This window comes from Imperialibacter sp. (assembly GCF_040222385.1).
Taxonomy (GTDB): Bacteria; Bacteroidota; Bacteroidia; order Cytophagales; family Cyclobacteriaceae; genus Imperialibacter.
On the sequence record NZ_JAVKDF010000023.1, the window covers coordinates 57,672 to 112,870 of the forward strand.

The 55,199-nt window shown below is 45.3% G+C and carries 66 protein-coding genes and 4 tRNA genes (2 of these 70 cut by a window edge); 64 read left to right on the forward strand and 6 right to left on the reverse strand.

Annotated elements, in window-relative coordinates; genetic code table 11:
• The 6 genes from RIG68_RS10430 to nadD all read left to right on the forward strand — a co-directional run.
• Window positions 1–446 carry the 3' portion of a biotin--[acetyl-CoA-carboxylase] ligase gene (locus RIG68_RS10430; protein ID WP_350121920.1) on the forward strand. It extends 316 nt beyond the left edge of the window, so 446 of the gene's 762 nt are visible here — the last part of the coding sequence; its start codon lies beyond the left edge, outside the window; the stop codon is at window positions 444–446.
• Window positions 447–531: 85 nt separating this feature from the next.
• Window positions 532–1,839, forward strand: a complete 1,308-nt coding sequence (gene ahcY / locus RIG68_RS10435) for an adenosylhomocysteinase (protein WP_350077449.1) — start codon at window positions 532–534, stop codon at window positions 1,837–1,839.
• 226 nt (window positions 1,840–2,065) lie between these two features.
• On the forward strand, window positions 2,066–2,644 hold the full coding sequence (locus RIG68_RS10440) for a sigma-70 family RNA polymerase sigma factor (RefSeq protein ID WP_151998053.1): 579 nt from the start codon (window positions 2,066–2,068) through the stop codon (window positions 2,642–2,644).
• A 37-nt stretch (window positions 2,645–2,681) separates the two neighbouring features.
• Entirely contained in the window at window positions 2,682–2,951 is a 270-nt protein-coding gene (locus RIG68_RS10445; protein ID WP_339787116.1) for a zf-HC2 domain-containing protein, read from the forward strand.
• Window positions 2,951–3,511 (forward strand): guanylate kinase, encoded by a 561-nt coding sequence (gene gmk, locus RIG68_RS10450; RefSeq protein WP_350121922.1) that lies wholly within the window; start codon window positions 2,951–2,953, stop codon window positions 3,509–3,511. The genes RIG68_RS10445 and gmk overlap by 1 nt, the downstream gene beginning before the upstream one ends.
• Window positions 3,512–3,572: 61 nt before the next feature.
• The gene (nadD, locus tag RIG68_RS10455) at window positions 3,573–4,145 is read left to right on the forward strand and encodes a nicotinate (nicotinamide) nucleotide adenylyltransferase (RefSeq protein ID WP_350122642.1); all 573 of its coding nucleotides are present in this window, start codon (window positions 3,573–3,575) and stop codon (window positions 4,143–4,145) included.
• A gap of 63 nt (window positions 4,146–4,208) precedes the next feature.
• Here the strand turns inward: nadD and frr are convergent, their stop codons facing one another.
• From frr to RIG68_RS10470, 3 genes are all read right to left on the reverse strand, one after another.
• Window positions 4,209–4,772, reverse strand: coding sequence for a ribosome recycling factor (gene frr, locus RIG68_RS10460; protein WP_151997923.1), 564 nt, complete (start codon window positions 4,770–4,772; stop codon window positions 4,209–4,211).
• 12 nt (window positions 4,773–4,784) lie between these two features.
• Window positions 4,785–5,489, reverse strand: a complete 705-nt coding sequence (gene pyrH, locus RIG68_RS10465; protein WP_151997924.1) for a UMP kinase — start codon at window positions 5,487–5,489, stop codon at window positions 4,785–4,787.
• An 81-nt stretch (window positions 5,490–5,570) separates the two neighbouring features.
• Window positions 5,571–6,074 carry a biotin/lipoyl-containing protein gene (locus RIG68_RS10470; RefSeq protein WP_350121924.1) on the reverse strand — a complete coding sequence of 168 codons (504 nt, stop codon included), beginning with the start codon at window positions 6,072–6,074 and terminating at the stop codon, window positions 5,571–5,573.
• Between the two features lie 43 nt (window positions 6,075–6,117).
• On the opposite strand from RIG68_RS10470, the gene RIG68_RS10475 reads away from it, so the two are divergent.
• From RIG68_RS10475 to RIG68_RS10725, 51 genes are all read left to right on the forward strand, one after another.
• Complete coding sequence (locus tag RIG68_RS10475; protein ID WP_350121926.1) at window positions 6,118–8,676, forward strand: M1 family metallopeptidase; 2,559 nt, start codon at window positions 6,118–6,120, stop codon at window positions 8,674–8,676.
• 149 nt (window positions 8,677–8,825) lie between these two features.
• Window positions 8,826–8,908, forward strand: a tRNA-Tyr gene (locus tag RIG68_RS10480).
• Between the two features lie 82 nt (window positions 8,909–8,990).
• Window positions 8,991–9,063 (forward strand) — tRNA-Gly (locus RIG68_RS10485).
• Window positions 9,064–9,218: 155 nt separating this feature from the next.
• Window positions 9,219–9,290 (forward strand) — tRNA-Thr (locus tag RIG68_RS10490).
• Window positions 9,291–9,350: 60 nt separating this feature from the next.
• Window positions 9,351–10,538 (forward strand): elongation factor Tu, encoded by a 1,188-nt coding sequence (tuf, locus tag RIG68_RS10495; RefSeq protein ID WP_151997927.1) that lies wholly within the window; start codon window positions 9,351–9,353, stop codon window positions 10,536–10,538.
• A gap of 105 nt (window positions 10,539–10,643) precedes the next feature.
• Window positions 10,644–10,714 (forward strand) — tRNA-Trp (locus RIG68_RS10500).
• 21 nt (window positions 10,715–10,735) lie between these two features.
• A complete protein-coding gene (secE, locus tag RIG68_RS10505; protein WP_151997928.1) occupies window positions 10,736–10,927 on the forward strand; it encodes a preprotein translocase subunit SecE in 192 nt (63 codons plus the stop codon).
• Window positions 10,928–10,951: 24 nt separating this feature from the next.
• Complete coding sequence (gene nusG, locus RIG68_RS10510; protein WP_151997929.1) at window positions 10,952–11,503, forward strand: transcription termination/antitermination protein NusG; 552 nt, start codon at window positions 10,952–10,954, stop codon at window positions 11,501–11,503.
• A gap of 4 nt (window positions 11,504–11,507) precedes the next feature.
• Complete coding sequence (rplK, locus tag RIG68_RS10515; RefSeq protein WP_151997930.1) at window positions 11,508–11,951, forward strand: 50S ribosomal protein L11; 444 nt, start codon at window positions 11,508–11,510, stop codon at window positions 11,949–11,951.
• A gap of 10 nt (window positions 11,952–11,961) precedes the next feature.
• On the forward strand, window positions 11,962–12,660 hold the full coding sequence (gene rplA / locus RIG68_RS10520) for a 50S ribosomal protein L1 (protein ID WP_151997931.1): 699 nt from the start codon (window positions 11,962–11,964) through the stop codon (window positions 12,658–12,660).
• A 2-nt stretch (window positions 12,661–12,662) separates the two neighbouring features.
• Window positions 12,663–13,196 carry a 50S ribosomal protein L10 gene (rplJ, locus tag RIG68_RS10525; RefSeq protein WP_350121928.1) on the forward strand — a complete coding sequence of 178 codons (534 nt, stop codon included), beginning with the start codon at window positions 12,663–12,665 and terminating at the stop codon, window positions 13,194–13,196.
• A gap of 33 nt (window positions 13,197–13,229) precedes the next feature.
• Complete coding sequence (gene rplL, locus RIG68_RS10530; RefSeq protein WP_339787096.1) at window positions 13,230–13,616, forward strand: 50S ribosomal protein L7/L12; 387 nt, start codon at window positions 13,230–13,232, stop codon at window positions 13,614–13,616.
• Window positions 13,617–13,760: 144 nt separating this feature from the next.
• Window positions 13,761–17,627 carry a DNA-directed RNA polymerase subunit beta gene (rpoB, locus tag RIG68_RS10535; RefSeq protein ID WP_350121930.1) on the forward strand — a complete coding sequence of 1,289 codons (3,867 nt, stop codon included), beginning with the start codon at window positions 13,761–13,763 and terminating at the stop codon, window positions 17,625–17,627.
• Window positions 17,628–17,673: 46 nt separating this feature from the next.
• Complete coding sequence (rpoC, locus tag RIG68_RS10540; protein WP_350121932.1) at window positions 17,674–21,996, forward strand: DNA-directed RNA polymerase subunit beta'; 4,323 nt, start codon at window positions 17,674–17,676, stop codon at window positions 21,994–21,996.
• 6 nt (window positions 21,997–22,002) lie between these two features.
• On the forward strand, window positions 22,003–22,332 hold the full coding sequence (locus RIG68_RS10545; RefSeq protein ID WP_151997936.1) for a DUF3467 domain-containing protein: 330 nt from the start codon (window positions 22,003–22,005) through the stop codon (window positions 22,330–22,332).
• 94 nt (window positions 22,333–22,426) lie between these two features.
• The gene (gene rpsL, locus RIG68_RS10550) at window positions 22,427–22,804 is read left to right on the forward strand and encodes a 30S ribosomal protein S12 (protein WP_151997937.1); all 378 of its coding nucleotides are present in this window, start codon (window positions 22,427–22,429) and stop codon (window positions 22,802–22,804) included.
• Between the two features lie 9 nt (window positions 22,805–22,813).
• Window positions 22,814–23,281 (forward strand): 30S ribosomal protein S7, encoded by a 468-nt coding sequence (gene rpsG, locus RIG68_RS10555; RefSeq protein ID WP_151997938.1) that lies wholly within the window; start codon window positions 22,814–22,816, stop codon window positions 23,279–23,281.
• A gap of 13 nt (window positions 23,282–23,294) precedes the next feature.
• Window positions 23,295–25,403: an elongation factor G gene (gene fusA / locus RIG68_RS10560; protein ID WP_151997939.1), complete on the forward strand. Its 2,109-nt coding sequence runs from the start codon at window positions 23,295–23,297 to the stop codon at window positions 25,401–25,403.
• A 7-nt stretch (window positions 25,404–25,410) separates the two neighbouring features.
• Window positions 25,411–25,716, forward strand: a complete 306-nt coding sequence (gene rpsJ, locus RIG68_RS10565; protein WP_151997940.1) for a 30S ribosomal protein S10 — start codon at window positions 25,411–25,413, stop codon at window positions 25,714–25,716.
• A 183-nt stretch (window positions 25,717–25,899) separates the two neighbouring features.
• Window positions 25,900–26,532: a 50S ribosomal protein L3 gene (gene rplC / locus RIG68_RS10570; protein ID WP_339787086.1), complete on the forward strand. Its 633-nt coding sequence runs from the start codon at window positions 25,900–25,902 to the stop codon at window positions 26,530–26,532.
• Between the two features lies 1 nt (window position 26,533).
• Window positions 26,534–27,160: a 50S ribosomal protein L4 gene (gene rplD, locus RIG68_RS10575; RefSeq protein ID WP_350121934.1), complete on the forward strand. Its 627-nt coding sequence runs from the start codon at window positions 26,534–26,536 to the stop codon at window positions 27,158–27,160.
• A 5-nt stretch (window positions 27,161–27,165) separates the two neighbouring features.
• Window positions 27,166–27,453 carry a 50S ribosomal protein L23 gene (gene rplW, locus RIG68_RS10580; protein WP_317487968.1) on the forward strand — a complete coding sequence of 96 codons (288 nt, stop codon included), beginning with the start codon at window positions 27,166–27,168 and terminating at the stop codon, window positions 27,451–27,453.
• Window positions 27,454–27,465: 12 nt separating this feature from the next.
• A complete protein-coding gene (rplB, locus tag RIG68_RS10585; protein ID WP_350077466.1) occupies window positions 27,466–28,290 on the forward strand; it encodes a 50S ribosomal protein L2 in 825 nt (274 codons plus the stop codon).
• Window positions 28,291–28,293: 3 nt separating this feature from the next.
• Window positions 28,294–28,572 carry a 30S ribosomal protein S19 gene (rpsS, locus tag RIG68_RS10590; protein WP_151997945.1) on the forward strand — a complete coding sequence of 93 codons (279 nt, stop codon included), beginning with the start codon at window positions 28,294–28,296 and terminating at the stop codon, window positions 28,570–28,572.
• 4 nt (window positions 28,573–28,576) lie between these two features.
• Window positions 28,577–28,969 (forward strand): 50S ribosomal protein L22, encoded by a 393-nt coding sequence (gene rplV / locus RIG68_RS10595; protein WP_350121937.1) that lies wholly within the window; start codon window positions 28,577–28,579, stop codon window positions 28,967–28,969.
• A gap of 5 nt (window positions 28,970–28,974) precedes the next feature.
• Window positions 28,975–29,742, forward strand: a complete 768-nt coding sequence (gene rpsC / locus RIG68_RS10600) for a 30S ribosomal protein S3 (RefSeq protein ID WP_151997947.1) — start codon at window positions 28,975–28,977, stop codon at window positions 29,740–29,742.
• Window positions 29,743–29,764: 22 nt separating this feature from the next.
• Complete coding sequence (rplP, locus tag RIG68_RS10605) at window positions 29,765–30,190, forward strand: 50S ribosomal protein L16 (RefSeq protein WP_151997948.1); 426 nt, start codon at window positions 29,765–29,767, stop codon at window positions 30,188–30,190.
• On the forward strand, window positions 30,187–30,381 hold the full coding sequence (rpmC, locus tag RIG68_RS10610) for a 50S ribosomal protein L29 (protein ID WP_151997949.1): 195 nt from the start codon (window positions 30,187–30,189) through the stop codon (window positions 30,379–30,381). Before rplP ends, rpmC begins: the two co-directional genes overlap by 4 nt.
• Window positions 30,382–30,388: 7 nt before the next feature.
• Complete coding sequence (rpsQ, locus tag RIG68_RS10615) at window positions 30,389–30,646, forward strand: 30S ribosomal protein S17 (protein ID WP_151997950.1); 258 nt, start codon at window positions 30,389–30,391, stop codon at window positions 30,644–30,646.
• 1 nt (window position 30,647) lies between these two features.
• Window positions 30,648–31,016 (forward strand): 50S ribosomal protein L14, encoded by a 369-nt coding sequence (gene rplN, locus RIG68_RS10620; RefSeq protein ID WP_151997951.1) that lies wholly within the window; start codon window positions 30,648–30,650, stop codon window positions 31,014–31,016.
• A 3-nt stretch (window positions 31,017–31,019) separates the two neighbouring features.
• A complete protein-coding gene (rplX, locus tag RIG68_RS10625; protein WP_151997952.1) occupies window positions 31,020–31,364 on the forward strand; it encodes a 50S ribosomal protein L24 in 345 nt (114 codons plus the stop codon).
• Complete coding sequence (rplE, locus tag RIG68_RS10630) at window positions 31,357–31,911, forward strand: 50S ribosomal protein L5 (RefSeq protein ID WP_151997953.1); 555 nt, start codon at window positions 31,357–31,359, stop codon at window positions 31,909–31,911. Before rplX ends, rplE begins: the two co-directional genes overlap by 8 nt.
• A 1-nt stretch (window position 31,912) precedes the next feature.
• On the forward strand, window positions 31,913–32,182 hold the full coding sequence (gene rpsN, locus RIG68_RS10635; protein ID WP_151997954.1) for a 30S ribosomal protein S14: 270 nt from the start codon (window positions 31,913–31,915) through the stop codon (window positions 32,180–32,182).
• An 84-nt stretch (window positions 32,183–32,266) separates the two neighbouring features.
• Window positions 32,267–32,665 (forward strand): 30S ribosomal protein S8, encoded by a 399-nt coding sequence (gene rpsH / locus RIG68_RS10640; protein ID WP_151997955.1) that lies wholly within the window; start codon window positions 32,267–32,269, stop codon window positions 32,663–32,665.
• 12 nt (window positions 32,666–32,677) lie between these two features.
• Window positions 32,678–33,232 (forward strand): 50S ribosomal protein L6, encoded by a 555-nt coding sequence (rplF, locus tag RIG68_RS10645; protein ID WP_151997956.1) that lies wholly within the window; start codon window positions 32,678–32,680, stop codon window positions 33,230–33,232.
• Between the two features lie 5 nt (window positions 33,233–33,237).
• Window positions 33,238–33,588 (forward strand): 50S ribosomal protein L18, encoded by a 351-nt coding sequence (gene rplR / locus RIG68_RS10650; protein WP_151997957.1) that lies wholly within the window; start codon window positions 33,238–33,240, stop codon window positions 33,586–33,588.
• A 6-nt stretch (window positions 33,589–33,594) separates the two neighbouring features.
• Window positions 33,595–34,113, forward strand: coding sequence for a 30S ribosomal protein S5 (gene rpsE, locus RIG68_RS10655; protein WP_151997958.1), 519 nt, complete (start codon window positions 33,595–33,597; stop codon window positions 34,111–34,113).
• A 5-nt stretch (window positions 34,114–34,118) separates the two neighbouring features.
• Entirely contained in the window at window positions 34,119–34,298 is a 180-nt protein-coding gene (gene rpmD, locus RIG68_RS10660) for a 50S ribosomal protein L30 (protein WP_151997959.1), read from the forward strand.
• Between the two features lie 4 nt (window positions 34,299–34,302).
• Complete coding sequence (gene rplO, locus RIG68_RS10665; RefSeq protein ID WP_317487963.1) at window positions 34,303–34,749, forward strand: 50S ribosomal protein L15; 447 nt, start codon at window positions 34,303–34,305, stop codon at window positions 34,747–34,749.
• Between the two features lie 4 nt (window positions 34,750–34,753).
• A complete protein-coding gene (gene secY / locus RIG68_RS10670) occupies window positions 34,754–36,073 on the forward strand; it encodes a preprotein translocase subunit SecY (protein ID WP_350077474.1) in 1,320 nt (439 codons plus the stop codon).
• Window positions 36,074–36,081: 8 nt separating this feature from the next.
• Window positions 36,082–36,300, forward strand: a complete 219-nt coding sequence (gene infA, locus RIG68_RS10675; RefSeq protein WP_151997962.1) for a translation initiation factor IF-1 — start codon at window positions 36,082–36,084, stop codon at window positions 36,298–36,300.
• 6 nt (window positions 36,301–36,306) lie between these two features.
• A complete protein-coding gene (gene rpmJ, locus RIG68_RS10680) occupies window positions 36,307–36,423 on the forward strand; it encodes a 50S ribosomal protein L36 (protein ID WP_151997963.1) in 117 nt (38 codons plus the stop codon).
• A gap of 2 nt (window positions 36,424–36,425) precedes the next feature.
• A complete protein-coding gene (gene rpsM / locus RIG68_RS10685; RefSeq protein WP_151997964.1) occupies window positions 36,426–36,803 on the forward strand; it encodes a 30S ribosomal protein S13 in 378 nt (125 codons plus the stop codon).
• Between the two features lie 12 nt (window positions 36,804–36,815).
• Entirely contained in the window at window positions 36,816–37,208 is a 393-nt protein-coding gene (gene rpsK, locus RIG68_RS10690; protein WP_151997965.1) for a 30S ribosomal protein S11, read from the forward strand.
• A 19-nt stretch (window positions 37,209–37,227) separates the two neighbouring features.
• A complete protein-coding gene (rpsD, locus tag RIG68_RS10695) occupies window positions 37,228–37,833 on the forward strand; it encodes a 30S ribosomal protein S4 (RefSeq protein WP_350077477.1) in 606 nt (201 codons plus the stop codon).
• 28 nt (window positions 37,834–37,861) lie between these two features.
• Window positions 37,862–38,854 (forward strand): DNA-directed RNA polymerase subunit alpha, encoded by a 993-nt coding sequence (locus RIG68_RS10700; RefSeq protein WP_151997967.1) that lies wholly within the window; start codon window positions 37,862–37,864, stop codon window positions 38,852–38,854.
• Between the two features lie 6 nt (window positions 38,855–38,860).
• A complete protein-coding gene (gene rplQ, locus RIG68_RS10705; protein WP_350121940.1) occupies window positions 38,861–39,466 on the forward strand; it encodes a 50S ribosomal protein L17 in 606 nt (201 codons plus the stop codon).
• A gap of 199 nt (window positions 39,467–39,665) precedes the next feature.
• On the forward strand, window positions 39,666–40,763 hold the full coding sequence (gene carA / locus RIG68_RS10710; protein WP_350121942.1) for a glutamine-hydrolyzing carbamoyl-phosphate synthase small subunit: 1,098 nt from the start codon (window positions 39,666–39,668) through the stop codon (window positions 40,761–40,763).
• A gap of 7 nt (window positions 40,764–40,770) precedes the next feature.
• Window positions 40,771–42,051, forward strand: a complete 1,281-nt coding sequence (gene eno / locus RIG68_RS10715; protein WP_350077483.1) for a phosphopyruvate hydratase — start codon at window positions 40,771–40,773, stop codon at window positions 42,049–42,051.
• An 89-nt stretch (window positions 42,052–42,140) separates the two neighbouring features.
• Window positions 42,141–42,446: an FtsB family cell division protein gene (locus RIG68_RS10720; protein ID WP_350077485.1), complete on the forward strand. Its 306-nt coding sequence runs from the start codon at window positions 42,141–42,143 to the stop codon at window positions 42,444–42,446.
• 36 nt (window positions 42,447–42,482) lie between these two features.
• Window positions 42,483–43,010 carry a hypothetical protein gene (locus RIG68_RS10725; RefSeq protein ID WP_350077487.1) on the forward strand — a complete coding sequence of 176 codons (528 nt, stop codon included), beginning with the start codon at window positions 42,483–42,485 and terminating at the stop codon, window positions 43,008–43,010.
• On the opposite strand, the gene RIG68_RS10730 is transcribed toward RIG68_RS10725, so the two are convergent.
• Together RIG68_RS10730 and RIG68_RS10735 are read right to left on the reverse strand one after the other, a co-directional pair.
• A complete protein-coding gene (locus RIG68_RS10730) occupies window positions 43,007–44,074 on the reverse strand; it encodes an Ldh family oxidoreductase (RefSeq protein WP_350121945.1) in 1,068 nt (355 codons plus the stop codon). The genes RIG68_RS10725 and RIG68_RS10730 overlap by 4 nt on opposite strands.
• Window positions 44,075–44,163: 89 nt before the next feature.
• Entirely contained in the window at window positions 44,164–45,102 is a 939-nt protein-coding gene (locus RIG68_RS10735; protein ID WP_350121947.1) for a Ppx/GppA phosphatase family protein, read from the reverse strand.
• A gap of 158 nt (window positions 45,103–45,260) precedes the next feature.
• Here RIG68_RS10735 and RIG68_RS10740 point away from each other — a divergent pair, with 158 nt between their 5' ends.
• Together RIG68_RS10740 and RIG68_RS10745 are read left to right on the forward strand one after the other, a co-directional pair.
• A complete protein-coding gene (locus RIG68_RS10740; protein ID WP_350121949.1) occupies window positions 45,261–46,838 on the forward strand; it encodes an acyl-CoA carboxylase subunit beta in 1,578 nt (525 codons plus the stop codon).
• Window positions 46,839–46,894: 56 nt separating this feature from the next.
• Window positions 46,895–47,965 (forward strand): M42 family metallopeptidase, encoded by a 1,071-nt coding sequence (locus tag RIG68_RS10745; protein ID WP_317487952.1) that lies wholly within the window; start codon window positions 46,895–46,897, stop codon window positions 47,963–47,965.
• 45 nt (window positions 47,966–48,010) lie between these two features.
• Here RIG68_RS10745 and RIG68_RS10750 read toward each other — a convergent pair whose 3' ends face one another.
• On the reverse strand, window positions 48,011–48,859 hold the full coding sequence (locus RIG68_RS10750; protein ID WP_350121951.1) for a 3-keto-disaccharide hydrolase: 849 nt from the start codon (window positions 48,857–48,859) through the stop codon (window positions 48,011–48,013).
• Window positions 48,860–49,348: 489 nt separating this feature from the next.
• Here RIG68_RS10750 and RIG68_RS10755 point away from each other — a divergent pair, with 489 nt between their 5' ends.
• From RIG68_RS10755 to RIG68_RS10775, 5 genes are all read left to right on the forward strand, one after another.
• Window positions 49,349–50,647, forward strand: coding sequence for a M24 family metallopeptidase (locus tag RIG68_RS10755; protein ID WP_350121953.1), 1,299 nt, complete (start codon window positions 49,349–49,351; stop codon window positions 50,645–50,647).
• A 556-nt stretch (window positions 50,648–51,203) separates the two neighbouring features.
• Complete coding sequence (locus RIG68_RS10760) at window positions 51,204–52,874, forward strand: alpha/beta fold hydrolase (RefSeq protein WP_350121955.1); 1,671 nt, start codon at window positions 51,204–51,206, stop codon at window positions 52,872–52,874.
• A 265-nt stretch (window positions 52,875–53,139) separates the two neighbouring features.
• Window positions 53,140–53,931 (forward strand): hypothetical protein, encoded by a 792-nt coding sequence (locus RIG68_RS10765; protein ID WP_350121957.1) that lies wholly within the window; start codon window positions 53,140–53,142, stop codon window positions 53,929–53,931.
• Between the two features lie 90 nt (window positions 53,932–54,021).
• Complete coding sequence (locus RIG68_RS10770) at window positions 54,022–54,576, forward strand: YceI family protein (protein ID WP_350121959.1); 555 nt, start codon at window positions 54,022–54,024, stop codon at window positions 54,574–54,576.
• Window positions 54,573–55,199, forward strand: partial view of a DUF5777 family beta-barrel protein gene (locus RIG68_RS10775; RefSeq protein WP_350121961.1) — the 5' portion only. The gene runs 243 nt beyond the window's last position; the window shows 627 of its 870 coding nt (coding positions 1–627); the start codon lies at window positions 54,573–54,575; its stop codon lies off the right edge, out of view. Before RIG68_RS10770 ends, RIG68_RS10775 begins: the two co-directional genes overlap by 4 nt.

A 55,199-nucleotide genomic window follows, 5' to 3' on the forward strand; every position in this document is an offset into this window, starting at 1 on the left:
TAAAAGTCAAATGGCCCAACGATATATATGCAGGCAACAAGAAGATTACCGGCATCCTGATTGAAAGCACGCTGAAAGGAAGCATGATCGAAACTTCAGTTGTGGGAGTAGGCTTAAACGTGAATCAATTGGTATTTATCTCAGAGAAAGCTACATCAATGGCGCTTGAAATGGGAAACGACCTGGACAAGGAGCTTGTGCTGGAGAAGTTGTCCCGGAATATTGAGTCTTTATATCTTCAGCTCAAAGGTGGTGCTTCTGAGAAACTACAGTCAGACTATTTGAAGTCCATGATTGGGTGGGGAGAGCGGCGGCCATACCGTGACAAAGAGGGAACGTTTGAGGGTGAAATTCTTGGCGTTTCTGAACCTGGAAAACTTAGGGTCGAACGAAGCGGGAATGTGAAGGAGTACGACTTAAAAGAGATAGAGTTTTTATGGAAGTAGCTATTCGTTAAAAACCTCTTCGGTTTGTCTTACAAAAAGTTATGCGCTACTTTTGCATCGATTTATAAATCAATATTATCATAAAATGATTGAAACAAGTCTTAATTACAAAGTAAAAGACATTTCACTGGCCGATTGGGGCAGGAAAGAAATCCGTCTGGCAGAAGCCGAAATGCCTGGTTTGATGGCACTCCGGGAAGAATATGGTGTTTCCAAGCCTCTTAAAGGAGCCCGTATTGCGGGTTGTTTGCACATGACTATTCAAACAGCCGTGCTTATTGAAACACTGGTTGAACTGGGTGCGGATGTTACCTGGTCTTCTTGCAATATATTTTCCACACAGGATCATGCCGCAGCTGCAATTGCCGAGGCTGGCATCCCGGTGTTTGCATGGAAAGGCATGAATGCAGAAGAGTTTGACTGGTGCATAGAGCAGACTCTATTTTTTGGCGATGATCGCAAGCCTCTCAATATGATCCTTGACGATGGTGGCGACCTTACCAATATGGTGTTGGACAAATACCCTGAGATGGTACCTGGCATCAAAGGTCTCTCTGAGGAAACAACTACCGGCGTTCACCGTTTGTACGAGCGGATGAAAAAGGGCACCTTACCAATGCCTGCTATCAACGTGAACGACTCTGTGACCAAGTCGAAGTTTGACAATAAATATGGTTGCCGTGAGTCGTTGGTGGATGCCATTCGCAGAGCTACCGACGTAATGATGGCTGGTAAAGTAGCCGTTGTTGCTGGATTTGGTGACGTAGGAAAAGGTTCCGCTGAGTCGCTTAAGAGCTGTGGTGTGAGGGTGATTGTGTCTGAGATCGACCCTATCTGCGCTTTGCAGGCGGCGATGGAAGGATACGAAGTGAAGAAAATGGCGACTGCCGTTAAAGAAGCTGATATCATTGTAACCGCTACAGGCAACAAGGACATCATCAAAGAAGAGCACTTCAGAAGCATGAAGGACAAGGCTATTGTTTGTAACATTGGCCACTTTGACAATGAAATTGATATGGCATGGTTAAATGGGAACTACGGTCAGACTAAAGTTGTCATCAAGCCGCAGGTAGATCTTTACAATATCGAAGGATCAGAAATACTTGTGTTGGCCGAAGGCCGGTTGGTGAACCTTGGCTGTGCCACTGGTCACCCATCTTTTGTGATGTCAAATAGCTTTACCAATCAGGTGTTAGCGCAATTGGAGCTTTGGACAAACACTGACAAGTACGAAAATGCGGTGTACACATTGCCTAAGCACCTCGACGAGAAGGTAGCGAGACTGCACCTGGCTAAGATCGGCTGCGAACTTGATACACTAAGCCCCGATCAGGCCGAATACATAGGCGTTTCTCTTGAAGGCCCATACAAGCCTGATTATTACCGTTACTAAAATTACTGACATAATTTCATGACAGAGAAAAGGCCCCCAAAAAGGGCCTTTTTTTATTATTTTGACCGAAAGTAGGTGAAAACAGTCCGTATTTCGCAAATTGAGCTGGTTAACAAATCCGGGTGATTTGTCGTATTATGTAAAAAGAGATTGATTCTAAATAGCCCGCCAGTTGGGCAAGGAATTTGCTGAATTCATTGACATGTCAACAACCGTAACAGAAACCATGGAAGGGCCAAAGCGGCACAGCTATAGTGACTCAAAGAAGATGAAGATCTTTAACGGGGAATTTTTGCCGCATATTGACTCGATGTACAATTTTGCCTATCGTCTTACTTTTGACGACGATGAGGCAAAGGATCTTGTGCAGGAAACTTACTTTAAAGCATTTCGATTTATAGATTCATTTCAGGAAGGAACCAACGCCAAGGCGTGGTTGTTCCGAATCTTGAAGAATAGCTTCATCAACGACTTCAGGAAGAAAAGCAAAGAGCCTGCTAAAGTTGATTATCAGGAGGTTGAAACTTATTACAACTCTGATGATGTTGATGAACATATAACCGTCGACCTGAGAGTAGACGCTCTGCAAAACATGATTGGTGATGAAGTCTCCAATGCGCTGAATGCGCTGGATGTCGATTTCAGAACAGTAATCATACTTTGTGACCTGGAAGGTTTTACCTACGAAGAGATGGCGAAAATCCTCGACATTCCAATAGGTACCGTGAGATCGAGATTGCACAGAGCTAGAAATCTACTCAAGGAGAAGCTAAAATCATATGCTCAGACAATGGGCTACAAATAATTTTTTTCGTAATTTTCGTGATTGAAATTGACAGAGAATGGAACAAAGTTCTGCAAAGGAAGGCTGCAAGGAGTCAGTGAAATGTATTGAAATTTTGCATCTGCTACTTGATAATGAGGCATCGCCAACTCAGGAAGACTATTTGCGGAGTCACCTCGACAGTTGCCTGCCCTGTTTGAAAAACTATAAAGTTGAAACGGAGATTCGAAACATTTTGCGTACTAAGCTTGAAAAGCGTGAAGTCCCTGCAGATTTGCTCAATTCAATAAAATCGAAAATTTCTGTTTCTCTTGCCCCTGAAGGTTAATGCGCAAAGCAATTATTTTTACTGCTCCGTCAGGTTCTGGTAAAACAACACTGGTAAAACATCTTTTAGATCATATTCCTTCTCTTGCCTTTTCCATTTCGGCCACAACAAGGAAGCCTCGAAACCAGGAGGTGAATGGAAAAGACTATTACTTCCTCTCGTTTAGTGATTTCCAGAGTAAGATAGAAAGGGACGAATTTGTAGAATGGGAAGAGGTTTACAATGGATCCTTTTACGGCACACTCAAGGAAGAGATTGACAGGATATGGGCTTTGGGCAAAGATGTGATTTTTGATGTGGAAGTGCACGGTGCGCTGAACCTTAAGAAATACTTTGGAGACGATGCCCTGGCGGTATTTGTCAGAGTGCCTGATTTGAACACACTTCAGGAAAGACTTCAAAAGCGTGATACTGAAACTGCAGACACACTCGAAAAACGCCTTCAGAAGGCTAAATATGAAATGACCTTCGAAAAACGACTGGACGTGACAGTGCTCAATGACGACTTGCAGAAGGCGAAAGACATGTCTCTACAAATTGTGAAAGATTTTTTAGCTTAGCCTTTCGAATCACCTTCGCTGGCGTGTGACGAGGTACTGCCAGGAACAAAACATCAATCTATTGGATATCGGTCTCTATTTTGGTTCATTTAATCCTATCCATGTTGGGCACCTCATTATTGCCAACACTATGTTGGAGAATACCGAAATTGAAGAGGTGTGGTTTGTTGTAAGCCCTCAGAACCCATTGAAGAGACGAAGCAACCTGGAGCATGAGTTTGACAGGTTCGACCTGGTGCAGGCCGCTATTCACGACAATTATCATTTCAAAGTTACTGATGTCGAGTTTCACATGCCCAAACCCAGCTATACGGTGGATACCCTTGCATATTTAACGGACAAGCACCCTCAGCATAAATTCAAGCTGATAATAGGGGAGGACAACCTCGCTTCTTTTCCTAAATGGAAAAACTTTGATGTCATTTTAGAAAACCACGGGCTGCTTGTGTACCCACGGCCCCAGTCGAATCCGTCCGATCTCAGAGATAATCCAAACGTAAAAATTGTTGATGCCCCTTTACTGGACATATCGGCCACGTTCATTCGGAAACAAATAAAGATGGGCAAGTCTGTCAAGTACCTTATCCCCGACAGCGTAAATGAAATGATAGGACAGAAGAAGCTTTATTTATAATGCAAAAAAAGAGCTGTGTTTGAATACCACAGCTCCCCAATGATTGAGTATTGTCGGGCGGTGCTACACCGTCATAATCTCCACCTCTTTGGCATCTACAAGTTTGTCGATTTTTACTGAGTGCGAATCGGTAAGCTTTTGCACTTCATCCTCAGCCCTTTTCACATCGTCTTCAGCAGCCCCCTCTTTCATCAGCTTTCTGATCGATTCGTTGGCATCCTTCCTGATATTTCTCACACTCACTTTGGCAGTTTCTGCCTCCGCTTTTACTTGTTTGACAAGGTTTTTTCTTCTTTCCTCTGTTAAGGGCGGAACGTTGATCATTACCATCTCCCCGTTGTTTTGGGGATTTAAGCCCAGGTCGCTATTGATGATCGATTTTTCAATTTCTGAGATCATGTTCTTTTCCCAGGGCTTGATGGCAAGTGTTCTGGCATCGGGCGTATTAACAGAGGCAACTTGCTGTATGGGAGTCATGGCGCCATAGTAATCAACCATGATACCATCAAGCATGTTGGGCATTGCTTTTCCAGCCCTTATTTTTGCAAGCTCTGCCGAAAAATGAACAATGGCTTTGTCCATCAAATCTTTAGCTTCCTCTAGAAATAGTTGTATTTCCTCATTCATCCTTAAAAAAAGTTAATTTATCAGAGTGCCCACTTCCTCGCCTTTCACAACGTTAATGAGGTTCCCGGGCTTGTTCATATCAAATACAATAATCGGTAGGTTGTTTTCCTGGCATAGCGTGAAGGCGGTCATGTCCATTACGTTCAATCCTTTTTCATAAACTTCCTGAAAAGAAATCTGAGCGTATCTGGTGGCATTTGGATCTTTTTCGGGGTCAGCTGAGTAAACGCCGTCAACTCGGGTGCCTTTTAGTACAACGTCGGCTTCAATTTCAATGGCTCTCAAACTGGCCGTCGAGTCCGTTGTGAAGTAGGGATTGCCTATGCCCGCTCCAAAAATCACGATCCTTCCCTTTTCCAGATGCCTGATGGCTCTTCTCCTGATAAAAGGCTCACAAACTTGCTCCATTTTTATCCCAGACATAAGGCGGGTAAACATACCATGGGCCTCAAGTGCACTTTGCAGTGCCATAGCATTAATCACTGTTGCCAGCATGCCCATATAGTCGCCTTGAACCCTGTCAATCCCAATAGTAGATGATTGTACGCCACGGAAGATATTACCACCACCAATAACAATGGCTACTTCAAGGCCCTCATCCTTTACTTTTCTTATTTCCTGGGCATATTGTTCAAGTTGTGCGGGGTCAATGCCATATTTCTGACCACCCATGAGTGCCTCGCCGCTTAGTTTTAGTAATATTCGTTTGTATTTCATAGAGCCGGTCTTCCGTGCTTTTGTATGGGGTAAAAGAATGGTTAAATCAGGCAAATATAAATGAAAGCCTTCGACTATGCCTTAGGAAAATGTAATTAGTACCTGATTTTTTTCAACGCTTTGCCCTTTTTCAACAGAGATAGCCTTGATAATTCCGTCACCAGGCGATTTAAGCACATTTTCCATTTTCATCGCTTCCAGAATCAGGATGGGGTCGCCCTGATGAACCTCCTGGCCCTCGCTCACCTTTATTTCGTGGATAAGCCCGGGCATGGGCGCTTTCAGGTCGTTGGCTTTTTTTGCCGTGGTATTTGATATACCCAGTTTTTCAAGTAAAATATCCATCTTATCTTTCACAGTAACCTCTGCCTTTTTTCCGTTTACCAACAGGGAAACCATTTTCGAAGCCTTGTCGGTGCTAACTATTTCCACCTCAAAAGCCTTCCCACTCTTTATTACATGATAGTGATTAGGTTTCACCTCAACTACCTCATGATTAAATAAGTCGCCATTCAGGTAGACCTCCCCATTTGTTTGGTAGTCAACGTCGATTTCTTTTTGACCTTTTATAAGTACCTTCGCCATGAATTCTTTTTTGGCAAAATACGACATAATATTTTGTGATGATATGCGCAGGAACACTTTAGAAGGAAAGCTTGGGTCGGGAACAGCATTGCTCTCAGTCACATGTATATTATTATTGACAATGGTTGGCTGCAGGTCTTCCTATCAGGCGTCGTCAGACTCTGCGGGTGTTGAGGAGGCCATTGTTGAGATAGACTTGCCCCCCTACCAACCCGCCAGTCCCAGGTTTTTCGATATCCTGCATACACGGCTTGATCTGGAGTTCGATTGGGGAAACAAATGGGTGATCGGCCAGGCCGATATCACCATAAAGCCCTACTTCTATCCTCAGAACCAACTGATGCTGGATGCGAAAAGCTTTGAAATAATCGGGTGTGATTTAGTGCAGAATTCAGCCACGGCTCCTTTGGAGTTCCAGTACGACGGTGAGTCTGTGTACATCAATTTGGAAAAGGACTATAAGAGATCGGACACGCTGTCAATCAGGTTAAAGTACATCGCTAAGCCATATGAGCAGGCAGCGCAGACCGGGCAGGCAGTAACCTCCGACCGGGGGGTGTTCTTTGTCAACTCGACTGGTGCTGATACATTGAAGCCGAGGCAATTATGGACGCAAGGGGAAACTCAATTCAATTCCCGTTGGTTTCCCACCATAGATGCGCCTAATGAAAGGTTTACTCAGGAGATTTTCCTGACCGTTGACTCTTCGCTAACCACGTTATCCAATGGCGTGCTTCAATCGACCGACTATTTGGGAAACGGCCTTAAGAAAGACCACTGGAAACTTGATAAGCCACATGCACCTTACCTGGCTATGATTGCCGTTGGCAACTTTGCAAAGGTTGACGATTGGGCCGATTCACTCCAGCTGTCTTACTATGTCGAGCCAGCTTTTGAAAAGTATGCCAAAGATATTTTTGGAAACACGCCAGAAATGATTGCATACTTTTCGCAAGTGTTGGATTATCCATACCCGTGGGCTAAGTACGACCAGATTGTTGTTAGAGACTATGTGTCTGGAGCCATGGAGAATACAACGGCATCCGTTTTCATGGAAGACCTCCAGGTGAGCCGGAGGGAGTTGCTGGACGATCATTGGGACGGCATCATTGCACATGAACTTTTTCATCAGTGGTTTGGCGACCTGGTCACCTGCGAGTCGTGGGCCAACCTGGCGCTCAACGAAGGGTTTGCCAATTACAGCGAATACATGTGGAACGAGCACAAGTACGGAAAGGAAGAAGCGGACTATAATTTATGGATCGAGAAAGACAATTACCTGGCCGAGGTAGCCGACGGCAAGGTCGACCCAATCATTAACTATTTCTACGAAAATCCCGACGACCTGTTTGATAGCCACCGCTATTCAAAGGCCGGCCTTGTGCTGCACATGCTTCGCAACTATACGGGGAATGAGGCTTTCTTTGCTTCACTCAACCATTACTTAAAGGCAAATGCCTATCAGTCAGTCGAAATTGATGACCTTCGGAAGTCCTTTGAGGCTGTGACAGGAGAAGACTTGCAATGGTTCTTCGAGCAGTGGTTCGAACTACCCGGGCATCCGGTTTTGGAGGTATCGACATCCTATGCCAATGATAGCCTCACTATCAACATCAACCAATTGCAGGTGTCCGACTCGATTGGGCTCTTTGTTTTTCCTCTGGATATTCAAATTTGGGAAGGTGCCACCAGCACAACCCATGAATTGCTAGTCGACGCTCCTGAGATTACCATGACTTTGCCGCTGCCGAAGGAGCCAACGCTGGTGGAGGTGGATCCGGAAAGAGTTTTGCTGGCCGAAATTTATCAGCCCAAAACAAGTCAGGAGTTGCTGATGGCCTTTTCTAATGGAAGTTCCTTTGCCCTTCGAAGAGAGGCGTTGGAAACACTCTTTTCGGAAGGCGACTCCATTACCATAGGCAAGGCTGCCTTGCTCGGATTGGCAGACCCATCCCCACGCTTGAGAGAGATGACGCTGGACAATTTGATTGGCCGGGGCCACCTGACTAACAATGACATTGCAAGGGCTGTGCAAAAACTCACATCCGACAGCCGTTCGCTGGTGAGAGCAGCAGCTTTCAGTGCTTACAGCGAAACTCAATCGAACGATATCGATGAGGTGATGAAGAAGGCGCTTGCTGATTCTTCTTATAGTGTGATAGGGGCTGGCCTGGAGGTGCTGCTGCAAGATTACGTGGAAGACCCTATTTGGCTCAAGGAGTTTCTTGGCTTGACACACCTTAATATAGCAGCACCTATTGCAGGTTACTACAATCAGCAGGTGAAAGAGGGACATATTGAATGGTACAATAAGAACTTGCTTAGCTTTCATGGCATGGATCGCTGGATGTTTTTGCAGTACTATATTGAGTACGTTGTGTTAACAGATCTCTACAAGGATGAGTCAACGGCCAAGGTGCTCACTTATATTGCCACCAACGACAACGAATATTATAATAGAATTGCCGCTTTCCAGTCGATGACACTGGTGATTCCGGAAACCCCCGAAAACAGGAAGATACTTGCTTCAATCGCAGCAAAGGAGGAAGATCACAGGGCCAGGGCTGTTATGAACAGCTTACTTGCTAGTGAAGGGAATTAAAGAAGTTGAAGTTCGTCAGGAATATTTTCGACTTTTTAAATCAATTATTTGAATAAAACCAAAAAGCGTATAATTTTGCACTTCCTTTTAGAAACAGGCCCTCAACAGGCCTTTTTTTAACGGTTGTTCTTAGTCATTTTGTTTGATTTGGGGGAATACCAAAGCGGCCAACTGGGGCAGACTGTAAATCTGCTGACTTATGTCTTCAGAGGTTCGAATCCTCTTTCCCCCACAGCGAAAGTTCTTTGTTTAGGACGTGTAATTGTATAACTTGCACGCCCTCTGAGCGAGGGACGTCAAACTTAGTACATTATGCGGGCGTAGCTCAGTTGGTAGAGCGACAGCCTTCCAAGCTGTAGGTCGCCGGTTCGAACCTGGTCGCCCGCTCTAGACAAAGAACATAAGAGGTGGAGTCATTCATCATTTATGTTCTTGTTTAATTTATGAACCGTAGTGCTAGGATACCTGTGACGCTGATAATTTCTGGTTCAGGTAGCAGCTCAGCGGGTCGGGCCTTGGTGGTGGAAGCCAAAGTCTTTTTTGCCGTTGTAGCTCAGAGGTAGAGCACTTCCTTGGTAAGGAAGAGGTCACGGGTTCAATTCCCGTCAACGGCTCTCTGTATTTTGAACATCTATTAACTGATATATTAATAACTAAATCGAGGATTATCAAATATGGCAAAAGCAAACTTTGATCGTTCTAAACCGCACGTAAATATTGGCACCATCGGTCACGTTGACCACGGTAAAACCACTTTGACGGCTGCTATTTCTGCAGTTCTTGCGGGTAAAGGACTGGCCGAAATTAAAGACTTCTCAGCGATCGATAACGCTCCAGAAGAAAAAGAAAGAGGTATTACTATCAATACTTCGCACATCGAGTACCAAACTGAAAAGAGACACTACGCTCACGTGGATTGTCCTGGTCACGCTGACTATGTGAAGAACATGGTTACTGGTGCTGCTCAAATGGACGGAGCGATCATCGTAGTTGCTGCGACTGACGGACCAATGCCTCAAACCAGAGAGCATATCCTTCTTTCTCGTCAGGTAGGTGTTCCTGCGCTTGTGGTTTTCATGAACAAAGTCGATTTGGTAGATGATCCAGAACTTCTTGAGCTTGTTGAAATGGAAATCAGAGAGCTTCTTACTTACTATGACTTCCCAGGCGATACTATTCCTGTTATTCAGGGATCGGCTCTAGGCGCACTTAACGGTGAAGCTAAGTGGGTTGCTAAAGTAGAAGAGCTTATGACAGCTGTGGATGAGCACATTCCACTTCCTGAAAGAGCGATCGACAAAGACTTCCTTATGCCTGTTGAAGACGTGTTCTCAATTACTGGTCGTGGTACAGTTGCCACCGGTAGAATTGAAAGAGGCGTAACCAACACAGGTGATGCTGTTGATATCATCGGTATGGGTGCTGAAGGTCTTAAGTCTACCATCACTGGTGTTGAGATGTTCCGTAAGATTTTGGATAGAGGTGAAGCTGGTGACAACGTAGGTCTGCTACTTAGAGGTATTGAGAAGTCTCAAATCCGTCGTGGTATGATCATCTGTAAGCCAGGTTCTGTGAAGCCTCACGCTCACTTCAAGGCTGAAGTTTACGTTCTTTCTAAAGAAGAAGGTGGACGTCACACTCCTTTCTTCAACAGATACAGACCTCAGTTCTACTTGAGAACTACTGACGTAACTGGTGAGATTACTCTTCCTGCAAACGTAGAAATGGTAATGCCTGGTGATAACATCACTATCGAGGTAAAACTGCTTAACCCGGTTGCTCTTGAGAAAGGTCTAAGATTCGCCATCAGAGAAGGCGGCAGAACCGTTGGTTCTGGTCAGGTGACTGAAATTCTTGACTAAGTTTTTAAATAGCTAAATGCGTTTCATCTTAATGGTGAAACGCATTTGCATATAATAAAACATTATCATACCTTTGCAGTCCGTTTTTCGGGCTGCATTCGTTAAACGGGTGTAGTTCAAGGGTAGAATAGCGGTCTCCAAAACCGTTGATGGGAGTTCGAATCTCTCCACCCGTGCTATAAAAACCGGAAGAATATATGAATAAACTGGTTGCGTTCGTAAAGGAGTCTTATGACGAGATGAGGACCAAGGTAACTTGGCCTAAATACTCTGAGCTTCAGGGTAGCTCCGTGCTAGTGTTGGTGGCATCACTAATATTTGCTTTGTTCATCGGTGTTGTAGATTTGGCGTTTGAAAACGCTTTGAAATGGTTTTATAACGCCTTTTAATAGGCAGTATAAATATAGTGAAGGATGGGAGAAATTAATTGGTACGTGGTAAGAGCGGTAAGCGGGCAGGAAAAGAAAGTAAAGACCTACCTGGAGACTGAGATTACCAGACAAAATCTGGAGGAAACTATTCCTCAGGTTTTAATTCCGTCCGAGAAAGTATATGAAATGCGTAATGGTAAAAAGCGTGTAAGAGAGCGTAACTTTTTTCCAGGTTACATCATCATCGCTGCTGACCTTTCTCATGGAGAAATACTTCACACAATAACGAATATCCCTGGTGTAATAGGGTTTCTGGGTTCCAGAGACAAAACGAAAGCACCAGTACCTCTTAGGCAGAATGAAGTGAACCGGATACTTGGAAAAGTAGACGAGATGGATGAGGCCGAAGAGAAATTAGATACACCTTTTATAGTAGGTGAAATAGTGAAGGTGATGGATGGGCCATTTAGTGGTTTCACAGGAACGGTTGAGGAAGTATTCGAAGAAAGAAGAAAGCTTAACGTGATGGTGAAAATATTTGGCCGGAACACACCAGTTGAATTGAATTATTTCCAGGTAGAAAAACAGGATTAATAAAATGGCTAAAGAAATTAGCGGGTACTTGAAACTTCAAGTGCGTGGTGGACAAGCCAACCCTGCACCCCCGATTGGTCCGGCTTTAGGTAGCAAGGGTCTTAACATAATGGAGTTCTGCAAGCAGTTTAACGCTAGAACGCAGGAAAAGCAAGGTATGGTTCTTCCGGTATTAGTAACCATCTATACCGACAAATCTTTTGACTTTGTAATCAAGACGCCTCCTGCGCCAGTGTTGATAATGGAGGCTTCAAAGGTTAAAAAGGGATCTGCTGAACCCAACAGGGACAAAGTAGGATCAGTTACATGGGATCAGGTGAAGCAAATTGCTGAAACTAAGATGCCTGACCTGAACGCATTTACCGTAGAGTCTGCTATGAAAATGGTGGCCGGTACTGCAAGAAGCATGGGTGTTAGGGTAACAGGAGCTGCTCCTTGGGATAATTAATCAGAGAGAAATGGCAAAGCTTACTAAGAATCAAAAGGCCATTGCGGCCAAAATAGATATCAGCAAGGAGTACGGTGTTGATGACGCCGCTAAACTGGTGAAGGACATTACCTTCACTAAGTTCGATGCTTCTGTTGATCTTGACATCAGACTTGGAGTGGATCCTCGTAAGGCTGACCAAATGGTAAGAGGCGTTGTTGCCCTGCCACATGGTATCGGTAAAGAGGTGAAGGTATTAGTGCTTTGCACACCTGACAAAGAGCAGGAAGCAAAAGACGCAGGTGCCGACTTCGTTGGTCTTGATGACTATATTAAGAAAATTGAAGGTGGTTGGACGGATATCGATGTGATCGTTACCATGCCAACCGTGATGGCTAAAGTGGGTAAATTGGGAAGAGTGCTGGGACCACGTGGTTTGATGCCTAACCCTAAATCAGGTACCGTTACTTTGGATGTTGGAAAAGCTGTAAAAGAAGTAAAAGCTGGTAAAATCGACTTTAAAGTTGACAAAACTGGCATTATCCACGCCAGCATTGGCAAGGTGTCTTTCCCAGCTGATCAGATCAGGGACAATGCGATGGAAATGATCCAGACTATTGCTCGTCTGAAACCAAGTTCTTCTAAAGGCACGTACTTCAAAAGTATCCACCTTTCTAGCACCATGAGTGCAGGCATCACTATTGATAAAAATACGATAGGAGGGATTTAATCATGACAAGAGAAGATAAGGCAGTGCTCATTGAAGAGCTGAAAGAGAAGTTTTCCAATAATGGTCACTTCTATATTACTGATGCTTCCGGTCTTTCTGTTGCTGAAGTGAACAACTTCAGAGGTAAGTGTTTCGATAGCGGGGTTGAATACCGTGTAATCAAGAATTCACTTATCAGAAAGGCACTTGAGTCGTTAGAGGGTGATTTTTCACCACTCAATGACACAGCTTTGAAAGGATTTTCAGGCGTTCTTTTCTCAAAAGAAGATGCAAAGGCTCCTGCTAAATTAATCAAAGACTTCAAAAAAGCTGATAAAGAAAGTCGACCTAAATTAAAGGCTGCTTCCATAGAAAAGGATTTATTCATCGGTGAACAGCATTTAGATATGCTTGTTAGCTTGAAGTCTAAGTCCGAACTGATCGGAGAGGTAATTGGATTGCTCCAATCTCCGGCCAAAAACGTGATTGGCGCTCTTCAGAGTGGTCAGCACAAACTGGCAGGTATCGTAAAGACCCTGTCAGAAAAAGAATCATAAACGAACGTAGAAACAATTTAATTATTTTCAAAAATGGCAGATTTGAAAGCATTCGCAGAGCAACTGGTTAATCTTTCTGTAAAAGAAGTTAACGAACTTGCGGCAATTCTTAAAGATGAGTATGGCATTGAGCCAGCCGCTGCTGCAGCTCCAGCAGCAGTTGCAGGTGGTGCTGCTGCAGGTGGTGGAGACGCCGCTGCAGAAGAGAAAAACTCATTTGATGTTATCCTTAAGTCAGCGGGAGCTGCTAAGCTTGCAGTTGTTAAGCTTGTAAAAGACCTTACTGGACTTGGCTTGAAAGAAGCTAAAGAACTAGTTGACGGTGCTCCTAAAGCAGTGAAAGAAGGCGTTGCTAAAGATGAGGCTGAAGCCCTTAAAAAGCAGCTGGAAGAAGCTGGAGCTGAAGTAGAATTGAAATAATTTACTTTGCCACTTTTAGGTGGTGGCTCCAAGATAATAGACCTGGCTAGTGCGTCAGGTCTTTTCCTGTTTGTGCTAATTTAGCTACAGGAAGAAATTTACAACAGGGTTTATCCTTCTATTAAGAACTAAATCTTTAAAGCTTTGGCTAATAAAAAGACATCCGAAAGAATCAATTTCTCTTCCATTAAGCCAGTTATAGATTATCCTGATTTTCTTGACGTGCAACTCCAGTCTTTCAAAGACTTTTTCCAATTGGAGACGCCCGCAGAAAAGAGAATCCAGGAGGGACTTTTCAAAGTGTTCGCCGAAAACTTCCCTATTTCTGACTCAAGAGAGAACTTCGTTCTTGAATTCATTGACTATACTGTAGATCCTCCAAAGTATTCTGTAGATGAGAGTATCGACAGAGGTCTTACTTATTCGGTTCCGCTTAAAGCGAAATTAAGACTTTCCTGCAACGATGCAGACAACGAAGACTTCGAGACTATCGAGCAAGAGGTTTTCCTTGGAAATATTCCTTACATGACTGAGAAGGGGTCTTTCGTGATCAATGGTGCTGAGCGGGTAATCGTTTCTCAGCTTCACAGATCACCAGGCGTTTTCTTTGCTCAAAGTAAGCATACAAATGGCACCAAGCTTTATTCTGCAAGGATCATACCTTTCAAAGGCTCCTGGATAGAGTTTGCCACTGACGTGAACAACGTCATGTACTCTTACATCGATAGGAAGAAGAAGTTTCCGGTAACCACTCTTCTGAGAGCTATTGGATACGGTACTGACAAGGACATTCTGGATTTATTCGGTTTGTCAGAGGAAGTTGAAGCCAACCAGAAGAACCTGAAGAAGATTGTAGGCAGAAAGTTGGCCGCCAGGGTGCTACGTACCTGGACGGAGGACTTTGTGGATGAAGATACAGGCGAGGTTGTTTCTATCGACAGAAATGAGATTGTCCTCGAAAGAGATTCAATCATAGGAGAGGAAGACCTTGACACAATATTGGAGTCTGGCACTAAGTCGATCATCCTGCACAGGGAGGATGTGAACGTAACAGACTACGCTATTATATATAACACCCTTCAGAAGGATAATTCTAACTCTGAAAAAGAAGCCGTTGAGCAAATCTACCGTCAGCTTAGAAATACAGAAGCGCCTGATGAACAAACTGCCAGGGATATTATCCAGAGCCTGTTCTTCAGTGACAAGCGTTACGATCTGGGTGAAGTAGGCCGTTATAGAATTAACAAGAAATTAGGTCTTGACATATCTTTCGACGTTCGGGTGTTAACCACCGAGGACATTGTTAGAATTGTGAAATACCTCATCGGGTTGATCAACTCCAAAGCCGTAGTTGATGATATTGACCACCTTTCTAATCGTCGTGTTAGAACGGTAGGTGAGCAGTTGTACAGCCAGTTCTCTGTTGGTTTGGCCCGTATGGCCCGTACCATCAAAGAAAGAATGAACGTGCGTGACAATGAGGACTTCAAGCCTGTTGACTTGATCAACGCCAGAACGCTGTCTTCAGTAATCAACTCGTTCTTTGGTACCAACCAGCTTTCGCAGTTCATGGATCAAACCAACCCTCTTGCTGAGATCACTCACAAAAGGAGGATGTCTGCCCTCGGGCCAGGTGGTTTGTCAAGAGAGCGTGCAGGTTTCGAGGTTCGTGACGTACACTATACACACTACGGTCGCCTTTGTACCATTGAAACACCGGAAGGGCCAAACATCGGTCTGATCTCTTCCTTGTGTGTGCATGCGAAAGTAAACAGCATGGGATTCATCGAGACGCCTTACCGCATGGTAGAGGGTGGTATCGTTGGAAACGACGTGTTTTACCTGACCGCCGAGGAAGAAGATACACATTATATTGCCCAGGCCAATGCGCCAATTGATGACAAGGGTAAGTATCTGAACGATAAAGTAAAGGCTCGTTTTGAAGGTGACTTCCCAGTTGTGGAGCCGCCTACCCTTAAGTACATGGACATTGCTCCTAACCAGATTGTTTCTGTGGCGGCGTCAATGATTCCATTCCTTGAGCATGATGATGCCAACCGTGCTTTGATGGGATCGAACATGCAGCGCCAGGCAGTTCCACTTCTTCGTCCGCAGGCGCCAATCGTTGGTACCGGACTTGAGGGAAGAATTGCAAAAGACTCAAGAACGCTGGTAACAGCCGAAGGAAATGGCGAGGTTGTTTTTGTAGATGCTAAGAAAATAGTTGTTAGATACGATAGAGACGACGAAGGTGAACTAATCAGCTTCGATAACGAAAACGTAGAATACAACCTTATTAAGTTCAGAAGAACTAACCAGGACACATGTATCAACCTGAAGCCTATTGTTTTCAAAGGGCAGAAAGTGGTAACTGGTCAGATACTTTGCGAAGGGTTTGCGACTGAACAAGGCGAATTGGCCCTTGGCCGTAACCTCCAGGTGGCATTCATGCCATGGCAGGGATACAACTTCGAGGATGCGATCGTTATTTCTGAGAAAGTTGTTCGTGACGATATCTTTACTTCAATTCACATCGAAGAGTTTGAACTTGAAGTAAGAGATACGAAACGTGGTGAAGAAGAACTTACTTCTGAAATCCCTAACGTTAGCGAAGAGGCTGTTAAAAACCTTGACGAGAACGGTATTATCAGGATCGGTGCAGACGTAAAAGAAGGCGATATCCTTATTGGTAAGATCACACCTAAGGGAGAAACAGATCCAACTCCTGAAGAGAAACTCCTTAGAGCAATCTTCGGCGACAAAGCTGGTGATGTGAAAGATGCTTCTTTGAAAGCCTCGCCATCGCTTAGAGGTGTTGTTATTGACACCAAGTTATTCTCTCGCCCCAAGAAGGACAAAGACCTTAGAAGCAAGTCTAAGAAAGAAGTGGAAGTACTTAAGAGTAAGTATTCCAACCAGCTTCTTGAGCTTCGCAACCGAATGGTGAAGAAGCTGACTACGCTTCTTGAAGGCAAGACGTCGCAAGGTGTTAAGCATAAGTTCGGCGATGAGTTGATCTCCAAAGGGGTGAAATTCAATGGTCGTAACATCGATGAGAATCTGTTCCCACCTAAGAACGTTTATAGAGACGAAAGTAACTACAACGTTCCTGAGGAGGCTAACCTGATTTCCGATGTAAATCTTGATAACTGGACAACCGATGCTCATGTGAATGAGAACATTGTGAAGTTGGTCAAGAACTACATGAAGGCAAGGAATGAAGTTGCCGGTGATTTCAAGAGAGCAAGATTCACTCTTGAGGTAGGTGATGAATTACCTGCTGGCATCGTTCAGCTGGCCAAGGTTTACGTCGCTAAAAAACGTAAGCTGAAAGTAGGTGATAAAATGGCCGGCCGTCACGGTAACAAGGGTGTGGTTGCAAAGATCGTGCGTGAAGAGGATATGCCTTTCACTGAGGATGGAAATCCGGTTGACGTGGTTCTTAATCCGCTTGGTGTACCTTCTCGTATGAACATTGGTCAGATATACGAAACTGTACTTGGATGGGCAGGTTTGAAGTTGGGTCGCAAGTATGCCACACCAATCTTTGATGGTGCTTCAATGGAGCAGGTAGCAGCAGAGTTGAAGGAAGCAGGTTTGCCCGATTTCGGTAGAACTTATCTGACCGATGGCCTTACCGGTGTTCGTTTCGATCAGCCTGTTACAGTCGGTGTGATTTATGTGCTGAAACTTGGTCACCTCGTTGACGACAAAATGCACGCTCGTTCAATCGGACCCTACTCTCTTATTACCCAGCAGCCGCTTGGTGGTAAGGCGCAGTTTGGTGGTCAGCGATTTGGTGAAATGGAAGTTTGGGCACTTGAAGCATTCGGTGCATCCAACATCCTTCAGGAAATCCTTACCATTAAGTCCGATGATGTTGTTGGCCGTGCCAAAGCATATGAGGCGATAGTGAAAGGTGAGAACATGCAGAAGCCTGGAATTCCGGAATCATTCAACGTATTGGTTCACGAACTCCGTGGTTTGGCACTTGAAATCACTCTTGACTAAAAAATCCCAAGGGGCTTAGGCCCCTCAACCATATATAAATAACATTATGGCGTTCAGAAAAAATAAGAAAATTACAAGCGACTTCTCTAAGGTTACTATTAGTTTGGCGTCTCCTGAATCGATTCTGGAGAGCTCGCATGGTGAGGTTACACAGCCTGAAACCATCAACTATAGAACCTATAAGCCTGAAATGGGTGGTCTTTTCTGCGAAAGAATTTTCGGACCTGTAAAAGACTGGGAATGTCACTGTGGTAAGTATAAAAGAATACGTTATAAAGGGATTATCTGTGACCGTTGCGGTGTAGAGGTGACAGAGAAGAAGGTACGCCGTGAGCGCATGGGCCATATCGAACTGGTGGTGCCTGTTGCTCATATCTGGTATTTCCGTTCTCTTCCAAATAAGATCGGTTATCTCCTTGGTCTTCCAACCAAGAAGCTTGACCAGATCATCTACTATGAGAGATATGTAGTTATTCAGCCAGGCTTGAAAGCCGAGGATGGTATCAACTACCTCGACTTCCTTACGGAAGACGAATACCTCGATATTCTCGATAAAATTCCTAGAGAGAACCAAAGCCTTGACGACTCTGACCCTAACAAGTTCATCGCTAAGATGGGTGCGGAAGGATTAGAAATGCTTCTTTCGAGAATTGAGCTTGACTCACTTTCATACGATCTTCGCCATCAGGCGTCAACCGATACTTCTCAGCAGCGTAAGGCGGAAGCCTTGAAGAGGCTGAAAGTGGTTGAAGCATTTAGAGATGCTCGTACCCGTATTGAAAACCGTCCCGAGTGGATGGTGATCCGTATGGTGCCTGTTATTCCACCTGAATTGCGTCCATTGGTTCCATTGGACGGTGGTAGATTCGCTACTTCTGACTTGAACGACTTGTACAGAAGGGTAATCATCAGAAACAATCGTCTGAAGAGACTTATTGATATCAAAGCGCCGGAAGTAATCCTTCGTAACGAGAAGAGAATGCTTCAGGAAGCGGTTGACTCATTATTTGACAACTCAAGAAAAGTGAACGCCGTGCGTTCGGATGGTAACAGAGCTTTGAAATCGCTTTCAGACATGCTGAAAGGAAAGCAAGGCCGTTTCCGTCAAAACCTTCTTGGTAAAAGGGTTGACTACTCTGGTCGTTCAGTAATTGTGGTGGGACCGGAGCTTAAAATGCATGAGTGTGGTCTGCCTAAGGACATGGCCGCTGAGCTTTTCAAGCCGTTTATTATCAGGAAGCTGATTGAAAGAGGTATTGTAAAGACTGTTAAGTCTGCCAAGAAAATCGTTGATCGTAAGGATCCTGTAGTTTGGGATATTCTTGAAAACGTATTGAAAGGGCATCCTGTACTGCTTAACCGTGCTCCAACGCTGCACCGGTTAGGTATCCAGGCATTCCAGCCTAAGCTGATCGAAGGAAAAGCAATCCAGCTTCACCCTCTTGTTTGTACTGCCTTCAACGCAGACTTTGACGGTGACCAAATGGCCGTTCACGTGCCGCTTGGCCACGAAGCAATTCTTGAGGCTTCAACGCTGATGCTTGCTTCTCACAATATTATGAACCCTGCGAACGGTGCTCCTATTGCTGTACCTTCTCAGGACATGGTATTGGGTCTGTATTACATCACCAAAGGCCGGAAATCTACAAAGGATCATCCTGTAGTGGGAGAGGGTAGAACCTTCTATAATGCGGAAGAAGTTATTATCGCTATCAATGAGGACAGACTTTCAAAGCATGCCTATATCAAAGTGAGAACGAAAGTTCTTAACGAGAACAATGAGCTTGAAACCAAAATCATCGAGACAGTAGCTGGAAGGGTTATTTTCAACCAGAACGTTCCCGAGGAAGTGGGTTATGTGGATGAGCTTCTGACCAAGAAGAAACTTCAGTTGATTATCGGTACCGTGTTCAAAATCACTGGTATGGCCAGAACTGCTAAGTTCCTGGATGATATCAAAGAGCTTGGATTTAAGTCTGCTTATATCGGTGGTCTTTCTATTGGCTTGAATGATATTAAGATTCCAGAGGAGAAGGAAACGATGATCGAAACTGCGAAAGCGGAAGTAGACGTGGTTTGGAATAACTACCTGATGGGTCTTATCACGGATAACGAACGTTACAACCAGGTAATTGACATCTGGACTCGTATTAACTCTCAGTTGACTGGCACACTGCTTAAGCAACTGGAAGAGGACGATCAGGGATTCAACTCGATCTACATGATGATGCACTCAGGTGCTCGAGGATCTCGTGAACAGATTCGTCAGCTGGGTGGTATGCGTGGTTTGATGGCCAAGCCTCAAAAAAACCTTCAGGGTTCTGTTGGTGAAATCATCGAAAACCCGATCCTTTCTAACTTCAAAGAAGGCCTGGACGTAATCGAGTACTTTATCTCTACCCACGGTGCGAGAAAAGGTCTTGCAGATACCGCCCTTAAAACGGCGGATGCGGGTTATCTTACCCGTCGTTTGGTGGACGTAGCGCAGGACGTTGTTATCAACGAAGATGACTGCGGTACACTGAGAGGTATCGTTGTTACGGCCTTGAAAGATAACGAAGATGTAGTGGAGCCTTTATCTGAGAGAATTCTTGGTAGGGTGACAGTACATGATGTATTTGATCCGATCACTGACGAACTTATCGTTTCAGCAGGTGATGAAGTAACTGAGGAGCTTGCAGCCAGAATTGATGCTACCAGCATTGAGGAGGTGGAAATTCGCTCAGTACTTACGTGCGAAACCCGCCTGGGAGCTTGTGCCAAGTGTTACGGTCGTAACCTTGCCTCTGGCCGTATGGTGGAGATAGGGGAGGCTGTTGGTGTTATTGCTGCGCAGTCGATCGGTGAGCCAGGTACTCAGCTTACACTTCGTACGTTCCACGTGGGTGGTACTGCATCGAACATCGCAGTAGATGCTAGCATTCGGGCGAAGTTTGACGGAATTGTTGAATTCGAAGGTCTACGCTCTGTTAAAACTACCAATGATGAAGGAGAAAGCATCAATGTAGTAATGGGACGTTCTGGCGAGATAAAAATAAAGGATGCGAAGTCTGATAAAATATTTATCAGCAATCACGTTCCTTACGGTGCATTCCTGAAGGTGAAAGATGGAGAGAAGATAGAGAAAGGACAGGAACTGTGTTTCTGGGATCCATATAACGCAGTAATTCTATCAGAGTTTGATGGTACTATTGATTTCGATGCAATCGAAGAGGGAATTACCTTCAAAGAGGAGTCGGATGAGCAGACAGGTCACAGAGAGAAAGTAATTATTGACACAAAAGATAAGACGAAGAACCCTGCCATTGTTGTAAATGGAAAGGGAGAAGAGTCGAAAGGATATAATATCCCTGTAGGCGCTCACTTGGCGGTAGACAAAGGCCAGAAGGTAAAAGCTGGACAGATCCTGTCTAAGATACCTCGTATGACTTCTAAATCAAGAGATATCACCGGTGGTCTGCCAAGGGTAACAGAATTGTTCGAAGCACGTAACCCTTCCAACCCGGCTGTGGTGAGTGAGATCGACGGTGTGGTTACTTACGGCGGTATTAAGCGTGGTAATCGTGAAATCTACATCGAGTCTAAGGACGGAGTGAAGAAGCGTTACCTGGTTTCACTTTCCAAGCACATCCTTGTTCAGGACAACGACTTTGTGAGAGCTGGCGATGCCTTGTCTGATGGTGCTATTACACCTGCAGATATTCTTTCCATCAAAGGGCCTACAGCTGTTCAGGAGTACCTTGTAAATGAGATACAGGAAGTATACCGTCTGCAGGGTGTGAAGATCAACGATAAGCATATTGAGGCCATAGTGAGCCAAATGATGCAGAAAGTTGTGATTCTGGATCCGGGAGACACTAGTTTCCTACCTGGACAAACTTGCGACAAGTTTGCTTTTCGTGAAGAGAACGATAATATTCTCGACAAGAAAGTAGTGATGGACGCCGGTGATTCGGAGAATCTTAAGCCAGGTCAAATCATTTCTTCTCGCAGGCTGAGAGATGAGAATTCCAGCCTTAAGAGGCGTGACCTTAAGATCGTAGAGGTGCGCAGCGCTGAACCAGCTGTTTCCAAGCCGTCGCTTCAGGGAATTACCCAGGCGTCGTTGGACACTGAAAGTTTCATATCTGCTGCTTCGTTCCAGGAGACTACCAAGGTGTTGAGCGAAGCCTCTATTCGTGGCAAGGCCGATCACCTGAAGGGGCTTAAGGAAAATGTAATCGTAGGTCATCTGATTCCGGCTGGTACAGGAAGGCGTAATTTCCAAAGGGACGTTGTTGGTTCCAAGGAAGAATACGAGGCACTGACTGCAAGGGATAGAGACAGAGAGCAACAAACTGAGGAAAGATCTTTCGAGATCAGCAAGTAAGTAGCTATGGCAAAAGAAGAAAAGGACCCTAAAAAGAATCCTAATCAGATTAACATAGAGCTTTCAGAAGAAATTGCTGAAGGCGTATATGCTAACCTAGCCATGATTGCTCACTCAAACAGTGAATTCGTTATTGATTTTATAAGACTGATGCCCGGTGTACCAAAGGCAAAGGTTAAATCGAGAATTGTCATTACTCCAGAGCATGCCAGGCGACTCCTGGCGGCTTTGGAGGAAAATGTCCGAAAATACGAAGATACCTTTGGCACAATTAAAACAACCAATGAGTTACCCAAGTTTCCAATGAATTTTGGGGGCACAGTCGGTGAAGCATAGTTGAATAATTATTCGCCATCAATTCTTTGCACTAAAAATTATAAATCCATATCTTTGCGTTCCATTTTTTGGAACACAGAAAAATACAGTCTAAATGCCCACTATACAGCAATTAGTAAGAAAAGGTAGAACGGCCGTGACATGGAAATCCAAGTCACCAGCTCTTGATTCATGTCCTCAAAGAAGAGGCGTGTGCACAAGGGTTTACACTACCACTCCTAAAAAGCCAAACTCTGCCATGCGTAAAGTAGCCAGGGTTCGTCTTACCAACAGTAAGGAAGTGAACGCCTACATACCTGGTGAAGGTCACAACCTTCAGGAGCACTCAATTGTGCTTATCAGAGGTGGTAGGGTGAAAGACCTTCCTGGTGTAAGGTATCACATCGTTAGAGGTGCCCTTGATACTGCTGGAGTAACAGGAAGACTTCAGAGTCGTTCTAAGTATGGTGCTAAGAGACCTAAAAAGAAATAATTAATCGCAATGAGAAAGGCAAAACCTAAGAAAAGATACATCCTCCCTGACCCTAAGTTTGGGGATACTTTGGTAACCAAGTTTGTGAATAATTTAATGCTTAGCGGGAAGAAAAGCGTTTCTTATTCCATTTTCTACGACGCCATTGAGGCCGTTAGTAAGAAGACAAGCGAAGATGGTCTTGAAGTGTGGAAAAAGGCGCTTAACAATGTAACTCCTGCTGTTGAAGTAAAAAGCCGCCGTGTAGGTGGTGCTACTTTTCAGGTTCCTTTGGAGGTACGTCCCGAGAGAAAGGTTTCCTTGGGAATCAAATGGCTGATTAAATACGCCAGAACTCGTGGTGAAAAAACAATGACTGATAAATTGGCCGGCGAAATCATCGCTGCTTCCAAAGGCGAAGGCGCCGCTGTGAAGAAAAAGGATGATACGCACCGTATGGCTGATGCAAATAAAGCTTTCTCCCACTTTAGATTTTAATTGAAAAGGCGTAATGGCAAGAGATCTTAAATTCACCCGTAACATTGGTATTGCTGCTCACATTGATGCTGGTAAAACAACAACAACAGAGCGTATACTCTTTTATACAGGTGTTAACCATAAAATAGGAGAAGTTCATGATGGCGCAGCCACTATGGACTGGATGGAGCAAGAGCAGGAGAGGGGTATTACTATTACATCCGCTGCCACAACTGTTTTCTGGAAATATAAGGACAACGATTACCACATTAATATTATCGATACTCCTGGCCACGTGGATTTCACTGTGGAAGTAAACAGGTCTTTGAGGGTATTGGATGGTCTTGTGTTTTTGTTCAGTGCTGTTGACGGCGTTGAGCCTCAATCAGAAACTAACTGGCGCCTGGCTGACAACTATAAGGTTGCTCGTCTTGGATTCGTAAACAAAATGGATCGCTCCGGCGCCGACTTCCTTGCAGTGTGTAAGCAAGTGAAAGAAAGATTGGGTACTAAAGCTGTTCCGTTACAGTTGCCTATCGGATCAGAGGAAAAATTCAAAGGCGTTGTTGACTTAGTTGAAAACATCGCCATGGTATGGAATGAAGATGACTTCGGCATGACTTTCAGCGAGGTTCCTATTCCTGAAGATATGAAGGACGAAGTGAAGGAGTACAGAGAGCATCTGCTTGAGGCGGTTGCTGAGTACGACGAATCTTTGTTGGAGAAGTACTTTGAAGACCCTGAGTCCATCACAAGAGACGAAGTGGTAAAGGCGCTTAGAGCTGCTACTGTAGACCTGGCTTTCGTGCCAATGCTTTGCGGATCGGCCTTCAAGAATAAGGGCGTTCAAACAATGCTTAACTACGTGATGGAACTTCTTCCTTCACCGATGGACAGAGAAAGCATCAAAGGTATCAACCCTGATACTGATGCTGAGATTTCAAGAAAGCCTTCTGTTTCTGAGCCTTTTGCAGGCCTGGCATTTAAAATTGCTACTGACCCTTTTGTGGGCCGCCTTTGTTTCGTAAGGTCTTACTCAGGCATGCTTGAGTCTGGTTCTTATGTTTACAATACAAGATCAGGCAACAAAGAGAGGATTTCTAGGATATTCCAAATGCACGCCAATAAGCAGAACCAAATCGAAAGGCTTCATGCTGGTGATATTGGAGCTGTAGTTGGATTCAAAGATATTAAGACCGGCGACACGCTTTGTGATGAGAAGCACAAGATAGTGCTTGAGTCTATGGTGTTTCCTGAGCCGGTTATCGGCTATGCTATTGAGCCTAAAACTCAGGCAGATGTTGATAAACTGGGAATGGCTATTGCCAAACTTATTGAGGAAGACCCAACTCTTCAGGTAAATACCGATGAGGAAACAGGTCAAACAATCCTTAGAGGTATGGGAGAGCTTCACCTTGAGATTATCATTGATCGTCTTAAGAGGGAATTCAAGGTTGAAATTAATCAGGGTGCTCCTCAGGTGGCTTACAAAGAAGCACTTCGTTCGACTGTTGAACACAAGGAAGTTTACAAGAAGCAAACCGGTGGTCGTGGTAAATTCGCCGATATTGTGTTTGAGCTTGGGCCAAAAGATGAGGATCACGCAGCTGAGGGTCTACAGTTTGTAAACGGTATTGTTGGCGGTGTAATCCCAAGAGAATTTATTCCTGCTGTTCAGAAAGGCTTTGCCGATTCGATGAAGAACGGACCTCTTGCTGGCTACCCTATCGATACTATGAAAGTAAGACTATTTCATGGGTCATTCCACGATGTCGATTCAGATGCACTCTCGTTTGAGATGGCAGCAAGAATTGGTTTCAGAGAGGCTGCAAGAAAGGCTAAGCCAGTGTTGCTTGAGCCGATAATGGCTGTTGAAGTAGTTACTCCTGACGAATACACAGGTCCTTTGACGGGTGACTTGAACAGAAGAAGAGGTATCATGAAGGGCATGGATACAAAAGGTACTTCGTCTGTAATCAAAGCAGATGTTCCTCTTTCGGAATTGTTCGGCTATGTAACCGACCTTCGTACAATGAGTTCAGGTAGAGCAACTGCCTCTTTGACATTTGCTCATTATGATCAGGTGCCTCAGAATATCGCTGATGCCGTGATCACAAAAACAAAAGGTGTAGCTGCCAAATAAGAAAATCATGACACAGAAAATAAGAATCAAACTTAAGTCTTACGACCATAATTTGGTTGACAAATCATCTGAGAAGATCGTAAGAGCCGTGAAGACAACCGGCGCTATAGTTAGCGGACCGATTCCTTTGCCTACAGAAAAGGAAATCTTTACTGTACTTCGCTCGCCCCACGTGAACAAGAAGTCGAGAGAGCAGTTTCAGCTTTGTACTTACAAGCGCCTGGTAGACATTTATTCAAACAGTACAAAAACAGTAGACGCCCTGATGAAGCTTGAATTGCCAAGCGGAGTTGACGTTGAAATTAAGGTCTGACCTTAAATAGTATTGTTTCGTAAAGAACCAATAATGATAAGAGTTATTGGTTCTTTTTTTGTGCATAGATATTTTAAAAATTTAGAGTTAACAGTTTTGTAGGACAGAGCAAATTACTATCTTTGCAGTCCTTTTTGGCGGATAAACGCCGAAAACGTTGATAAAGAACTTATAACCAATACGATGTCAGGAATTATTGGAAAAAAAATTGGAATGACTAGTATCTACGGTGCCGATGGACGTAACGTTGCATGCACGGTGATAGAGGCTGGTCCCTGCGTTGTTACCCAAGTGAAGAATGAGTCCACGGATGGCTATAAGGCTATCCAGTTGTCTTATGACGAACGAAAGGATAAGAACACTCCTAAGGCCCTTAAAGGCCACTTTGCTAAGGCCAAAACTACTCCTAAGAAAAAGGTAGTTGAGTTTCGTGATTTCCGTGAGGAATTCGAAGGTCAGGTGAAGATAGGGGACAAGATCATGGTCGGCGAAGTATTCAAAGAGGCCGAGTTTCTTGATGCGATCGGAACTTCAAAAGGAAAAGGCTTCCAGGGTGTTGTTAAACGCCACGGTTTCGCTGGTGTTGGTGAGGCAACTCACGGTCAGCACAACAGACTTCGTGCTCCCGGTTCCATCGGTGCATGTTCGTTTCCATCAAGAGTTTTCAAAGGCATTAGAATGGCCGGAAGAACAGGTGGTGACAGAGTGAAGGTGATTAACCTTCAGATCATGAAGATCATGCCGGAGAAAAATTTAATTGTAGTCAGTGGCTCCGTTCCAGGTGCTAAGAACTCATACGTAATCCTAGAGAAGTAACATGGAACTAGTTGTAAAAAAATATACCGGTGAAGACACCGGAAGGAAAGTTAGTCTCTCAGATGCTGTATTTGCAATCGAGCCTAATGACCATGCTATCTATTTAGATGTAAAGCAGTTTCTAGCTCACCAGAGACAGGGTACTCACAAGTCTAAAGAACGTAACGAAGTTTCTGGCTCAACCAGAAAGATAAAGAAGCAAAAGGGAACAGGTACTGCCCGTGCGGGTAGCATCAAGTCGCCCGTCTTTGTTGGTGGTGGTCGTATATTCGGACCGAGACCAAGAACTTACGGATTTAAGCTTAACAAGAAAGTAAAATCACTTGCCCGCAAGTCTGCATTGACTTACAAGGCCAAAGGCGAATCGATTTCTGTTATAGAGGACTTCACTTTCAGCGCTCCTAAAACTAAGGACTTCATAAAGATGCTTGAAGTTTTGGCACTTGCTGATAAGAAGACCCTTGTGGTGTTGCCTGCTGTAGACAAGAACATCGTTTTGTCGGGCAGGAACCTGGAGAGATCAAAGGTCGCCCTTGCAGCTGACGTTACTACCTACGATCTGCTTCATGCTGATCATGTAGTTTTCGTTGAGAGCTCTATTCAAACAGTTGAAAACACTCTTAATTAAAGACCATGAGCGTATTAGTAAAACCCTTGGTTACTGAAAAGGTGTCTTCTATGAACGAGAAAGGCAAGTATGGCTTTGTTGTGAAGAAGGGTGCCAATAAGGTAGAGATAAAGAAGGAGATAGAGAAAATGTATGGTGTGAAGGTTGAAAATATCAACACCATGGTCTATCAGGGAAAGAGAAAAACCAGGTATACAAAGTCACGTGTGCTAGAAGGCAGAACCGATGCCTACAAGAAGGCCATTGTGACAGTTGCCGAAGGTGAAGTAATTGATTTTTACGCAGGAATATAAAGGAACGGGAAAATGGCAGTAAAAAAATTAAGACCGATTACACCAGGCCAGCGTTTCAGAATGGCGCCTGACTATTCTATGATTACAACCAATGTGCCTGAAAAGTCATTGGTGGCAAGCAGAAAGAAGAGTGGTGGCAGAAACGCCGGAGGTCGCATGACTATGCGCTATTTAGGTGGTGGTCATAAGCAGAAGTACCGTATGGTTGATTTCAAGCGTGATAAGCATGATATTCCTGCTACCGTAAAGTCAATCGAATACGATCCAAACAGAACAGCTTTCATAGCTTTGTTGGCTTATGCTGACGGTGAAAAAAGATACATCCTGGCACCCGAAGGTATTCAGGTAGGACAAACCTTGTTTTCAGGGGAGTCAGTAGCTCCGGAAGTAGGCAATGCATTGCCAATGTCTAAAATTCCTCTTGGTACCATCATTCACGCCATAGAATTGAAGCCTGGTAAGGGCGCAGCAATGGCGAGAAGTGCTGGGGCTTACGGGCAACTATTGGCTCGTGAAGGAAAGTATGCCACTATCAAATTGCCTTCTGGTGAGATGAGAATGGTCTTGGCAGTCTGCATGGCAACAGTTGGAACTGCATCTAACGGCGAACACATGAACGTCGTGCTTGGCAAGGCTGGTCGTAACAGATGGTTGGGAAGACGCCCAAGAGTTCGTGGTGTTGTAATGAACCCTGTCGATCACCCGATGGGTGGTGGTGAAGGTAGAGCTTCTGGTGGTCATCCAAGATCTAGAAATGGTCTGTTGGCGAAAGGAAAGAAGACACGTCGCCCGAACAAGTATTCTGATAAGTTAATCATCTCTAATAAAAAGAAATAAGTAATGGCTAGATCTCTTAAGAAAGGCCCATATATAGATTTCAGACTGGAGAACAAGGTGGAAACCATGAACGAGGCTGGCAAGAAGTCGGTAATCAAAACATGGTCAAGAAGATCTATGATCTCACCGGATTTCGTTGGCCACACCTTTGCGGTTCACAACGGAAATAAGTTTATACCAGTGTATGTTACTGAAAACATGGTGGGTCACAAGCTAGGTGAATTTGCACCAACCAGGAATTTCAGGGGTCACATCGCCAAAAAAGATAAAGGTAAAAGATAAGGATATGGAAGCAGTAGCTAAGTTGAAGAACGTTCCTACCTCTCCACGAAAAATGAGATTGGTTGTTGATCTTATCAGAGGCGTACGTGTAAATAAGGCTTTGACTATACTTAAGCATGAATCAAAGCATCCTGCTGCACGTTTGGAGAAACTGTTGCTGTCTGCTATTGCCAACTGGCAGCAGGGCAACGAAGATGCCAAACTTGAGGAAGCTGATTTGTACGTGAAGGCCATATCTGTTGATTCAGGTCGTATGTTGAAAAGACTGAGACCAGCACCACAAGGTAGAGCACACAGGATCAGAAAGCGTTCGAACCACGTAACGCTGATTGTAGACAGCCTGGCACCTGCGGCAGCTGCGCCTGAATCAAAAGCAACCGAAAACACAGAAAAGTAAAACGCATGGGACAGAAGGTAAACCCAGTCGGTTTTAGACTCGGAGTCATTAAAGGATGGGATTCAAGCTGGTTTGGAGGCAAAACATTTGCTGACAAATTGGTTGAAGACACCAAAATCAGAAAATACATAACTGCAAGGATTCCCAAAGGTGGAATTGCTAAGATAGTTATTGAGCGTACGCTTAAGCGGATAACACTTACTATCCACACTGCTCGTCCTGGCGTTGTTATTGGAAAAGGTGGTTCTGAAGTCGACAAGATCAAAGAAGAGCTGAAGAAGATTACTGGAAAAGATATCCAGATCAATATATTCGAAATTAAAAGACCAGAGCTTGATTCGCTTTTGGTAGGTGAGTCAATTGCTCAACAGTTGCAGGCTCGTATTTCCTATAGAAGAGCCATGAAGCAAGCGATTGCTTCGGCAATGAGAGTGGGAGCTCAGGGAATTAAGATAAAAGTATCAGGACGTTTGGGCGGTGCTGAAATGGCACGTACTGAAATGTACAAGGAGGGTAGAATTCCTCTACACACACTTCGTGCTGATATTGACTACGCAATTTCTGAAGCGCAGACTGTTTACGGTAAGATTGGTATCAAGGTTTGGATATTCAAAGGTGAGGTGTTTGGTAAAAGAGACCTCTCCCCTAACGTAGGAATAACAAACGACGCCAACAGTGGTAACTCTGGTGGAGGCCCTGGCAACAGACGTGATGGAGGTGGTAGAAGAAGAGGTGGACCCGGCGACGGCGCTCCTAAACGTAAAAGAAAATAATAACTAGTTAATTAGCTGACAAATGTTACAGCCTAAAAGAACTAAATTCAGGAAGCAACAAAAAGGAAGAGTAAAAGGTATTGCCCAAAGGGGTCATACACTTTCTTTCGGAACTTTTGGATTGAAGTCATTGGAATCTGGTTTTATTACCTCACGCCAGATTGAAGCATCGAGGATCGCCGTTACAAGGGCAATGAAAAGGGAAGGTCAGGTTTGGATCCGCATATTCCCCGACAAGCCTATTACCAAAAAGCCCGCAGAAGTACGTATGGGTAAAGGTAAAGGTGCGCCTGAGTATTGGGTAGCGATTGTAAAGCCGGGAACTATTATGTTCGAAGCAGGTGGTGTACCCATTGAAACAGCTAAAGAAGCGCTAAGATTAGCGGCTCAGAAGCTTCCTATAAAAACTAAATTTATTGTCAGAAGAGATTACGCTGCAATACAATGAAAAATTCAGAGCTAAAGTCGCTTTCTGTAGAGGAGCTAAACGCACGACTCGCAGCAGAGAAAGAGAGCCTTCAAAAGTTGAAGTTCGCCCATGCTGTTACTCCTGTTGAAAATCCGATGAGAATCCGCCACAACCGTAGAGTTGTAGCTAGGATTCAAACCGAGCTACACTCAAGAGAGCTATCAAAATAATTGGAGTATGGAGACCAGAAATCTACGTAAAGAGAAAACAGGAAAGGTTGTTAGTGATAAGATGAATAAGTCTATCACTGTGGCAGTTTCTCGTAAGGTGAAGCACCCTATCTATGGAAAGTTCATAGGTAAAACAACCAAGTTTTTGGCACACGATGAGAAGGACGAGTGTGGTATTGGTGATACTGTACGCATAGCAGAAACGAGACCTTTAAGTAAAAGGAAGCGTTGGAGATTGGTAGAAATTATCGAAAGAGCAAAATAAGATGATACAGCAGGAATCCAGGTTATCTGTTGCAGATAATAGCGGTGCCAAAGAGGTACTTTGTATACGTGTGCTAGGTGGAACGGGTAAACGTTACGCTTCAATCGGAGATAAGATTGTGGTGAGCGTTAAGTCTTCCATTTCTTCAAGCAGTTTGAAGAAGGGTACTGTTTCCAAGGCCGTCATTGTACGCACCAAGAAGGAAATCAGAAGAAAAGATGGTTCATACATCAGATTTGAAGATAACGCAGCTGTGTTATTGACGGGTAATGACGAACCAAGAGGAACTCGTATTTTCGGACCTGTTGCCAGAGAGCTTCGTGAAAAACAATTCATGAAAATCGTTTCATTGGCGCCTGAAGTACTATAACATATGAAAACTAATTCAAAGCCTAATAAGCTTCATGTCCGCAAGGGTGACACTGTTAAAGTGATTGCCGGCAACAGTAGAGGAAAAACTGGCAAGGTGCTGGAAGTGGTGCCTGGCGATAGCAAGGCCTTTATTGAGGGATGTAATATTATTACGAAGCACGTAAAGCCTTCTGCGCAGAACCCAAATGGCGGGATCGAAAAGAAAGAGGCTCCTATTCACTTGAGCAACCTGATGGTGGTAGACCCATCAACTGGTAATGCAACAAGAGTTGGGAGAAAAGAAGACAAGAAGGGCAAACTTCAAAGATACGCAAAGAAAACTGGGGAGGTAATTAACAATGGCTAGTCCTAGATTAAAAACGAAATACCAGGAGGAGATCATGAAAGCCTTGATGGAGAAATTCCAGTACAAGTCGATCATGCAGGTTCCTAAGCTGACCAAAATCACGGTAAACAAGGGTATTGGTGCAGCTGTAGCTGACAAAAAGCTTGTGGATGTGGGAGTTGAAGAACTTACTACTATCACTGGCCAGAAGGCAGTTCCTACCAAAGCGAAAACATCTATATCTAACTTCAAATTGCGTGAAGGTATGCCAATTGGAGCGAGAGTAACGCTTCGTGGTGACAAGATGTACGAATTTCTTGACCGTTTGATGTCAATTGCTCTTCCAAGGGTTCGTGACTTCAAAGGAATTAAGGACAGTGGGTTCGACGGCAGAGGGAACTACACATTAGGGGTGAAGGAGCAGATCATTTTCCCTGAAATCAGTATTGACAAAATCAACAAAATATCTGGTATGGATATCACTTTTGTTACTACTGCAAATAGTGATGAGGAGAGTTATGAATTGCTGAAGGCATTTGGAATGCCATTCGCATCAAAAAATAAATAACATGGCTAAAGAATCAGTTAAAGCACGGGAGAGAAAAAGAGAGCATTTGGTAGCAAAGTATGCTGCTAAAAGAAAGGCACTTAAAGAAGCAGGTGATTACATCGGTTTAGATAAGTTGCCCAAAAACGCTTCTCCGGTACGTCTTCACAACCGTTGTAAATTGACGGGGCGTCCAAAAGGATATATGAGGAAGTTTGGTATTTCTCGTGTAACATTTCGTGAGATGGCTTCTGATGGTAAAATACCAGGCGTGACTAAGTCAAGCTGGTAATTATTTGCCCAAGGCATATTGTTAAGAAAGAAAATAATTTATACCTTTGCAGCCCTGTTAAAAAGGGCTTAATTATTTTACTGTATGGTTACAGATCCTATAGCAGATTATCTAACACGAGTTAGAAATGCAATAAAAGCAAATCACAGAATCGTTGAGGTTCCTGCTTCTAACATCAAGAAGGAGATCACCAAGGTTCTAATGGATAAGGGATATATCCAGAACTTCAAGTTCGTTGAAGATGATAAGCAAGGTGTTATCAAGATAGCGTTGAAATACAATGCTGTTACGAAGAAAAACGCCATTTTATCTCTTGAAAGAATAAGTAAGCCTGGTTTGCGTAAGTATGCTCACGTTGAAAAAATTCCTCGTGTTCTTAATGGCTTAGGTGTAGCTATCATTTCAACCTCAAGAGGTGTAATGACAGACAAAGAGGCCAGGACACAGAATATTGGTGGAGAAGTACTTTGTTACGTTTATTAAGATATTGATGTCATGTCAAGAATAGGAAAGAAACCAGTAACTGTACCTGCCGGAGTAACCATCTCAATAGATAAAACTGTTGTTACGGTTAAAGGACCTAAAGGCCAGTTAACACAAGATATAGATCCTGACATCCAGGTTAAATTGGAGGGGTCGGAATTGGTTGTTGAAAGACCAACTGAACAAAAGCGTCATAAAGCTATGCACGGTTTGTACAGGTCTTTGATCGCTAATATGGTTGAGGGAGTAAGTAATGGTTACAAAGCGGAGCTGGAGCTGGTAGGTGTAGGTTACAAAGCCTCACATCAGGGAAACGTTCTTGAATTAAACCTTGGATACTCTCACAATATATTTTTGGCTCTGCCAGATGAAGTTAAGTTGAACACTGAAACTCCAAAAGGTAAGAACCCAACGATAAGTCTAGAAAGTATCGATAAACAGCTTATTGGACAAGTTGCTGCCAAGATCAGATCACTAAGAAAAGTAGAGCCTTACAAAGGTAAAGGTGTTCGCTTTGTGGGAGAGCAAGTTCGTAGAAAAGCTGGTAAAACTGCTGCTAAAAAATAATTAAGATGGCCACCAGTAAAGGAGACAGAAGATTAAGAATAAAAAGAGGAATCCGTAACAAGATTAGCGGAACTTCTGACAGACCCAGGCTTTCGGTTTTCAAAAGCAACAAGGGAATATATGCTCAACTAATTGATGACCTGAGTGGTCACACACTCGCAGCATCTTCTTCGGAGGATGTGGGTCAGAAGGGAAAGATCAACAATGATGTTTCTAAATTGGTTGGGAAGAAAATTGCTGAAAAGGCTAAGGAAAGCGGCTTGGCAACTTGTGTTTTTGATCGTGGTGGTTACCCATACCACGGACGTGTAAAAGCACTTGCTGAAGGAGCCAGAGAAGGTGGTCTTAAATTCTAATTGAACATGACACAGTCAAACGTAAAATCGGTAAAAGCGTCCGAAATAGATCTTAAAGAACGAGTAGTTGCCATTAACAGGGTAGCGAAAGTAGTGAAGGGTGGACGTCGTTTTAGCTTTTCAGCTATCGTAGTAGTAGGTGATGGCAATGGAGTAGTAGGCTACGGATTGGGTAAAGCCAATGAAGTAACCGATGCAATCACTAAAGGTATCGACGATGCTAAAAAGAACCTTGTTAAGGTTCCGATATTGAAAGGAACGCTTCCACACGAATCGAACGGTAAGTTCAGCGGTGGCAGGGTTTTGATTAAACCAGCTGCACCTGGTACAGGTGTAATTGCCGGTGGTGCGATGCGTGCGGTATTGGAGAGTGCAGGCGTTCACGATTGTTTGGCTAAGTCAAAAGGTTCGTCAAACCCACACAACGTGGTAAAAGCAACTTTTGACGCTCTGACAAAAATGCGTGATGCGTTCACCGTGGCTGACCAAAGAGGTGTCGAACTAGAAAAAGTTTACAAAGGATAATTCTGATGGCAAAAGTTCAGATTACACAGATAAGAAGCACAATAGGTCGTCCTGCAGTTCAAAAGGCGACAATTAAGGCTTTGGGCCTTGCAAAAATAAATCGTTCTGTAGAAAAGGAACTTACTCCTCAAATCGCAGGAATGATTGCTAAGGTTACTCATTTAGTTGAAGTTAAAGCTCTTTAAGATTATGGACTTAAGTACACTAAAACCTGCAAAGGGGTCTACCCAGAGTAGAAAGAGAATAGGAAGAGGTCAGGGCTCAGGAATGGGCGGTACTTCCACTCGTGGTCACAAAGGTGCTCAATCCAGGTCTGGCTATAGCAAGAAAAAAGGATTTGAGGGTGGTCAAATGCCACTTCAGCGCCGTGTGCCGAAGTTTGGTTTCAAGAATAGAAACAAGGTTGTTTCAAAACCAATCAATCTTGACGTGCTTCAGACACTTGTAGACACCTACAAGGTGAAAGAGGTGACTCTTGACACGCTTATTGAGCATGGATTGGCTTCTAAGAACGATACTGTTAAGGTATTGGGCAGAGGTGAGTTGAAAGCAAAAGTAGATGTATCTGCAAGTTCTTTTTCAAAAGTTGCTCAGGAAGCAATTGAAAAGGCAGGTGGTAAGGTAACCGTACTTTAATAGAATGAAGCGATTTATTAGCACCATAAGGAATATCTTTAGCATTGAGGATCTCCGTATTCGAATTTTGAACACGGTTGGATTTCTACTGATCTTTAGATTGGGATCTTATATAGTCCTTCCAGGTATTGACCCATCTAAACTTGCTGGCGAAGCCCAGGGGATATTTGGTCTGCTTGATACCTTCTTAGGTGGTGCGTTTAGTAATGCCTCCATATTTGGATTGGGCATTATGCCATACATTTCAGCTTCTATCGTTTTGCAGCTATTAACGGTAGCTGTTCCTTATTTTCAAAGATTGCAAAAGGAGGGCGATAGTGGTAGGAAGAAGATTAATCAGTATACCAGAGTATTGACCATATTTATCACGCTGGCTCAGGGAATCGGATATTTAACTGCTACTATTCCCGCAGAGGCTATTGTGATGGCCAACAGGACGTTCTTTACAGGTAGCTCAATTGTCATTCTTACGGCCGGCACTATTTTCTGTATGTGGTTGGGTGAGAAAATTACTGATAAGGGTATAGGTAATGGAATCTCAATGCTTATCATGATAGGCATCGTGTCCAGGTTCCCCGCAGCAATTATTGCTGAATCTCTGTCGAGAGGCATGAGTCAGGGGCTTATCCTCGTGCTTGAGATTGTTGCACTGTTCTTTGTAGTAATGGCGGTTGTTATGTTGACACAGGCTGTTCGAAGAATACCTGTTCAATATGCGAAGCAGGTAGTTGGCAATAAGGTATATGGCGGTCAGCGTCAGTACATTCCACTAAAGGTGAATGCAGCTGGTGTAATGCCAATCATTTTTGCTCAGTCGCTTATGTTTCTTCCGGCGCTTATTGCAAGCATCTGGGCCGACACTAGCGATATCGCTCAATATATTGGAACAACGTTTTCGGACTTTCAGTCGTGGCAATACAATGCATTGTTTGCATCGTTGATCATAATTTTCACCTTCTTTTATACAGCTATCACTATCAATCCTAATCAGATTGGTGATGATATGAAGAGAAACGGAGGTTTTATACCAGGCATTAAGCCAGGAAAGGCAACGTCTGAATTTATAGATGGAGTGCTTACAAGAATTACACTGCCAGGATCCTTGTTCCTTGCGTTGGTAGCTATTATGCCGGCATTTGCGAGTATGGCAGGTGTGACAAGAGAGTTTTCTCAGTTCTACGGCGGAACATCGCTGTTGATCATGGTGGGGGTTATTTTAGATACTTTACAGCAAATAGAAAGCTACCTTCTTATGAGACACTATGAGGGTATGATGAAGTCGGGTAGATTAAAAGGCAGATCTCAAAACGTAGCTGTAGCGTAATTTGTAATATGGCGAAACAATCATCTATAGAACAGGACGGTACGATAGTAGAAGCACTATCCAATGCGATGTTCAGAGTGGAGTTAGAGAATGGGCATCAGGTAGTAGCCCACATTTCAGGCAAAATGAGGATGAACTACATCAAGATTTTGCCAGGCGATAAAGTAAAAATGGAGATGTCGCCCTATGATTTGACAAAAGGAAGAATAGTATACAGATATAAATAAGTAGTCATGAAAGTAAAGGCATCTGTAAAGAAACGTAGCGTAGACTGCAAGATAATCCGCCGTAATGGTAAGGTGTACGTTATCAATAAGAAGAATCCTAGGTTTAAACAAAGACAAGGTTAATTATGGCTCGTATAGCTGGAGTTGATATTCCCGATAATAAAAGAGGAGAGATAGGTTTGACCTACATCTTCGGAATTGGTCGTAGAACGGCTCAGAAAATACTTGCTGAGGCTGGGATCAACTGGGACAAAAAAGTGTCGGAGTGGACTGAGGAGGAAGCGAACGCAGTTCGTTTGATCATCACTGAGAACATTAAGGTTGAGGGTGTACTGAAATCTGAAATTCAATTGAGCATCAAGCGTTTACTTGATATTGGATGTTACAGAGGACTACGTCACAGAAAAGGGTTACCTGTTAGAGGTCAGCGTACCAAAAACAATAGCCGTACTAGAAAAGGTAAGAGGAAAACAGTGGCTAACAAGAAGAAGGCTACTAAATAATAACTTTTAGCAATGGCTCAGAAGAGAAAAGACAAGGCGAAAAAGCGTGTTGTAGCTGTTGAAGCAGTTGGACAAGCACATATAAGGGCTTCATTCAACAACATCATCATTGCGATGACCAATAATAACGGACAAGTTATTTCTTGGGCTTCAGCAGGTAAGATGGGCTTCAGGGGTTCGAAGAAGAACACTCCATACGCAGCACAAGTAGCAGCACAAGACTGTGCAGCTAAGGCATATGATCAAGGACTCCGCAAGGTGGAAGTATTTGTGAAAGGCCCTGGATCAGGCAGAGAGTCTGCAATCAGGACTATTCAAAATGCTGGCATTGAAGTCACTGTGATTAAAGATGTGACCCCGCTTCCTCACAACGGATGTCGCCCGCCTAAAAGACGTAGAGTTTAATTAAAGACTGTAGAAAGAAATGGCAAGATATACTGGTCCAAAAACCAAGATTTCGAGAAAATTTGGAGAGCCCGTTTTGGGTGGTGGCAAAGCCCTTCAGAAGAAGGCTTATCCTCCGGGACAGCACGGCAGAAGCCGTCGTCGTAAGCAGTCTGAATATGCGATCCAGCTATTGGAGAAGCAGAAGGCTAAGTACCTCTACGGATTGTTGGAGAGACAATTTGCTAAGACATTCAATACTGCTCAACGCAAAGACGGCATCACTGGTGAGAACCTGTTGAAGCTTCTTGAAAGCAGACTGGACAACACTGTTTACCGTTTGGGTATTGCTCCAACAAGAAGAGGAGCACGTCAGTTAGTCCTTCACAAGCATATCACTGTAAATGGTGAAGTAGTAAATATCCCAAGTTATTCTCTTACAGCTGGAGATACTGTAGGCGTTCGTGAAAAATCTAAGTCTTTGTTGGCTATCACGGAGAGTCTTGCAGCACGTTCTTCCAATAAATTTGGCTGGCTAGAGTGGGACGGTTCACAAATGACTGGTAAGTTTATTCAAGCTCCATCGAGAGATGAAGTTCCTGAAAACATCAAGGAGCAGCTTATCGTCGAATTGTATTCAAAATAATTTTATCAATTAAACACTTTCTATTGCTATGTCAATACTAGCATTTCAAATGCCCGAGAAAGTGGTTATGGAAAAGGCCGATGATTTTCATGGGCTTTTCACCTTTAAACCGCTCGAGAAAGGATACGGAGTTACCATTGGTAACGCACTGAGAAGAATACTTCTTTCCTCTCTTGAAGGCTATGCAATTACAGCAATAAAAATACCAGGAGTTTTGCATGAATTCTCTACAATTGAGGGAGTTATGGAAGACGTAACAGAAATCATTCTGAACCTCAAAATGGTTAGGTTCAAAAAGATTGCTGACATGGTAGACAATAAAGTCACTGTCTCTATATCGAAGCAAGCTAAGTTTACAGCTGGCGACATCGGCAAGTTCACTTCTTCATTTGAAGTATTGAACCCTGAGTTGGTAATCTGTAACCTTGATCAGAGTGCACAATTCGAGATAGAAGTTACAATCGAAAAGGGTAGAGGCTATGTCGCTGCGGATGAGAACAAACCATCTGGCGATCAGGTTTTCGGATATATTCCGATTGACTCTGTTTTTACTCCTATTAAGAACGTAAAATATAGCGTGGAGAATACCAGGGTTGAGCAAAAGACTGACTACGAGCAGTTGATTCTTGACATCGAAACTGACGGTTCTATTCACCCTGAAGCAGCTCTTAAGGGAGCAGCTAATATACTTATCCAACATTTCATGTTGTTTTCTGATCAGAGCATGGTGCTTGAAGCAGCCGATGCCAAGGAGCCAGATGCCGTTGATGAGGAACTTCTTCACATGCGCAAGCTTTTGAAGACGGCGCTGAACGACCTGGATCTATCTGTTAGAGCTTACAACTGTCTGAAGGCTGCTGATGTTAAGTCATTGGGAGATCTTGTAAGACTTGAAATTTCTGATATGATGAAATTCAGAAACTTCGGTAAGAAGTCGCTTGCTGAGTTGGAACAACTTGTACAGGAGAAAGGACTTACTTTTGGTATGGACCTGGGTAAGTACAAATTAGAGGAGGATTAATTTATCATGAGACACGGTAAAAAAATAAATCACTTAGGTAGGACAGCAAGCCACAGAAAGGCGCTCCTTTCTAACATGGCGTCTTCGCTGATTCTTCATAAGCGCATAACAACAACTGTCGCTAAGGCCAAGGCACTTAGAAAGTATGTTGAGCCATTGATCACAAAGACAAAAGACGATTCTACTCACAATAGAAGAATTGTTTTCTCTTATCTGCAAAACAAGTATTCTGTACAGGAGCTGTTTGGCCCTGTGGCTGAAAAAACTGCGAGTCGCCCAGGTGGCTACACAAGGATCATCCGTTTGGGTAGCAGACTTGGTGACAACGCAGAAATCTGTATGATGGAGCTTGTTGACTTCAATGAATTGCTGATTGGAGAAGCTACAGCGAAGCCTAAGGCTAAGAGAACACGTCGTAGCAAGGCTGCTGCTGGTGCTGACGAAGCTAAAGCGTCTGCTACAGATGCAGTAGTTGTGGAAGAAGCTCCGGTAGCCGAAGGGGCTGTTGAAGAAGTTGCTGCTGAAACTACTGAAGAAGCAGCTGCCGAAGCACCTGAAGAAGGTACTGATGAGGCCAGCGCTGACGACTCAGCCGAAGAAGAGAAGAAATAATTAGAAAATAGAATATTTCAATTGAAAGGGTTGGCTTTTGTCAACCCTTTTTTGTTTTGAAGCGGTGGGTCTTAGAAAATTCTTTCTATTTTTGTGCCTGCTTATTCGCCTCTAATGTCAAGCTGGCTAATTAGTTTTGAAAGCTGGTAAGCTGTCAAATAAATCACACTAGTTATACAAAGGTAAACGCTGCATACACATGAAATACACACCGAATCCACGTGCTGTTTTACTTCTGGAAGACGGAACCTTGTACGAGGGCGACGCTATCGGTAAAATTGGAACGAGCGGAGGGGAGATTTGCTTTAACACAGGCATGACCGGCTATCAGGAGATTTATACTGATCCGTCATACTTCGGCCAGATTGTGGTGAACACAGCGTCTCATATCGGTAACTATGGAGTGAATGGGGATGAGCAGGAATCGGCTACACCGAAAATCAGTGGGGTGGTTGTGAACGAGTTTTCGAAGTTGTTTAGCCGCAAAACGGCTGACTCGAGCCTCAATGACTATTTTGTCAAACACAATACAGTCGGTATCTCGGGGCTTGATAGCCGGAGCCTCGTAAGGCACATAAGGAGCAAAGGAGCGATGAACGCAATTATCTCTTCGGAGATTTTTGACAAAGCGGAATTGATGGCTAAGCTTAAGCAGGTGCCGTCAATGGACAAGCTTGAGCTGTCTTCTAAAGTGACCACAAAAGAGGCTTACACCTTCGGCGACGAAAACAACAAAATGAAAGTGGCGGTGCTTGATCTTGGCATTAAGCAATCGATTCTCAAGAACATGGCAGCCCGAGGCATATATTGTAAAGTGTTTCCGGCGCAAACCACCTTCAAAGAAATGGAGGCATGGAAGCCGACAGGGTACTTCATTTCAAACGGCCCTGGCGACCCTTCGGTAATGGATTACGCAGTCACCACAGTAAAAGAAATTCTTGCAGCGGACAAACCGTTGTTCGGCATATGCCTTGGGCACCAGATTTTAGCGCTTGCCTGCGGTATCAGCACCTTTAAGATGCACCATGGCCACCGGGGGCTCAATCACCCTGTGAAGAACCTTGTGTCGGGAAAGAGCGAGATTACGTCGCAAAACCATGGGTTTGCAGTAAACATGGACGAGCTGAAAAGCTCTTCCGTTGCTGAACTAACGCACATACATTTGAACGACAGTTCAGTGGCGGGCATGAAATTGAAGGGCAAGAAAGTATTTTCTGTGCAGTACCATCCGGAATCTTCTCCGGGGCCGCACGACTCCAGGTATTTATTTGATCAGTTCGTTGAACATCTAAACTAAAAACATAATGAGTTTAATTGAAGGAATTCACGCAAGGCAGATTCTTGACTCCAGGGGCAATCCTACTATTGAGGTAGATGTCTACACTGAAAATGGAATTATGGGCAGAGCGGCGGTGCCGTCTGGTGCTTCTACAGGTACGCACGAGGCCGTTGAGCTTAGAGACGGTGACAAGTCGAAATACCTTGGAAAAGGTGTGCTCAAGGCTGTTGAAAACGTGAACGAGAAAATAGCCGGCGAACTGATTGGCCTTAGTGTTTTCGACCAGAAGCTTATCGACAAGATAATGATTGAGCTGGATGGCACGCCCAACAAAGGAAAGCTGGGTGCTAACGCTATTCTTGGTGTTTCTCTGGCAGTTGCTAAGGCAGCAGCACAAGAGTCAGGACAGTCTCTATTCAGATACCTTGGTGGACCTAACGCAAGCACGTTGCCAGTGCCAATGATGAACATCATCAATGGTGGTTCTCACTCAGATGCGCCCATCGCATTCCAGGAATTTATGATTCGTCCTGTAGGTGCCCCTACTTATAGCGAGGCGCTTAGAATGGGTGCTGAGATTTTCCATGCCCTTAAGAAGATTCTTCACGACAAAGGACTGAGCACTGCCGTAGGAGACGAAGGTGGATTTGCTCCTAACCTTTCAGGTGGAACAGAAGAAGGCCTTGCCGATATTTTGAAGGCGATTGAGAAGGCAGGATACAAGGCTGGAAAAGACGTAATGATTGCGTTTGACTGCGCTGCATCTGAGTTCTATGAGGACGGCAAATACAACTACAAGAAATTTGAAGGTGACTCTGGCAAAGTAAGAACAACTGCTGAGCAGGTTGAATACCTTGCTGAGCTTGTTGAGAAATATCCTGTTGATAGCATCGAAGACGGATGTGCTGAAAATGACTGGGAAGGCTGGAGACTTTTGACCGAGAAAATCGGACATAAGTGCCAGATCGTTGGTGACGACCTTTTGGTGACCAACGTGAAGTTCCTTGAAAGAGCGATCAACGAGAAGTGTGGCAACTCCATTCTTATCAAAGTCAACCAAATCGGTTCTTTGACAGAAACACTTGCAGCTATTGAAATGGCACACAAAGCTGGCTGGACAGCTGTTATTTCTCACCGCTCGGGTGAAACGGAAGATGCTACCATCGCTGATATTGCCGTGGCTACCAATGCCGGGCAGATCAAGACTGGTTCTCTTTCACGTTCCGACAGGATGGCTAAGTACAACCAGTTGCTTAGGATCGAAGAGGAATTGGGAGAAACAGCTTATTTCCCTGTTAAAAAATAATTAAGACCATTGCGTAAAATCCCGGCTGTCGTGCGCTTCGCATGTTGCCGGGATTTTTTTATTTTTGGGAAATAGACTACATTTCCAGTATGATTTCGAGGTTTTTCAAGAATCTGCCCCCCTACACGAGGAACTTCTATTTCCTCTTCACCTTCTTTTTCCTTATTTGGATGCTTTTCCTGGACTCCAACGATGTTTTTACGCAACTGCGCCTAAGTCGGAAGTTGAGTGACCTGGAGGCTCAGAAGGAGTATTATATGGAGAAAATCGAAGAGGTAAGGCAAGACCGGCACGAGCTGCTTAGCGATAGCGACCTGCTCGAGAAGTTTGCCAGAGAGCGCTACATGATGAAAAAGCCCACCGAGGACTTATACATCATAGTGGCGGAAGAGTAGACAGGTGTTATTACGGAATACAACGTTGTTTACCGCATGAAATCATTAATCGCAGCTTTCATTCTATTTTTCATTTCGTTTTCATCGTTTGCCCAAAAGGAATACGATCAGGAGAACAGCAGTTTCTTTGACAGGGTATACCTCGGCGGCAACTTTGGAGCTCAGTTTGGTTCTGTGACGTTTGTCGACCTTTCTCCGCTGGCAGGCTACATGATTACACCGAAGCTTTCAGCAGGACTTGGTGTTACCTACCAGTACATCAACTTCAAGTACTATAATGCTTCTTACTCAAACTATGGATGGCGCACCTTTGTAAGAAGGAATATTGGTCGCCAGTTCTTTGTACACGGTGAATTTGAAAATCTCAATCTACAGTTTTATAATGCCAATGACGATGTAGTAAGGCAGTGGGTGCCTGGTTTGTTTGCTGGCGGTGGGCTTTTTCAGCCAATAGGAAGAAGTGGCGGTGGCTTTATGATAAGCGCACTATACAATCTGCTGTACGACGACATCCGATCTCCCTACAACAGCCCGATAGTATTAAGGGTAGGCTTTACCTTCTAAAAGGCCACTCCAAGTTTCTCGCCGAGCTCTCTTAAATCTTTCTCCACTGGAGGCAGAAGCGGGATACCGCTTTCCATTCTTTCCTTTTCCATTTCTCTTTCCGGGTCGCCTGGTATCAGCACCCTGTCTTGCCCTTTCACTGTTTCAGCTTTTCTGAACGTGCTAATCCAATTATCCATATGCTCCTTAAACTCGTCAGCAGGACGGAAAGCGTCGACACGCATGGCGCCAAAGAAGTGGCCGATGCCTTCACCCACTGGATCAGCAGGTGGAGAGAGAAAGGCTACAAATGGAGGCACCCAGGGGCCGTAGTTAGCACCCGATAGTACAGCTGAGAAAATATCGACAATGGCACCCAGCGAGTAGCCCTTGTGTGAGCCGTGTTCTCTGTCACCACCAAGTGGAAGTAGCGCACCGCCGTCTTTCACGCCGTTGGCATTGGTTGTAGGAGTACCGTCTTTTTCCTGTACCCAGCCTAGTGGGGCATCCAGGTTCTTTCTTTGCAAAATTTCCAGCTTGCCGTTGGCCGCTGTGGTGGTGGCCATATCGGCAACGAATGGTGGCTGTGTTTTGGCGGGAATGGCCACCGAAATGGGGTTAGTACCCAGTAATCTTGTGGTGCTGAATGTTGGTGCTACCAGCGGGCTGGCGTTGGTCATGGAAATGCCAATCATGTCTTTTTCCAGCGCCATCATGCTATGGTAGCCGGCAATGCCAAAATGGTTGGATCCTTTCACTGAGACCCATCCAGTGCCTACTTTCTCAGCCTTCTCTATCGCCACTTTCATAGCAAAGGGGGCAACAACCAGTCCCAGCCCACTGTCGCCGTCGACTACCGCTGTCGAGGGCGTCTCATGCACGATCTTAATGTTGGGGGTGGCATTCACTCTCTTAGCTTCCCAAAGCCTTACATAGCCAGACAGCCGGGCTACGCCATGCGAGTCAACGCCCCGGAGGTCGGCGCTGAGGAGGACCTTAGCTCCAAGAGTAGCATTTTCTTTAGAGTGGCCAATGGCGAGAAGTATGTTTTCGGTGAAGGAAAGTAACTGCTGATATGTAAACATGTGATCTGATTTCTGGGAGGTAAAAATAGAGATAGAAGAGGTGCTACCCAATCAGAAACAGAATATTTGACCAATAATTTTACGAGGGATTAAACCCTCTTTTTGTAGAGGGAATGAATGGTCTTCAGAAGGACGCCTTCTTTCAAAGCGTAGGCCGAAACCCGGATGTTTTTGATGTCGAGCTTTTGATTGATAAAGTGAATGAGGATGCTCGCCACCACAATCATGTCCACCCGCATTTCAATCATGCCAGGCACGCTCATTCTTTCCTGCCTGTTGAAAGAGATCATCTTCTCATAGATGCCCTCGAATGCGTCCAGTGTAAAGGGAAATTCGGTGCCAAGTGGATTCTTTTCGATTTTATTATCGAGCATATAAATATCGCTCAATGTATCGAAGGTGCCCGATGAACCTACCAGCGTTTGCGGTTTGTATGTAGCACATGCTTCGAAAAGTGGCTCCAGATTCATGGCCAGGTAACTTTGTAGATTGATGACTTCTTCTGGTAAAATGGGGTCGTGGCTGTGAAACTGGTCAATGAGGCGCTGCCCACCTATTTCGAAGCTCCTCTTCCAGAAGATTTCCGATTGGTTGCCGATAATGAACTCAATGCTGCCACCGCCAATGTCCATGATGAGCACAGGCTCATCTGCCATAGGAATGGCCTTTTTAACACCGTAATAGATTGTTTCGGCTTCTTCGTCCCCAGAGATAATCCGGACTTCGATGCCCAACTCACGCTGAACTCTCTCTGCGAACTCCACACCGTTCTTCGCATTTCGGATGGCGCTGGTGGCGGTGGCAAAAACCTCATCCACTTTTTCAGCCTTCAGCACTTCGTTGAATCTTTCCAGTGCTTTCAGCGCCCTTTGCGTGGCTTCTTCCGTAATCAGACCGTGTGAAATGCCGCCTTCGCCAATTCTTACCAGCAGCTTCTCTTTAAAAAGGATGGTGAAATCATGATCTCTCACTTCCGCAACGAGCAGGTGAAAGGTATTCGTACCCATGTCAATGATTCCGACTTTCATGATTTAGTCCCTCAGCTGTGCTAAAAATTGGCGCAAGATAACACTTTATCATACCACTAAGCATATACCGTCAAAATTTAACCGGTGGGTCATATACCGTTCGTTTGAGTTCGTTTTTAGCGTATTCCACAATATCTTTGGCAATTAACCCCTACATAATGGAACAGCGACCTCCCAAAATTCATTTAGCTACCACCGACGAAAAATTTAGCAGACTTCAGGAGTTGAACGAGCAGGCATTGCTGGGCGGGGGTGAAGGCAGGATAGCCAGGCAGCATGAAAAGGGAAAGCTAACTGCCCGAGAAAGAGTTGAGCTCCTGATTGATGAAGGAACCTTCGAGGAAATTGGCAAGCTGGTGGTGCACCGATCTTCGGATTTTGGGCTGGACAAAGAGAAATACCTCGGTGACGGGGTTGTCACCGGGTATGGCAATGTGAACGGCAGGCTGGTGTATGTATTCAGTCAGGACTTCACAGTGTTTGGTGGGTCGCTGTCCGAAACATTTGCAGAGAAGATCGTAAAGATCATGGATTTGGCCATGAAGAATGGTGCACCCGTGATCGGGCTCAACGACTCAGGCGGTGCCAGGATACAGGAAGGCGTGGTGTCGCTCGCAGGTTATGCGGATATTTTCTACCGAAACACCAGGGCCTCTGGCGTGGTACCACAGATTTCGGCCATCATGGGGCCCTGTGCCGGCGGTGCAGTGTATTCACCAGCTATCACCGACTTCATTTTGATGGTGGAGGACACGTCCTACATGTTCGTGACCGGGCCTAACGTGGTTAAAACGGTGACCCAGGAAGACGTGACCTCGGAAGAGCTTGGTGGCGCAAGCACCCACTCAACCAAAAGCGGCGTAACGCACTTCTCTTGTGCCAACGAGGTGGAGTGCATCAACAATATCAAACAGCTTTTGTCGTACATGCCACAAAACTGCGAGGATGAGGCTCCGGCAGTTAACTACCAGTCGTCCGATGAGAAGCGGCCCGCACTGGACAAGATCCTCCCCAACAACCCTAACCAACCTTACGATATGCGGGAAGTGGTGAGTGAAATTGCAGACGAGGGAAGTTTTATGGAGGTGCATAAAAACTATGCAGAAAATATTATCGTTGGGTTTGCGAGGATAGGAGGGAAAAGCGTCGGCATCGTAGGCAACCAACCGGCGTCGCTGGCGGGCGTGCTCGACATCAACTCCTCTACCAAGGCTGCCAGGTTTGTACGGTTTTGCGACTGCTTCAATATCCCATTGCTGGTGCTGGTGGATGTTCCCGGCTTTTTGCCAGGCACCGACCAGGAATGGCATGGCATCATCAACCATGGAGCCAAGCTGCTCTATGCCTTCTCAGAGGCGACAGTGCCGAGAGTCACTGTGATCACCCGAAAGGCCTATGGTGGCGCCTACGACGTGATGAACAGCAAGCATATTGGTGCCGATATGAACTTTGCCTGGCCGACAGCGGAAATAGCTGTAATGGGGGCGAAAGGTGCCGCTGAGATCATTTTCAAGGGTGAAATCGCCAAAGCATCTGACCCTGCTGCTAAGCTCGACGAGAAAGTGGCAGAATACACCAACCGATTTGCGAATCCGTACGAAGCTGCTGCCAGGGGGTATATTGATGAAGTCATTATGCCGCACGAAACAAGAATCAAAGTAATGAAAGCGTTTGAGATGCTGAAGAACAAGGTAGACACACTTCCAAGAAAGAAGCACGGCAATATTCCGCTTTAGTATGCAGGAATACTCGCTGGATATAAATAACAAAAACAAGAGATAAGCAATTGACAATGGACAAGAAGAGCAGAGATTTTCTATTCAAATACTTAAATAATGCATCACCGACTGGTTTTGAGTCGTCGGGCCAGCATATATGGCTGGAGTACATGAAGCCTTATATCGATACCTATATTTCCGACACCTACGGAACGGTGGTGGGTGTGATTAACCCCGATGCGCCTTACAAGGTGGTGATTGAGGCGCATGCTGACGAGATCGCCTGGTTTGTAAATTACATTACCGACGATGGCTATATCTACGTGAGAAGAAACGGTGGTTCCGATCATCAGATTGCTCCTTCCAAAAGGGTGAACATTCATACGGACAAAGGAATTGTGAAAGGGGTGTTTGGTTGGCCGGCTATCCACGTGAGAGACTCTGCCAAAGAAGAAAGCCCGACATTAAAAAACATCTTTGTGGACATTGGAGCTACCTCAAAAGACGAAGTGGAAAAGGCGGGCGTGCATGTAGGCAGCGTGATGACGTTCGAAGATGAGCTGATAGAGCTGGGTGAGCATTACCTGTGCGGTAGAGCGCTCGACAACAGAGTGGGTGGTTTTATGATCGCCGAAACCACCAGAAGAATTGCGGAGTCGAAGGTGAAGCTGCCGTTTGGCTTGTATGTGGTGAACGCCGTGCAGGAAGAAATCGGACTGAGAGGGGCTGAAATGATTTCCAGGCGCATCAAGCCGGATGTAGCCATCATTACCGACGTGTGCCACGACACTCATGCGCCCATGTACGACAAAAAGCAGCAAGGCGATCTGAAAGCAGGCAAGGGACCAGTTTTGACTTATGGGCCGGCGGTGCAGAACAACTTGTTGAAAATGGTGATTGATGTGGCCGATAAAAACAAGATTGCCTTCCAGCGAGCCTCAGCAAGCAGAGCGACGGGTACTGACACTGATGCTTTTGCCTATTCGGCAGAAGGCGTGGCCTCGGCGCTTATTTCTTTGCCGTTGAAATACATGCATACTACGGTAGAAACCGCCCACAAAGACGACGTGGAAAACGTGATTAAGCTCATGCACGATTTTCTTGTTCAGTTGCCAGCCGGGCACGATTTCAGGTATATCAAGTAATAGTTAAAGAGGTTGCTATCTGCATAAGCGCAGAAAGTAACCTCTTTAATTTACCCCCTCAGGCATCTCAATGATCGGCTTGATCATAATGTCCTTGTAAAACAACTCAGCGCCTTCCGACTGAAGCTGGATCTTTCCCTTCTTCAGAGGCTGCTCGCCAGAGTCAGTGAGCTGGCGGGAGTGGTACAGCGCCATCACCACCTGGCCGTTCACGATGTGGATGGCTGTGTCGCCAAAGCAAATCAACTCCAGTGTATTCCACTCACCTGTTGGCTTTTCAGCATCGGGATGTTTGGTGGCGTGCCTGCCAATATCACTTTTCTCGCTAAAGACTCGCATGGTGGCAGCAGCTTCATAAATGTAGTTTTCGCCCTCCTGCCGGGTAGGCACGTCCATCACGCCACCAGCCACACCCCAGTAGTCGCCAGTGTCACCTTCCTGCACCTGAAACTCCTGCGAGCGCATCCAGAAGCCGCCGTCAGCTCCATGTACACCTACGGCGTGGTACAGCAAGCCGCTGTCTCGCTTGGCATTATCTTTCGGCCGGTGTTTGGCCTCTCCCCATTTGAACTGTAGCTTCAGGTGATAGTTGCTGAATTCGCTGGTGGTAGAAATCCCTCCCCACTGCTCGCCTGAGACACGAATGGCATTTTGTTGATCAACTTTTGCTACGCTGAAGATGCCCTTAGAATCTTTGTTCAGGCCCACAGGCTCCCCCGCAGGCCGGAAAGTAGAATCATTGACTTGAGTCCATTCCTGGCCCAGGTAGGTGTCCCAGCCCGTCAGGTCTTCTCCATTGAAAAGAATCTGCCAGTCTTGTTTTTCAGAAGAGCTTTGGCAGCTGAATAGGATAATGAAAACAACCAGCGAAAGTGTAGGTACGAGTTTTATCATGGTAAAATGGCGTTGTGAGCTGTTGAACTTACCTACAATATCGGTTTTTTCTTTGAGTTGCTAAGAGCATACCCTTTACAGCCTGTTTTTCGTATATTAAACAAACGAGGTGGCTTTCTCTTCTCCCTGCCACACGTTCCCCTCCAGCGCTAGATTCATCCGTTTGATGGGCATCAAACTACTCACTTGATGCCCACCGATATGTATGTCTTATGCGCATCGAATATCTTGAACTTGCTGTAGGGCGACCTGGATTTAGCTGTAGACGGGAACGAATCTCGCCGTAGATTCGCTTGTTTCTAGCGGTGGATGGGAGTGCGTCTTGCCGTGGTTATCTGTTCATCCAGGTGTAGAATGACATCGGTATAGCGCTGGGTTCAAGTGTGCCTTGCCTTGTTTAACGACCTCAACTCCCATACATCACTTCTCAGTAGCGCAAAACGCAGGAAATTCCTAATTAGCACAGTACTCTTAAACAGCCATTCAACCATGAGAATACTACTCGCCTTCTTTATGCTGCTTCTCAGCACCAGCTCTTTCAGCCAGGAAGCCATGCGCCGGTGGCGCAAAATGAACCAGGTGCGGAACGACAAGTTTGACCTGGTACTGCCCGAAGCCATGAGGGAGAACAATATCGATATGTGGATCATCATGAACCGGGAGGGGAATTTCGATCCGCTGTATCCTGACATGGGCGAAGGCTACGTCGGCAGTGTGGGCTACTACATTTTCACCGATCGTGGGGGCGACCGCATCGAGCGATCCGTGCTGGGCATCGACGGCTATCTGCTGGAAGAAGGTGGGACCTACGATTACTTCGGTTCGTCCAGCGAGCTGAAGGCTTTTGTGGAGGCCAGAGATCCTAAACGGATCGGCCTCAATATGTCAAAAAACATTGGCGGTGCCGATGGCCTCAGTCATTCAGGCTACCTGGAGCTGGCGGAAGTGCTGGGCAAGAAGTACGAGCAGCGGTTTGTGTCGGCCGAGAAGCTGGCGTCCGACTTCAGGTCGAGGCGGGTGGCCAGCGAAATAGCGATCTATGGAGAGGCCGGAGAGCTGTCGTACACCCTCGCCGAGAGGGCTTTTTCCAACGAAGTGATTACCCCGGGAGTAACTACGCTCGAAGACGTGGCCTGGTGGCTGAAGGAGCAGCAATTCAAACACAACCTGGAGTCGTCGTTTGGCATGCCTTCAGTGTATGTCACCGGCCCTGAGGGCATTGCCGCCACTTCTACCGACCGCATTATTCAGCGAGGTGACGTACTTTTCATCGACTGGGGTGTGGGACTCATGAACATGTATACTGATATGAAACGGATGGCTTATGTGCTGAAGGAGGGAGAAACGGGAGTCCCTCCTGGCATCCAGAATGCGTTCGATCAGGCCGTGAAAGTGCGGGATGTTGTAAAGAAGACGATCAAACCAGGAGTGACGGCACAAAAAGCAGAAGACGCTGTTTATGATGCATTAACTGCGGCTGGCTTCAATAAGATGGCCGGGTTCAACAAACCCACTGAGCTTGACAAAACGGATGTAATCATTGGCTGCCACTCGGTAGGCAACTGGGGGCATGGTATCGGGCCGTCCATTGCTTTTTTCAATCCGGTGCAGTTGGGGTACGAGATCAAGCCCTCCAACCTGCTTTCTATTGAGTTTTTCGCTTACACCAAAGTGCCCGAGTGGGGCGGTAAAAAGCTACGAGTGGCGCTGGAAGATGATGCCATCATTACTGCCAGAGGCGTCGAATGGCTGTACCCGATCAATCCCAGGGTGCTGCTGATTAAGTGATAGACGAGGTATGCTGCCAACGGAGACAATTGAGGGAGGTGCAAAGACGACAGTTGTGTTTTCCGCTTCGCAGCTTATTCACATTCACCCTGAGTATGCCACTTTGGATCTGATCAACTCCTTCTGAAAGGCCGGCCTTACTTATTCTTTAAGTTGTTGGCGTCGGAAATTTTCCAACACGTCGGCTTTTTACTACGCCGCTGTCGGAAAAGTGAATGGATTCGCCGGATTTTTTGTAGTTGTCTCCTCCGCCTACCCACTACCTTTGCACTCACAAAAACGCAACAAGCTATTCAAAGAAAGGGCTCATCCTGTGGGTGGATCGCATTATTTTTTTTAACTGTTTTCTCTGCATTTTTTTCCCATCAGACTCCAGGGCAGGTTAGTATTTAACCTGCCCTTTTTGCGTAGATAACTGGCCAATATGTAATTATGGGATATGTTTGAGCACTTCTGACTGATTCATTAGAGGCTTAAACGGGAAATGCGACGCTCTGTCCTTGGCGGTATTTATACTATAATTGTAATCTTAACTGTTACAAAGTATCAAATAGTTATGAAACCAGCCACTCAGTATACAAAAAGCGGCCGTATCAATATTGCTTACCAGGTTTTTGGCTCTGGATCAATCGACCTGGTTTATATTCCGGGATGGGTGTCCAACATTGACTGGATGTGGGCCTGCCCTGAGCTGGTCGACTTTCTACAGGAACTGGGCAAGATAGCCAGGGTTATTCTGTTTGACAAACGAGGTACCGGCTTGTCGGATCGTGTGGTGGAGCTTTCCACGCTGGAAGAGCGGATGGACGACATCCGTGCCGTAATGGACGCCGTTGGGTCGCAAAAAGCCGTTTTGTTTGGACATTCAGAGGGCGGCTCCGTGTCGGCACTCTTTGCTGCTACCTACCCCAACAGAACCATTTCACTCATTACTTTTGGCGTATTTGCCAAGCGCCGCTATGCGCCCGACTACCCCTGGGCACCCACCGACGAAGAGCGTCAGGTGGTGTATGACATGATCGAAAACAATTGGGGAAGTGGGGATATGGGGCTTGAGTCACTCGCTCCCTCCAAAGCCAATGATCAGGTTTTCATGGACTGGCTGGCCAGCTACTTTCGTTCGGGGGCCAGTCCGAGTGCCGCAATGGTGCTCACCAAAATGAATACGGAGGTAGATATCATTGATATTCTCGGCACCATCAAAGTGCCAACGCTCCTGATGCAGCGCACCCACGATATTGATGTGAAAATTGAAGAAGGGCGGTTCATTGCTGAACGTATTCAGGGAGCCAGGTTCGTTGAGTTTGGCGGAAGGGATCATCTTTTTTGGGTAGGTAATACAAAAGAGGTGCTGGAAACAATGAAGACCTTTATCTTAGGAGTGAAGCCGATCCGAAACTACCAGGAGCAGCTCTTCACCATAGTTGCTGCCCGAATAATTTCTTTAGAAAACGTCGATGCCAATCCCGAGGAGCTGATTCGCCAATTTGTGGAACAATATCGGGGTAAGGTGATTCAATACAACCGCCAGACATTCATCGCTATATTTGAAGGGCCAAGCAAGGCCGTTCATTGTAGTATCGATCTCGTGGATGCCATTCGGACCATGCCTGCCCGGCTGGCCATCGGTATTCACATCAGAGAGGGGGCGGTAGATGAGGCCCACTTCATCAGCGGTGAAACCGAGGCCTTTGTCGATGCCATGCTTCAGCTAGCGAAACCCAGCCAGATCCTTGTCACACAAACTGTGAAAAGCCTCCTATCGGGAGCAGGTGTGAGTTTTACGCAGTACAAAGCAGTGTACGAAACACTTTCCGGCGAGTCGTTTCTGCTGTTCAGTGTAACCGATCCGCTCAGTGCGGATGAAAAAGCGGGACAAATTTCTCCGAAGAAGGTGTTGCAAAATGACTCCTTCCTGGAAAACGTGCTTCAAAGTATCGACACCCATTTGGCCAACGAGCACTTTGGTGTGGAAATGCTTTGCCGGGAAATTGGCATCAGCGAGCGCCAACTCCAACGCAAGCTGAAGGCGGTCACCAATAAGTCGCCCAACCAGCTGATTACCTCTGTGCGGTTGCACCGTGCGAAGGAGCTGCTCATGGGTAGTGAGTTTGGGATTGCAGAAGCGGCTTTTAAAACAGGCTTTGCCAATCCGTCCTATTTTTCTAAATGCTTCAAAAAAGAGTTTGGATCAAGTCCTTCCGATCTTTTACTACTAAGCCGCTGATTATCAGCGTAGGAACTGCCACGTTTTGTCGGTTTTGTTACACCCTATGTCGGAAATGTTAACACAATTGGCGGTATTGTGCTAGCCACACGCTATTGGTTATATCTAATTTTGTCATCAAATAATACTAAAAGCATTACTCCTGGGTGCTGCCAGCGGGTTTTTGGTTTACGTTGGAGACGAAGGTAAATGGCCAAAGCAACTTTTGGCTATCCTTCTTTTTAAAAACTGGACAGAGGATGCTAGCAAAAAACATTTTTTACTGATGACAACAAAGTTAACTCTTGGCACTGTTAGCGTGCTATTTTTTCTCACCACCGTGTCCTGTACCTGGGATCAGGCGGAACCACAGGTAGACTGCTCCGTGTCGCCGGTGATGATAGAGGTATTGGAAAGCGTTGCAACTGAATGTGGTGCCGCCGTTGGGCGCTTCAGGGTAAATGCCTCCGGAGGTGAGCCTCCTTATGTATATACCTCAGAAGCTGGCACAAATGCGGATGGTGTGTTTAGCAGTCTCGAAGCGGGAAACTATGTAGTGGTAGTGACTGATGCGAAAGGCTGCTCAAGTGAGGTAACTATTCCGATTCAAAACCAGGAGGGGGTTAACCTGCAGGAAATTGTGGTGAAGGAGTCGGGATGTGGTTCAACAGAGGGGAAAATTGAGGTGTTGGCCTCCGGGGGCGTGGAGCCCTACCTCTACAGTATCAACGAAGGCCAGCCTCAGACGGGGAGGACTTTTTCTGGCCTGACCAGGGGTACTTATACCGTGAAAATAGCAGACCAGCAGGGTTGTGAGATCATCGAGAGTGTGGAGGTGTTGGCGGGCGTTAGCTACGAGAACTCTGTCAAAAACATTATTGAAAACAGCTGTGCGGTTTCGGGTTGCCACAACGGCAGCATCTCTCCCGACCTGAGGTCTTTTGCTACCATTCAAGCCAGAGCCAGCTCCATCAAAGCGAGAACAGCGAGTGGATCAATGCCCAGAGGGTCGACGCTTACTCAGGCACAAAAAGATGCTATTGCCTGCTGGGTGGATGATGGAGCTCCGCAAAACTGATAGATAAATCACTTTTAGTGACAACAAATAGCAAGGAATACCTGCTGCAACAATGGTATACCTAATTTTTAGACTAAGAACACACATACTATGAAGCGTGAAATTATAACAATCATTATTGGCCTGATCACTGCCGGGCTGGCGATGGCGCAGGGCCCGATGGTAGATCGTAGCGGAACCGCCACCTTCTTTTCTGAAGCGCCATTGGAAAATATTGAAGCCACTAACAAAGAAGTACTGGGCGCTATAGACCTTGATAAAGGGACATTGGCAGTGTCGATGCTTATGAAGGGGTTCCACTTTGATAAGAGCCTGATGGAGGAGCACTTCAACGAAAACTATGTTGAGTCGGACAAATTTCCGAGAGCGACATTCAAGGGTGTTATCAGCAACTTCGCAGCCCTCGATTTTTCGAAAAACGGGAGCTTTGAAGCAGAGGCTGACGGGGAAATAGAAATCCACGGAGTGAAGAAGCCACTGAAGACAACCATCAAATTTGATGTTTCTGGTAAAGACTTGAAAGCTAATACCGCCTTCAATCTGTCGGTGGCTGATTTTGATATTGAGATACCCACTATTGTGTTCAAGAACATTGCGGAGGTAGTCGAAGTAAAGGCATTTTTTAATTTTTCACGTCCAAAATGATGGTAAAGCAGATCACTTCAACCCTCATCTCGCTGGCATTGGCTATGCCGCTGCTGGCCCAGGATGATCTTCTTGCTGGCCTGGAAGCAGAACAGGCCGATCAGAAAACCCTGGTGGATGCCACCTTCAAAGGCACCAGACTGATCAACGGTCATTCCATTGAAACCAGAAAACAAGGTGTGATGGATTTTATCATAGCGCACCGGTTTGGTACTATCGACGGTGGAGCCTATGAGCTTTTTGGGCTGGACAACGCCCTGGTACGCATTGGGCTGGAGTATGCCCTCACCGACAGGCTCTATGTGGGCGTTGGCAGGAGCTCTTTTGAAAAGACCTATGATGGGTTTGCCAAATACCGCCTGCTTCGTCAGTCGACAGGCAAAGGCAGTGTCCCACTGTCCGCCACGTGGCTGAGCTCTGTGGCATTGAAGACCCTGAAGGATCCGACGTACGATCTACAGTTTACTGACAAGCTTGCTTTTACGCATCAGCTTTTGCTGGCCAGAAAGTTTAACAATGGCCTTTCGCTCCAACTGATGCCTACCTGGGTGCACCGGAATCTGATTGGCGAAACGGATCTGAACAATGACATTTTTGCCTTGGGTGTTGGCGGACGCATCAAG

Excerpts from the sequence above, each read along its gene's own strand:
- rplV (WP_350121937.1), top strand. The coding sequence starts at position 28,577 with ATGGAAGCAGTAGCTAAGTTGAAGAACGTTCCTACCTCTCCACGAAAA.
- rpsD (WP_350077477.1), top strand. The coding sequence starts at position 37,228 with ATGGCAAGATATACTGGTCCAAAAACCAAGATTTCGAGAAAATTTGGA.
- rplE (WP_151997953.1), top strand. The coding sequence starts at position 31,357 with ATGGCTAGTCCTAGATTAAAAACGAAATACCAGGAGGAGATCATGAAA.
- carA (WP_350121942.1), top strand. The coding sequence starts at position 39,666 with ATGAAATACACACCGAATCCACGTGCTGTTTTACTTCTGGAAGACGGA.
- RIG68_RS10740 (WP_350121949.1), top strand. The coding sequence starts at position 45,261 with ATGGAACAGCGACCTCCCAAAATTCATTTAGCTACCACCGACGAAAAA.
- rplO (WP_317487963.1), top strand. The coding sequence starts at position 34,303 with ATGGACTTAAGTACACTAAAACCTGCAAAGGGGTCTACCCAGAGTAGA.
- rplQ (WP_350121940.1), top strand. The coding sequence starts at position 38,861 with ATGAGACACGGTAAAAAAATAAATCACTTAGGTAGGACAGCAAGCCAC.
- rplB (WP_350077466.1), top strand. The coding sequence starts at position 27,466 with ATGGCAGTAAAAAAATTAAGACCGATTACACCAGGCCAGCGTTTCAGA.
- rpmJ (WP_151997963.1), top strand. The coding sequence starts at position 36,307 with ATGAAAGTAAAGGCATCTGTAAAGAAACGTAGCGTAGACTGCAAGATA.
- tuf (WP_151997927.1), top strand. The coding sequence starts at position 9,351 with ATGGCAAAAGCAAACTTTGATCGTTCTAAACCGCACGTAAATATTGGC.
- rpsN (WP_151997954.1), top strand. The coding sequence starts at position 31,913 with ATGGCTAAAGAATCAGTTAAAGCACGGGAGAGAAAAAGAGAGCATTTG.
- rplX (WP_151997952.1), top strand. The coding sequence starts at position 31,020 with ATGAAAACTAATTCAAAGCCTAATAAGCTTCATGTCCGCAAGGGTGAC.
- frr (WP_151997923.1), bottom strand. The coding sequence starts at position 4,772 with ATGAATGAGGAAATACAACTATTTCTAGAGGAAGCTAAAGATTTGATG.
- infA (WP_151997962.1), top strand. The coding sequence starts at position 36,082 with ATGGCGAAACAATCATCTATAGAACAGGACGGTACGATAGTAGAAGCA.
- gmk (WP_350121922.1), top strand. The coding sequence starts at position 2,951 with ATGCGCAAAGCAATTATTTTTACTGCTCCGTCAGGTTCTGGTAAAACA.
- rpsH (WP_151997955.1), top strand. The coding sequence starts at position 32,267 with ATGGTTACAGATCCTATAGCAGATTATCTAACACGAGTTAGAAATGCA.
- fusA (WP_151997939.1), top strand. The coding sequence starts at position 23,295 with ATGGCAAGAGATCTTAAATTCACCCGTAACATTGGTATTGCTGCTCAC.
- rplK (WP_151997930.1), top strand. The coding sequence starts at position 11,508 with ATGGCTAAAGAAATTAGCGGGTACTTGAAACTTCAAGTGCGTGGTGGA.
- rpoC (WP_350121932.1), top strand. The coding sequence starts at position 17,674 with ATGGCGTTCAGAAAAAATAAGAAAATTACAAGCGACTTCTCTAAGGTT.
- rpsL (WP_151997937.1), top strand. The coding sequence starts at position 22,427 with ATGCCCACTATACAGCAATTAGTAAGAAAAGGTAGAACGGCCGTGACA.
- rpsM (WP_151997964.1), top strand. The coding sequence starts at position 36,426 with ATGGCTCGTATAGCTGGAGTTGATATTCCCGATAATAAAAGAGGAGAG.
- rplF (WP_151997956.1), top strand. The coding sequence starts at position 32,678 with ATGTCAAGAATAGGAAAGAAACCAGTAACTGTACCTGCCGGAGTAACC.
- RIG68_RS10720 (WP_350077485.1), top strand. The coding sequence starts at position 42,141 with ATGATTTCGAGGTTTTTCAAGAATCTGCCCCCCTACACGAGGAACTTC.
- nusG (WP_151997929.1), top strand. The coding sequence starts at position 10,952 with ATGGGAGAAATTAATTGGTACGTGGTAAGAGCGGTAAGCGGGCAGGAA.
- secY (WP_350077474.1), top strand. The coding sequence starts at position 34,754 with ATGAAGCGATTTATTAGCACCATAAGGAATATCTTTAGCATTGAGGAT.
- RIG68_RS10765 (WP_350121957.1), top strand. The coding sequence starts at position 53,140 with ATGACAACAAAGTTAACTCTTGGCACTGTTAGCGTGCTATTTTTTCTC.
- ahcY (WP_350077449.1), top strand. The coding sequence starts at position 532 with ATGATTGAAACAAGTCTTAATTACAAAGTAAAAGACATTTCACTGGCC.
- rpsQ (WP_151997950.1), top strand. The coding sequence starts at position 30,389 with ATGGAGACCAGAAATCTACGTAAAGAGAAAACAGGAAAGGTTGTTAGT.
- rplC (WP_339787086.1), top strand. The coding sequence starts at position 25,900 with ATGTCAGGAATTATTGGAAAAAAAATTGGAATGACTAGTATCTACGGT.
- RIG68_RS10730 (WP_350121945.1), bottom strand. The coding sequence starts at position 44,074 with ATGTTTACATATCAGCAGTTACTTTCCTTCACCGAAAACATACTTCTC.
- rpmC (WP_151997949.1), top strand. The coding sequence starts at position 30,187 with ATGAAAAATTCAGAGCTAAAGTCGCTTTCTGTAGAGGAGCTAAACGCA.
- RIG68_RS10725 (WP_350077487.1), top strand. The coding sequence starts at position 42,483 with ATGAAATCATTAATCGCAGCTTTCATTCTATTTTTCATTTCGTTTTCA.
- eno (WP_350077483.1), top strand. The coding sequence starts at position 40,771 with ATGAGTTTAATTGAAGGAATTCACGCAAGGCAGATTCTTGACTCCAGG.
- RIG68_RS10445 (WP_339787116.1), top strand. The coding sequence starts at position 2,682 with ATGGAACAAAGTTCTGCAAAGGAAGGCTGCAAGGAGTCAGTGAAATGT.
- rplR (WP_151997957.1), top strand. The coding sequence starts at position 33,238 with ATGGCCACCAGTAAAGGAGACAGAAGATTAAGAATAAAAAGAGGAATC.
- rpsC (WP_151997947.1), top strand. The coding sequence starts at position 28,975 with ATGGGACAGAAGGTAAACCCAGTCGGTTTTAGACTCGGAGTCATTAAA.
- rpsJ (WP_151997940.1), top strand. The coding sequence starts at position 25,411 with ATGACACAGAAAATAAGAATCAAACTTAAGTCTTACGACCATAATTTG.
- RIG68_RS10750 (WP_350121951.1), bottom strand. The coding sequence starts at position 48,859 with ATGATAAAACTCGTACCTACACTTTCGCTGGTTGTTTTCATTATCCTA.
- rplA (WP_151997931.1), top strand. The coding sequence starts at position 11,962 with ATGGCAAAGCTTACTAAGAATCAAAAGGCCATTGCGGCCAAAATAGAT.
- RIG68_RS10545 (WP_151997936.1), top strand. The coding sequence starts at position 22,003 with ATGGCAAAAGAAGAAAAGGACCCTAAAAAGAATCCTAATCAGATTAAC.
- rplJ (WP_350121928.1), top strand. The coding sequence starts at position 12,663 with ATGACAAGAGAAGATAAGGCAGTGCTCATTGAAGAGCTGAAAGAGAAG.
- RIG68_RS10760 (WP_350121955.1), top strand. The coding sequence starts at position 51,204 with ATGAAACCAGCCACTCAGTATACAAAAAGCGGCCGTATCAATATTGCT.
- rplL (WP_339787096.1), top strand. The coding sequence starts at position 13,230 with ATGGCAGATTTGAAAGCATTCGCAGAGCAACTGGTTAATCTTTCTGTA.
- rpsS (WP_151997945.1), top strand. The coding sequence starts at position 28,294 with ATGGCTAGATCTCTTAAGAAAGGCCCATATATAGATTTCAGACTGGAG.
- rpmD (WP_151997959.1), top strand. The coding sequence starts at position 34,119 with ATGGCAAAAGTTCAGATTACACAGATAAGAAGCACAATAGGTCGTCCT.
- RIG68_RS10440 (WP_151998053.1), top strand. The coding sequence starts at position 2,066 with ATGGAAGGGCCAAAGCGGCACAGCTATAGTGACTCAAAGAAGATGAAG.
- secE (WP_151997928.1), top strand. The coding sequence starts at position 10,736 with ATGAATAAACTGGTTGCGTTCGTAAAGGAGTCTTATGACGAGATGAGG.
- rpsG (WP_151997938.1), top strand. The coding sequence starts at position 22,814 with ATGAGAAAGGCAAAACCTAAGAAAAGATACATCCTCCCTGACCCTAAG.
- rplN (WP_151997951.1), top strand. The coding sequence starts at position 30,648 with ATGATACAGCAGGAATCCAGGTTATCTGTTGCAGATAATAGCGGTGCC.
- RIG68_RS10700 (WP_151997967.1), top strand. The coding sequence starts at position 37,862 with ATGTCAATACTAGCATTTCAAATGCCCGAGAAAGTGGTTATGGAAAAG.
- RIG68_RS10470 (WP_350121924.1), bottom strand. The coding sequence starts at position 6,074 with ATGGCGAAGGTACTTATAAAAGGTCAAAAAGAAATCGACGTTGACTAC.
- RIG68_RS10770 (WP_350121959.1), top strand. The coding sequence starts at position 54,022 with ATGAAGCGTGAAATTATAACAATCATTATTGGCCTGATCACTGCCGGG.
- RIG68_RS10475 (WP_350121926.1), top strand. The coding sequence starts at position 6,118 with ATGCGCAGGAACACTTTAGAAGGAAAGCTTGGGTCGGGAACAGCATTG.
- rpsK (WP_151997965.1), top strand. The coding sequence starts at position 36,816 with ATGGCTCAGAAGAGAAAAGACAAGGCGAAAAAGCGTGTTGTAGCTGTT.
- RIG68_RS10735 (WP_350121947.1), bottom strand. The coding sequence starts at position 45,102 with ATGAAAGTCGGAATCATTGACATGGGTACGAATACCTTTCACCTGCTC.
- rplD (WP_350121934.1), top strand. The coding sequence starts at position 26,534 with ATGGAACTAGTTGTAAAAAAATATACCGGTGAAGACACCGGAAGGAAA.
- RIG68_RS10745 (WP_317487952.1), top strand. The coding sequence starts at position 46,895 with ATGGACAAGAAGAGCAGAGATTTTCTATTCAAATACTTAAATAATGCA.
- RIG68_RS10755 (WP_350121953.1), top strand. The coding sequence starts at position 49,349 with ATGAGAATACTACTCGCCTTCTTTATGCTGCTTCTCAGCACCAGCTCT.
- rplW (WP_317487968.1), top strand. The coding sequence starts at position 27,166 with ATGAGCGTATTAGTAAAACCCTTGGTTACTGAAAAGGTGTCTTCTATG.
- rpsE (WP_151997958.1), top strand. The coding sequence starts at position 33,595 with ATGACACAGTCAAACGTAAAATCGGTAAAAGCGTCCGAAATAGATCTT.
- rplP (WP_151997948.1), top strand. The coding sequence starts at position 29,765 with ATGTTACAGCCTAAAAGAACTAAATTCAGGAAGCAACAAAAAGGAAGA.
- pyrH (WP_151997924.1), bottom strand. The coding sequence starts at position 5,489 with ATGAAATACAAACGAATATTACTAAAACTAAGCGGCGAGGCACTCATG.